The organism is Photobacterium sp. DNB22_13_2, from assembly GCF_052873915.1.
The window spans coordinates 1-57,671 of the sequence record NZ_JBNNXU010000025.1 but is presented as its reverse complement, the minus strand read 5'-3'; the positions used below and the strand labels follow the sequence as shown (position 1 = coordinate 57,671).

The following is a 57,671-nucleotide window of genomic DNA, read 5'->3' as shown; positions in this document are numbered from 1 at the left end:
ATTAAATCTCCAACCGAATTTTAATGCTTTAAAACAAATTAATGGTCGTGGTGTTCTGATTACTACACGTTCAGTTAGCGATGATTTAGATTTTATTTCAAGGTATTTTGCACCTTGGGTTGGTGTAAATGAAGATCCTGTCACGGGTTCTGCGCATTGTGCTTTGACGGTTTATTGGTCAGATAAGTTAAGTAAGACAAAACTAAAAGGGTTTCAAGCATCAGCACGCGGTGGATATGTGAAAACTGAACTCTTATCAAATGGACGTACAAAATTGATAGGTTCGGCGGTAACAGTAATCAAAGGAATTATTCAGGTACCAGTCGTATAATAAATGACTAAGACGACAATAGTCGTTAAAGATTAAAATGTTGCATGTTTTAATTATAAGCTGGTGAAGTATGATTGCTGTGATCTTTGAGGTTCAAGTTGCTGAGGGTAAGACCGCAGAATATTCGGATATCGCTAATGAAATTAAGCCATTATTGGCTGACATTGATGGTTTCATTTCTATTGAGCGTTTTCAACGTTTAGCCAATGAAGGAAAGGTTGTATCGTTGTCGTTTTGGCGTGATGAAGAAGCTATCCAAGAGTGGCGTAGGTTGGAGTCCCATCGCTTTGCACAATCAAGAGGTCGTGGTGGTGTGTTCGACAATTATCGGTTGAGAGTTGCGGGAGTCATTCGTGACTATGGCATCAGGTAAAATTAATAGCATAGTCTTTGACGTTGGTAACGTCATTGTTCGTTGGTCTCCTCTAGAGATAATTCGACTCACATGGTGATGTTGAATCTCCGGAGAAGTATTTCAGCTATTCAGTTTGTTAACTCGGCTCAATGTGAGGATGCATTGAAAGCACTCGATTTGTCTTTTTAGCCCGTGAGGTTCTGCATTACGGGTTGTTAAACCAGTCAATGAGGGCTGGTTATTATGTGTCCATGGCTTAAGTGGACGTTAGGTAAATTGAATCAAGGTAAAGTCTGAGAAATTAAATGGATAAAGTAATCGATAAATTAGCGTGGGTTTTGATTCGCGATGGAAAGCTTTTAACGGTTAGGTCTAAAGGTAAAGAATTATTCTATCTCCCTGGTGGCAAACGTGAAACTGGAGAAAGTGATGAGCAAGCACTTACCCGAGAAATCAAAGAGGAATTGTCGGTTGATTTGGTGGCAAGCACCATAAAGTATGTTGAGACTTTCACGGCTCAAGCTGATGGCAAAGATCAGGGGACCTCTGTCAAGTTAACGTGCTATATTTCTGAATACTCAGGTGAATTACAGCCTGATGCGGAAATTGAAGAACTCAAGTTTGTTGATGGAAGAGATGAATCTATCTGTTCACTCGCAACAATTATTGCTTTGAAATGGCTTGAGTCACATTTTCTCGTTACCGTGAACAAAGCATAGTATTCAATAGTTACGTAAAATGCATATGAGTACCGGCTTTTGTACTCACATGTGAAGTGTTTATTTGTATATGCTATTTGGTTAAAGGTATACATGAAATGAACCCAGTTTCGGGTGGTAACTAAGCAGAGGAAATGTTTATGAAGTTGAAATCCATACTTATGAGTGTGGCCTTGATATTGCCATTGGCTTCTCCGACTCATCATTTACATGCAAGTCCACTTGAACAGGATCCTGGCACTTTTTTTTCACTTGCAGAGGTTATTGACGCAGAAAAAAAGCCACTGTCTCCACTTGAGTACATACAAGCGACTGACGATACCTCTTTGGCGTTTCGTGCTTACCTCCCACAAAAGGCAAAAGCCATTTTGGTTTTTTATCATGGGGCTGGTGCCCATAGTGGACTGACTTACAATCATATTGGTGCCGGGCTAAGTGATAACTTCGATATAGCGGTATATATGCCCGATATTAGGGGCCATGGCGGTTCTGGCGGAGAGCGAGGAGATTCTCCCAATGTTGAACAAGTGTGGTCAGACATTAACACCGTTGTTGATAATGCCCGTAATCAATACCCGGATGTACCTATTTTTGTAGGAGGGCATTCAAGTGGCGCAGGTTTGGTCTTAAACTATTCGAGCTGGGACCAAAGGGCTGAAACTGATGGATATGTGTTTCTTGCTCCATATTTCGGCTTCCGTTCGGAAACTCAGTATGATGAGGGTGAAAATAAAGGCTTTCAGTTTTCGACAGTAGATACGTCAGATTTTATTATAAACTCAATCAGCGGTGGTTTGTTTTTCGGCCATTCAAAGGCGGTTAAATTCCATTACCCGGAAGCTGTGCTAAAGAAAAATCCAGAAATAGTGGCATTTAACACTGTAAACATGTCGAATGCGGTTACACCTTCTTCGCCTGACACTCAACTATTGAATATTCAGCAATTTGGCTTATGGATTGGAAAGCAAGACGAGGCATTTGATCCAGTAAAAGTCGTCAAGTTCGCAAAGGTCAATAGTAATAAAGAGAATCAATATGAAATTGAAATAGTCGATAAGGAAAATCATTTCTCAATTATTTTGACTGCTTCTGAGCTGATTGGTCCGTGGCTCACAAAAGTTGTTGAGTAGTTGTCTTCGTAGTACAGCACATGCTCGAAAATTGAACAGCCTGCACTTGAATTGCAGGCTTTTTACATTTAATTGAATCGGTAGTTAAGGCCCGCGCTTAGGCTGTCTTCATCGATGTTGTCTTGATTCGATTTCATCCCGAATGAGTGATTATAGTTACTGACTATCTGGAAGTGCTTATTGATATTGTAACCCAATGATGCCCCGACCATCGGACCGATGTCGGATTCTTTTAACGTATTATCTTTATAACGGGCGTAGGTAACGCCTATTTCTGGTGAGACAAAGACGTTGGATTGCTGGATACTAAATGGCTTTTCGATGGCTAAAGTGTAATTATCATAATCAACCCCATTACCAGTTAATGTTGCCGCTGTACCTTTGATATTTCCCCACTCAAACTCGCTGCCAGCTTGGAATTTTATACCGTCAACATTGTTATCTTGGTTTCCAAGCTTAACATCTCCGTGCTCATAGTTTGCTCCAAAGTACGTCTGTACATTTTGAGCCTGTGATACAACCGGTAGTACGGTGATCATAGCAGTGGCTAGTATTTTGATAATTTTCATTTTTTCCTCCTATAAGCTAACTACTTCATAATATTTAAAACGGTGTGCATTTAAAGGCGTATCTGAGATAAATAAGATTGTATTTTTGTGTGAAAAATAAACGTAGACAGGTACTATTCAAAGAATGGCTATCATCCATGTTATTTGTTAAACGTACACGGAGGTACAATGTATAAATCAAGAAAAGTGGAAGGTTTCGCCGATTGGCTAGATTCCGATGGCGTAAAAATCTACACCATTTCTGCTGATGGCAGCCAGATTGATAGGTCCGCTTTCAATAAACGCCTTTCTCAGGTGAAAGCGAGTTTGCCCATTGAGTGGTGCGAAACGGCTGCATTTGCAATTTTCCACAATGGTGAAAGCCTTAAATATCTGGTTCTCGTTTGGTGGGGGAATGATAATGAGCTATTTACTTCAGTATCTGTTGAAGTGAATGGTTGCTGGGTTATTGAGCCAACTAAATATTCGTTTTGTCTCTATGATATGGAAGTCATGTGGAAGGAGCGCAATATCTATATTCAAACAATGGATTGTAAAAGCCCTTCATTATCTGATTATCGTGTCAGCCGAGGTGAAGCGATCCTTAGCTAAGAGAATAGGAGTCTATAGTGATTTCATACCGATAATCTAAGGATTTATCGCAGTAGCCATATATAGATATAGAACACATATAGGCCAATGGTTTCATTAAAAAGTGCCGGAGGAACAATGGAGATCTCCCTTAGGAATGCCTGTGAGTTAGACATGCCATTTTTGCTAGCGCTTAGAGAAGCTACAATGCGCCAATACTTGGTTGAAGCCGGTATGCCGACTAGCCAAGAAGAGTATGAAAAGCGTATACGCTTCGAATTTGATCATGCACAAATAGTCGAGTGGGGGGGAGGTCCAATCGGTTTGTTTAAGGCGACGTACAGCAATGAGCGTAAATATTGGTATATAGTCCAAATTCAAATTGACCCTGAATATCAGGGCATGAGAATTGGAAGCTGGCTTATCAATAGGGTAATTGAAAAGGCTAAAACAACTGGTGCAACAGTTGGTTTGAGTGTTATCAATAGTAACCCCGCAAAGCATTTGTATTTCCGTCTAGGCTTCAGGGAAGTTAGCACAATAGATGCGGAACAACTGATGGAGTTAAAACCCTAATCTTGGTCCTATTTGCGGGTGAATGATTATACCCAAGTTACCTCAAGGTGCAGGATTCAGAGGGCTGACACCCTCCCGAAGGGCGAGTTTTCTAAGCTTCTATACTGCGTTATTGTTTCTTGATTTAGACCCACTAGATCTTCAAAACAATGCCTTGTCTATAAGCTTATAAATTCTCGCTGAAGCTGCATCTTGAAGTAGCTTGGGTATAGTTATAACTAGCTTTAACAAGTGAGAAATATGAAAAAAAAAATAGTACAACTCGGATTTATAGCCGCAGCAGCAATGAACATCGGTGGTGTATTGGTTTTTTCTCGAGCCTTTACCAATACTGCAATAAATGATGCTGATCCCGTTGTCATGTCGAACTTTGGTTTGCTGATGATTGTTGTGTGGGGGCTTGCATATCTTGGCGCTGCATTTATTAAGTCTAATGTTCGATGGCTTGCCGGCGCCTTTGCAGTTGAGAAACTTGTCTACGTGGTTGCTTGGCTGGCTTGGTTTTTTCAAAATAGTCTCCAAGATGTCTATAGTGAAGACATGTTTGCGGGGGCCTTCTATAGCATTTACGGATTGAACGACTTTATCTTTATGCTTTTCTTTGCGTGGGTTTTTAAATCTCAAGGTTTAGAGAGCAAGGGAAGTTAAGGGATCTCCCTGTCTTCAGAAGATCATGTTTGGTGTATTACTTGCCTAACATGATCTTCTGATGTATTGATATAGTGCTGAAAGAATCTGTACTTTGTAGCGGCATCGCTCGTTTAGCCAACTAGTTTACGTTGATATTCCTATCTCGGCTGTCATACATATCCGGTGTTATGTGAAGACCTCCGGAATAACCCGCTTTTTCGAGCATTTCACGTACCTCTTTTACATCGTTGGCTGTTACCGGTTCTTCGCGCGCGCCCAAGTGCAGTCTAACAAAGGTGATTAATTCTGCTAGCCTGGTGTCGGATAAGATGTCCTCAAAACTTGCCATTGGCATAAAGTTTCGGTCTTTATCTATGTATGTCGGTTGTAGGCCTCGGATTGTCACTGCAATTGTGTTGAATGGGTCGCTGTGCATGATAATGCCATTATTAAGTAGGGTCGGGGCAATAGGGTCACGTCCTTTACCGTCTGCACCATGGCATGCTCCACATGTTTGGTTATAGGTAGCATAGATTTCTTGCGTATATGAATCGTCATCGAAACCTGTTGGCTCAAGGGGAACTGCGTTCTCATCAATGAAGTTATTAGTATCTCCTACGAGCAAGTAGTAAGACATTGATTCAACATCTTCGCGAGTCATTAAACTTAAACTGTTTTTGATAACATCGGCCATGCCCGCAAACGCGGTACCTTTATCAGAATGCCCAGTATGCAAAAAGTCAGTCAAACTCTTCAGATCCCAGCCATCGATGTATAGCTCGTTAGCGGTAATATTCGGTGCGTTCCAACCATCAATTAAATTACCTTGGAATATTTTCTCGTTGACCAAAGCTTGAGCAATATTGCGTGGGGTATGGCATTCTGAGCAATGGCCTAAACCAGTCACCCAGTACTTTCCAAGTTGCCATTTTGCAATATCATCAACCACATCCTTTATCTCTGTGGGTACTTCATAGTCCACAGGTGTTCTGTCGGCAAAAACGATATCCCAAGCAAGAAGTCCAAGACGAATATTGGAAGGGAACATCATTTCATTTTGGTCATTTTTGCGTGGGACAGCGGCAATTGATTGCATGTACTCCCACAGATCGCGCATATCTTGTTCTGTGACATATTGATAAGAGGTGAAGGGCATTGCTGGATAGAGGTATCCGTGCTGACCTTTCCCATCGACTAATGCGGCACGAAAATCGTCATAATCATAACTACCAATACCTTCGCTAACGTGGGGGGTAATATTAGTCGAGTAAATGGTGCCAAATGGCGTAACAAAAGGAAGGCCACCTGCAAAGGGTTCACCACCTTCAGCACTGTGGCAGGCGACGCAATCACCACCATAAGCAAGGTATTCTCCGCGTTGTACGGAAGCGGGATCTAGGCTGGCAAGCCGTGTGTCATTATCAAGTCTCGCTTTGGTGATATAGGCGCCTATGGCTAGTATTTCATTTTGAGTAAGCTGATTACCAAATGCTGGCATGACATTATTAAGGCCGGCACGAATAGTGTCCTGAATCTCTTCGATGCTACCACCATGAAGCCAGATATTATCGGATAAATCAGGTACACCTAATTCAGTATTCGCGATTGTTCCATCCCCATGGCACGATGAACAGGTTTTGATAAAGAGCTCTTTACCGAGAGCCACCTTGACCTCAGGTACATCTGTATGATGCTGATTTAGCGAGGCAAGATAGTATGAAACCTTTGAAATTTCATCAGGCCTTAAAACATCAATCCAGCCTGGCATTGCACCATTTCGACCTAGTTCGATCGAATGAATAATTGCATCGTCTGAGCCGCCGTAGAGCCATTCGTTGTCAATTAAGTTAGGAAAATGTTTTGCGCCTTGTGCGTTATTTCGATGGCAAGCGGCACAGTGGGTCTGAAACAGCATTCTCCCTGAGGATACTATGTCGGTGTTATTAGAGAGGGACGCTAACGAGTTTTCGCTTATGGCGGCAAATTGTTGATCAAGGCTGGTGTTAGGGCTACTGAGTTTGTCATTGGCCTGATCATACTCCATTAACCCCTTCCAAGTCCCTATACCGGGATACAAAATTAAGTATCCCAGTGAAATAGCAAATGCAATGAAATAAGAGGTAAATAATATACGGGGAGGGGGAGCGTCATTCTCATCAATGCCATCAAAGGTATCGAGGACGCGTTCTTTATCTGCCGAATGATTGTTACGCCAATATTTGACGACGACCGCGACCATTAAAATGAAGAAAACAACGGTACCAATCGCCGCCCATAGGCTCCAGAAATTGCTCATTGCTTTCCCTCCTCTGCAGTGTCTACACCCAAGCTTTGGAGGTAATGAACAAGCGCTTCGCCTTTGGTCTTCCCTCTTACTTGAAGCCGCGCATCAGCAATGTCCTCATCACTGTAAGGGACGCCGAGAAAGCGGAGTGTTTCCATCTTGGCAGTAATTGCATCACCAGAAAGGACTTGCTCAAATAGCCAAGGGTAGGCGGGCATAATCGATGTTGGCACTACACGTCGTGGATCGATGAGGTGAATTAAGTGCCATTGGTCGGAGTATTTTCTTCCTAAGTTGGTGAGATCTGGCCCGGTACGCTTAGAACCCCATAAATTAGGAAACTCATAAATATCATCGGTTTCTTTATTCGCTGGACCATTTCGCTTTGTTTCGGGCTCAAGCGGTCTCACCATTTGGGTATGACAAACATGGCATCCTTCGCTGATGTACACGTCTCTTCCTGCGACTTGAATCGCTGTGAGCGGAATGGCATTGCTATTGGCAACCAGTTCGGGGGTTCTCAACAAGTTGGGTAGCACCCAAACCAAAATGGAAAGCGAAGCAACCACAAAGGTGGAGAGAATAAGAATAACCACTGATTTAGTGAAATCTGCACTCATATTATGCCTCCTTCGCGACTAGAACCGATGGCATTCTGACTGTCTTGTATATGTTGACGGCCATGAGCAGTAAGCCTAAGACAAACAAGGCGCCGCCAAAGAAGCGAAGGAATAGCCAAGGGGCTTTGAAGTCCATGGCTTCAACGAAGCTGTAGATCAACTCTCCGTTTTCACTCTGAGACAACCACATGTAGCCCTCACCGATACCTGCAATCCACAAGGCGATGGCGTAAATGGCGACCCCAGCATGAGCAAGCCAAAAGTGCCACTTGATCAAGCGTGGTGACCACAGCGTCGTTTTGCCCCAAAGCCTTGGAATAAAGTAATAAAAGACCGCAATACCAGACATTCCCACCCAGCCCAGAGCACCTGAATGAACATGACCGATCACCCATTCAGTGTTGTGTGCCACCATATTGAACCAGCGTATGGCGAGCAATGGCCCTTCAAACGTTGCTAAGCAGTAGTAAAGGATCGCTGAAAAAAAGAACAACATAATGTAGTCTGTTTTTAGCTTCTCTTTATTCTGCAGCAAGGTCATTGCACTATTAAATGCGCCGCCCCATGAGGGGAGCCATAGAATGAGCGACATGACGATCCCAATATTTTGCACCCACAGTGGCACAGAAGAGTAGATTAGGTGGTGGGTACCTGCCCAGGTATAAAAGCCGACCAACCCCCAGAAGTGAATGATGGATAATCGGTAAGAGTAGATGGGGCGTTCAGAGACCTTTGGAATGAAATAGTAATTCATTCCAATGACTCCGGCGGTCAGTAAAAATCCAACCGCGTTATGCCCCCACCACCATTGGACGATAGCATCTTGAGCTCCGGCAAATACAGAGTAAGACTTCATCACGGAGGCAGGCATTGCTAAATTGTTCACGATGAAAATCATCGCAATGACGATAATGAATGCCCCAAAAAACCAGTTGGCGACAAAGATATGCGAAACACTTCGTTTGGCTAGAGTGCCAAAAAATAGTATGGCGTATAGTACCCAAACCAAGACAATCAGTATATCAATCGGCCATTCGAGCTCGGCATACTCTTTGGAAGTGGTGTAACCTAGGGGTAATGTGATGAGCGCCAATAGCAACACGAGTTGCCACCCCCAGAAAACCATCCAAGCTAAGCTCTTGTTGTATAATTCACATTTACCGGTTCGCTGGGCAATATACAGTGATGTACCCATGAGAATATTCACGACAAAGCCGTAAATGACGCCCGAGGTATGAAGAGGTCTCAACCTGCCAAATTGAAAGTACTCGGAGTCGAGATTCAGTACCGGCCAGTAGAGCTGCGCAGCCAAAATAACACCAATAACCATACCGGCAATGGCCCAGATCAGTGATGCAACCACAAAGTATTGAACGACTTTGACGCTGTAATTAGGAGAAGTCGTGTCCACAGGCGTTCTCCCTTTTATTCGGCATCTTCAGAGCCGAGCTTTGAATAGTAGTAGGCGATGTCAGATATGTCTTGCTCACTGAGTGCGTCAGCCTGCTGTTGCATGAGTACAGCAAGCCCACCGGAGCGCTCACGGGTTTGGTAACTTTTAAGCGAGGTAATGAGGTAGGCCATCTTTTGGCCTCGAAGGTTCGGATAGGATTCAATGCTAGAAATGCCGTTATCCCCATGGCAGGTCATGCAGACCTTGGCTTTCTGCTCACCAACTTTAAAGCGGTCGTCGGCAATAGCGAGAATCGGAGTGCCTATAGCACCAAGAAGACAAAGCAAGGGTACAGTTGAAACATATTTACCCATTACACGATTCCTCATGTGATCTGTATGATATAGCCTCTGCTCAGTATCAACTTTATTCGTCTGTATCTATTTTTCATTCTGGTTCAAAGCTTTGTATGCTTTTGGCCAAATATCTAAGTGTTGAGTTCGAGAGGCTTATGCAAGTTCTACGTATAAGCGCAATAAATGGGGCAAAATTCAGTTGTAAACTAAACCATAGGAAGGGAAAGCAGGATCTTCAAATCCAACGGAGAATCGCCTTTGTACTACGGCGCGATTACCCCGAGTTGCATACTTATCTTATTGTAGAAAAAACGTAGTGTTCAAACGTAACGAGCAGAAAAGCTAATACTATGACTAGTAGGTCAAAATTGCAGCTTAAACTACAATTACAGTTCTTGAGCACCAAGCTCGCATTGTCTACAATGACGCACTTTTTATTTATATCAGGTCATAAACATGAGCGATTCTAACTCTAAACCAGCTTTGCCAGATCATCTAGCGTGCAACCCTCGTAGCCCACACCATGTGGCAGAGTGCTTTGAGCACCAAATCGGTATTCGCCTAAACGGCAAAGAGCGTACAGATGTAGAAGAATACTGCATCAGTGAAGGTTGGGTAAAAATCCCTTCTCCAAAAGCATTGGATCGTCGTGGCCAGCCTATTCTGATCACTCTAAAAGGCGCTGTAGAAGTCTACTACGTATAAGTAGCGCTTCACGCTAAGTATCTTTACATATATAGAGCTTGAAACCGATCGGGCTCTATATTTTCTACCGTTATCCCCAACTATTCCGAATTACGACTAACCATCGTACATACCTTTTGGCGTCATAGTATGGCGTATTAATTGCATCACTACATACGAACTTAGGTTATCAGAGGCATGTATGGATGAGTAGATAATACTCTGCTTGCTTGTTTCTCTGGAGGCAAATATGAAAGGTACGTATTTAGAAACTGTGTCTTTTAATGTTGTGCTGGGCACAGACCTCTTTCGTCATACGCCAACAGAGCTGTTGGTTATCTTTGAGCGTAAATTGTGCCGCTTATTAAAAGAACGTGGAGAGTTTACATTTCCGGCCAGTCGGATGCACAGAAAGCAGAAAAGAAGTCACATTAGGTTGCTGGTGGCCGATATTCGCAAACTGCGAAGCTTATCAATAGCGAATCAGCATAGCAGACGATCTGCTGCTGGTGTCATCAAGCAAATAGGTGCTTAGTTCAAAAGAATATATTCTCATTGTTTACAGGATTTTGCTTTGGAATAAGTGGCGTTAATAAGATGCTGAATCCTAAAGAGATAGGAGCAATTATTCTAGATAATAAGATTAATGAATACGATGAAATTTTATGATTGAATTTATACCCAATAAAAAACACCGCCCATAAAAGGCGGTGTTTTAGATGAATCAAGAGTATTGGCGCGAGGGTTTACTGAACCACTTCGCCGCTTTCGATAACGGTTTTACGTACTTTATCCGCAAACTCAAGCGCTTCTTCACGGATCTTATCTTCATCAACGGTTGTCATGGTGCGATCTTTCATCAAGATATTACCGTCAACAATAGTGTGTTTTACATTTGGCGCATAAGCTGAGTAAACCAATGCAGAGTATGGATTGTAAACAGGTACCATATTAGGCGCTTTGGTATCGATAACGATGATATCTGCTAGCTTACCTACTTCTAGTGAGCCAATAGTGTCTTCCATGTGCAGGGCACGGGCCGCACCGATAGTCGCCATTTCAATGACTTTGATTGGTGGCATCGCGGCACGATCTTGGTTGACGAGTTTATGGACTTTAGCGACCTGATTGAATTCATCAATGGTTGAAATGGTGTTGCCAGACATGGGACCATCAGTACCTAGACCAATCCGTAGGCCTTCTTCCTGCATTTTCATTGCAGGAGAAACACCTTTTGCCGATTTGATGTTAGCACTCATGTTGTGAGCAATACCAACATCGTGCTTTTTCAGTAGTTCAATGTCGCTATCGCTAACATGGATGACATGGGCACCAACAAGTTTTGGCGTTAGGGCACCGATGTCTGCCATGTATTCAACAGGAGACATGCCACCACTACGCTCAGCGATAACTTCCTCTTCACGATCAGATTCCGCAAGGTGGGTCAAAACAGGTACGTCATACTTCAAAGACAATTCAGTGATCTTCTTCAATGTCTCTGTGGTGTTAGTGTAAGGTGCATGCGGGGCAAATGCCGGCGTGATACGAGGATGATCTTTATATTCCTCGATGAAGTTCACGGCATATTTGATGCCTTCATCGGCATTGGCTGCATCGGCGACTGGGAACATGATTACGGTTTCACCTAAAATGGCACGCATACCGATTTCATCAACGGTTTTTGCGACTTCATCTTCGAAATAATACATGTCGGCATAAGTGGTTACGCCACCTTTGAGCATTTCAACGTTACCTAGTTGAGCACCAATACGTACCATATCGCGAGAAACCAGGTTCTTTTCTAGCGGGAAGATATAACGGTGCAGACGATCTGGTACATCATCCGCAAGTGAGCGGAAAACCGTCATAGATACGTGGGTGTGCGTGTTGATAAGACCTGGCATAACAATATCGCCATCAGCGTCGATAACGGTCTTCGCTTCAAACTCTTTGAGATCGCTGCCATCGGTTACTGCAACAATTTTATTTTCTTTAACAGCAACAAGGCCATTCTCATAGACGTTCTTACTTTCATCCATGGTAAGGACTGTCGCGTTTTTGATCAGCAAGTCGACATTTTCAGCGGCAACGCTGGTTGCACTAGCAAGAGATGCGGCTGCAAGAGAAACCGCGACAAGAGTTTTTTTGAACATGATTATCACCAGACACCAATGAAATTGCGCAGATAATACCTAATAGCAATGTATTGAGAATCAGTATTACACTCTCTGATTGCAATCTGTGAGCATGGTCACTGTATTGATGGTTGGCAACTGAGTAAATGCACAATAAAGAAGCGAAAATGAAAGGCGAAACGTTTGCGTCGCCTCATCTTAGGTGTTTGTTACTGTTTCATATGTTGCTTACGTAACGCATACGCCATCCATATTGTCAGTACACTGCTACATAGTGGCAGGGCTATCCAGACACCGTCGACCCCCAGCAGTTTCGCTAAGCCAAAAATGAACAGGCTTATTAGGATCAGCTTGCCTCCAGACAGTATAGAGGCTTCGCGAGCGCGGTTGATTGATTGGAAATAAGTAGCACCAACCAGCAACATGCCCTCCATAGGTAAGCCCCAGAAATAATGTTGGATACCATTAATTGCAACAGGGTGTAGGGTAGGATTATTACCGGCAAAAGCGTACACCAACCAATCCGGTTGACTGTAAATGAAAGCGACACCTAACAAGGCAAACCCAAGAGTGACGGCAAAGGCGATGTTTCTGACTGCAATGACTCGGTCGTGTCTTCCTGCTCCGGTGTTGTAGCTGGTGATCGGTTGGATCCCCAATGCGATCCCTTCAAAAATAAGATAGAAGAAGGCTTCGGTGTAACTAACTATTCCGTATGCTGCGACATGGATTGGTTTACCTACCCATAGAAAGGCTTTGTTGTGAAGAGTAAGTACCACGGACAAATATAGGTACATCAGCAGGCTTGAAAAGCCTAACTGGCAAATTTGACCCACATCGTGCCATCTTAAACGGAGTGTTTGCCAAGAAATTCGCAGTTGGCTTTTGTCTGAGAAAAAATGCTGAAGGCAAAGTAAGGCTGTTGCAAACTGCGAGAGCATGGTGGCAAATGCCGCACCGGTAAGCCCCCATGGAAAAACAACAATAAATAACCAGTCCAGCACGACGTTTAGCACACCACCAAGGATCATGATTAAGGTGACACGGTTGGGTTGTCCATCATTCCGTAACAGGGCCGAAAAAGCCATCGAGATGATAGGGAAGGCACCTAGGGTGAAGTACCAAAACAGATAGTCAGACGCCATCTGTAACACTTCCCCTTCGGCACCTAACCAGCGCAATAAGGCTTCACCGTAAAGCACGCCTACTGTGCAGGTGATAAGTGATATTACGACACACAGTGATAGTGCATTACCAACAATATTCTTTGCTTGCTGTTCATTGCCTTCACCTAATTTTATCGACACTAGCGCAGAGGCCCCCATGCCGACCATGGCACCAACCGCGTATAGGATCGAGCCAATAGGGTAACCAAGCATAATGCCAGCAAGGCCATTCTCGCCAATGAAATGACCGACAAACATGCCGTCAATAGCAACGTAGATCCCGGTTACCAGCATGGCGGCAATAGTGGGAATGGTATAACGCAAGAAAAGTCGGCCGATCGAGTCGTCCTTCAAGGATAGGTGTGACGCTGATGACATGGTTTACTACTTATGCAAAGGTATAAAGGCACTCAACAAGAGGTATTTAAGTACTGTCTTATCGTTCGTTTCACGTTTTAGAGGGTGGTGGAGGTGGTACTCACCGTGGGATATATGATGCCCATCATGTAGCTGCTCCGCTAAGCTGTCGGTTGAATCTAGTAGCTTGATACCATCAGTGATGTACTCTTCAACATTTTTAGGTAATTGACCTAACCACCAAGCAGGGATCTCTTTACTGGCTTTGCTGCGGTCAAACCAATGATCGGCAACGACTACGATGTAGGTTGGTTTTATCGGTGCAAGAGTGGTTCTTACATCCGCAATGGTCTTAATCAACCCTTGCCTGCAAGCCTTGTTAGCACTGAGCAAACGGTAAGCGACAACAGCAATGGAAAACTCTGCTGTGTCGATAACGAAAACAGGCTGAGATACTTGTTCGTCGTTTTTGTGTTGCGAAAAGTGAGCGTCGAGTTCTGCTTGTTGCAGGGTTGCCATGATCCTGCGACACAGTGCCATGCCTAGGTGGTTTTCACGCATGCCACGGTTGTGGACCGTTGGATAATGCTGCGCGCACAGCTTTGAGCAGTCTTGCTGAAACTGCTCGATGCTTGTTGAAAGGTATTCAGAAATAAGTTGTTCAGAAAACAAGGTTGCCCCACTAGCTCACTGCAAGACTGGAGTGGGAAACCTTTTTCTCCAGTCTAAAAGTCCTGTTCGGACGTAGATCTATATATCGTATCAGAAAAAAAGCGAACAGCACCTAATATCAGCAATTTAGTGTGTGCAAAACAGTGACTTATTTAACACGAACCGGATTAAACCGAGTAGTTAGTCCTTTAGCCAGCGCTTTGTAGCGGAAAGCCAATAGCCCGATTGAAATACAAATGTAGATAATGGGTTCAATGAGCCCTGATTTTACCGACCAGATGTAGTGGAACGGTGCCAGCAAAGTGGCTAGGTATACCCAATTATGCAGTTTTTGCCACTGCTTACCCATACGGCGCTGAATACCTTGGGTCGAGGTGATAGCAAGGGCAAATAAAATGAACCAACTCACTGCACCAACAGTGAGGTATGGCCTACTCACAATTTCGTCCAGCACCAATGACCAGTTGAAATTCAAATCAAGCGCCACATAACCAGTAAGGTGAAGGACGGCCCAGAAAAAACAGTACAAACCCAATAAACGACGCACCCGAACGAGCATTCCGGCTTTCAATAGCTTGGCAATGGGTGAAATACATAAAGTCAGCAAAAGGGTATTCAGTGCAGTCTTTCCGGTGAAGTGACTGATCCCCTGTATAGGATCTGCCCCCAAGCCCCCGGTCAGCGTCAAATATACCAGTTGCGCGATAAAGATAAATGAAACACTGTGAATGAGTACTTTAAGCCAAAACACTTGGCGTGGCGTTATCTTGAATCGCCATTGAGTCGTCATTTGTAATGGCATAATGTTCTCCTGCCTAATATCAACGATGAATATCACTACAGCCCTTAGTAATGACGCTTGAGATCCAAACCTTTATAAAGAGAAGCAACTTGAGACTCGTAACCGTTGAACATCTTGGTGGGTTCACGGCGGCTGCTAAAGATGCTGCCTTCACCAATAAAACGTTCACTGGCTTGGCTCCAGCGAGGGTGGTCGACTCGTGGGTTCACATTGGCGTAGAAACCATATTCGCCAGGCGCCAGAATATTCCAGGTTGTCGGTGGCTGTTTGTCAGTCAGGGTAATCTTGACCACAGACTTAATGCTTTTGAAGCCGTACTTCCATGGCACGACCAGTCTTATCGGCGCACCGTTTTGTGGTGCCAACGTTTTTCCATAAAGACCTACGGATAAGAGAGTGAGTGGATTCATGGCTTCATCCAGTCGTAATCCTTCTACATAGGGGTAATCAATACCACCACCTAAGCGACGGGAGGCTTGTCCTGGCATTTGTTTGGGGTCGTATAAGGTTTCAAAAGCCACATATTTCGCGTTACTGAGTGGCCCAGCTTTTCTTAGCAACGAAGCGAGGGGAAAGCCTAACCAAGGAATATTCATCGACCAAGCTTCAACACAGCGCAGGCGATAAATTCGTTCTTCAATCGGGAAAGCCTTAAAGATATCTTCGTAGCCTAAGGTGATTGGATTACTGACCAAACCACCAATTTCGATGTTCCATGGATTGGTTTTGAAGTTTTGGGCTCTTTCGGCGGGATCAGATTTGTCTGTGCCAAACTCATAGAAGTTATTGTATTGCAGTACCTTGTCTTCAGGAGTGAGTGATAACGCCTTGTTGGAGTAGTACGATTGGCGTGAGGCCAGTGCACGTCGTTTATCGACAGCAGGTTCTTTTTTACCAAAACTGTCAAAAAAGCCAGCTTGGGCCGTTTGTGCAAGGGGCAAACTTGCCACAGTAATACCCAATGCTTTTAAAATCGTGCGTCTCTGCTTGTAGATAGCCTCTGGGGTAGCCTCGTTTTCACTCAGTGATAGCTGTGAGGGTTTCTTAATTAGCATTGAATATTCCTTTACCAAAGATGATGTTAAACAAGTAGACCTAGCCACTTACAGAATAATTTCACGCTAAAGTGGGATTTCGTTGGATTTCATCACTAAAGCGGGTAATGTCTGCGGATTCAGCCTAAGGTTTATAATTTTAAATACGTTGCAAGAACGGTTCGTGTTTAAACCAATGTAAGTATTATTCTGACCATGAAAAAGAATAGTGGGAAATCATAGCGATATGTCGAAAATGAATGAATTTAATGCCAACCTTGAGCTGCAACATATCTACTTAGAAGCTTACAGCGAACGTTATTACTCTTTGGGGCAATACTTTGAGGCATACTACTGTTATCGACATAATCTTGTAACTCGCCAAGGAAAACCGGATTGGCAGCAGCTATTCGCCTTTGCCAAGGGATCCATTAAAGCGAAAGCATGCTCGATGCGTAAAGAGACCATTAAAGAATTGGTGCTTCCGTTATCCGTACTTATTGGGAAGCTTAAAACATTAGTTCGTGATGATGAATTATCAGTAGAAGCGATTGGCAATCTTTTAGATAAGCATTTGGAATACGTGATCCTGTCACGTAGTGAATTGCAAAAGCTCCACAAGTTAGGCTATGAAAATCGTATGCCGCCATCTTTCTATCAGCCAGACAACGCGCAATACCAGAACTCAATGAGCCGATTTAATTTGGCAGAGATCCAATTTTAAGCAAAGAGTTATCATTTTAAGTAAATATTTGCTTGGCTTCAGTTTTTGTTTAGAGTGTTTGTCCTAAACTGCCTGAAACAAAAGGAGTTTTAGATAGCATGATCATAGAGGGTAGCATTGGGGAAAAGTCAGCTTTAGTTGTAGAGGGGGGGGCGATGCGCGGTATTTTTGCTGCTGGCGTGCTAGATCATTTCCTTGATATGGATCACCGCCCATTTGATTTCTGTATCGGTGTGTCTGCGGGCTCGACAAATTTAGCTGCATGGCTGGCAAACCAGCATGGTCGTTCACACCGGGTTATAACCGATTACTCTTGTCGAAAGCAGTTTATTGATTTACTGAGATTCATACGGGGTGGGCATTGGCTCGATATCGATTGGCTTTGGGATATTACTATTGATGAAATTCCTATTGATGGCTGGGAACTAGAGGTGCAACCCATACCTCTGTTTGTTGTTACAACGAATGTTGCAACCGGTGATGCCCATTATATTCAAGCGACAGAGCAAAACCTAAATCAGTTATTAAAAGCTTCTTGCGCTGTTCCTTTAGCTTATCGCCATTACCCTGAAATAGATGGGTTTAACATGACTGATGGCGGTGTGGCTGACTCCATCCCAGTAATTAAAGCTTATGACATGGGGGCTCGGGATATAACGGTAGTTCTTTCACGTCCGCAGGGTTATCGAAAAAAAGCACCGAAAAGTCAGTGGTTAGTGAGAAAGCTTTTAAATGATCATCCTTGCTTGGCTGAGGCCATGATGAAACGAGCAGAAATGTATAATCAGGCCATTGATTTTATTGAAAGCCCACCGGAAGACTGCCGTATAAATGTCATTGTACCTCCGAAAGAGTTTGAGGTAGGGCGAGTCACAACCGATAGCCAAAAATTGCAAAAGGGCTATGAACAAGGCATTTCTGCATCCAAGCGACTTATACTTTAGCTATTGTATATACCTTAATGAATCTAAGGTTTGTGAAGTTATAGGTAGTAAGTCAATATGATGAAAACACTGCAACTTGGCTTTTCGGGCAGCTGCTATTGGTGCATGGAGGCGGTGTTTCAATCTCTTGAAGGAGTGATCTCAGCAGAGCAGGGCTGGATGAATGCGCGCAATGTTAATGATCGCTATGAAGCCGTTTTGGTTGAATACGATCCGCTTAAAATCACTATACAAGTTTTGGTCGGCGTTCATCTTCTCACTCATCACGCGACCTCAAATCATTTGCTTCGTAGTCGGTATCCTTCAGCTATATACACCTATACAGAGTCGCAAAGACTGATAGCACTGGAAGCGATATCGCTTTATCAAGAGAATTTCTCCGAACCGTTGGTAACTGGCATTGAGGAGGCGGGGTCGTTTGTTCCCTGTGAGGATGACAAACAAGGGTACTACTTCAATCATCCAAAGAGGCCGTTCTGTGAAGGTCAGATTGCCCCAAAGCTACACATTCTCTTGTCTCAATTTGGTGAGTATGTCAGTGCTGAGAAAAGACAGATCATTGAGCAGGGCAGTAAAGGTCAGTAAATGACGGAAAAAAGCGGATCCGAAGATCCGCAAGAGCTAGTGAGTAATGGTTCTTTTTATATTACGCCGCGCCGATAATGCCGCCATCAGTACGCGTGATTCTAATAACTGAAGAGCGTGGGATAGTGTTACCGCCATCCGGAAAATGAGACGGTGCCAAATCTTCACCAGGGTGTTGGACACCGATGAACATGGTTTTCTGATCTGGGCTGAACGTTAACCCTGTAATTTCACAAGCGATAGGTCCTGTTAAGAAACGACGAACTTCACCGCTTTCTGGATCGCCACACAACATTTGGTTGTTACCCATGCCAGAAAAATCACCGGTGTTGGAATACTTTCCGTCGGTTTGGATCCACAAACGACCTGCGTTATCAAAGCCTATACCATCTGGGCTGTTGAACATGTTGTCGGCATTGATATTGTCACTACCGGCCATTAAGCCTTCATGCACAGTTGGATTTCCCGCAATAAGGTACAGATCCCAGTCGAAATTGTTCGAGGTGTGATCTTGGCCTGAAGGCATCCAGCGGACAATATGGCCATATGGGTTCTTTTCGCGTGGGTTTACCGCATCAACTGGTTGGTTTGCTTTAACACCACGGTATTTGTTGTTGGTCAGGGTACAGAATACGTTCTGGTTTTTTGGATTAACAGCAACCCATTCAGGGCGATCCATGGTAGTTGCACCGACCTGGGTTGCAGCTTTACGGGCAAAAATCAGTACATCCGCCTGACTATTAAAGCCATTTTCTTTAGTTAACCCATTTTTACCAAACGTAAGCTCAACCCACTCACCTTTACCTTGCAGTTCACCGTCTTTAGCGTTGAACTTAGCCACAAATAGTGTGCCTTCATCAAGTAGGTCACGGTTTGCGCTTGGATTACTGGCATCGTATTTATTCTTAGAGACAAAGCGGTACAGGTGCTCACCACGCTCGTCATCACCTAAGTAAACCACCACATAACCGTCATTGTTGACTGTTAATGCGGCGTTTTCATGCTTGAAGCGGCCAAGTGCTGTACGTTTTTTCGGTGTTGAATTTGGGTTCATTGGATCAATTTCAACGACCCAACCATGACGATGAGGCTCGTTAGGATTTTTTGCCAGATCAAAACGATCGTCGTGCTTGTACCAGTCATAGCCAGAATCTGTTGTTTTTAAACCATAGCGTGCGTAGTTGCTATCTAGGGCTGGGTTTTCTTTAGAGCCAAACAATCCATTGAAGTTTTCTTCGCAGGTAAGGTAAGTGCCCCATGGTGTCTCGCCATTTGCACAGTTGTTGAAGGTACCAAGAACCTTGGTGCCTTTAGGATCCGCAGCTGTTTTTAATAAATTATCACCAGCAGCAGGGCCGGTTAATTCCATTTCGGTGTTGGCAGTGATGCGGCGGTTTAGTCGCCCATCGAGATTGACTTCCCATTTGTCGTTCACTTTTCTCAATTCAACGACAGAGATGCCGTGTGCACTCTGTGACTTGAGTACGTCGTCAGCAGACATTTCTTTACCCTGGTGGGCAAATAGGTACTCGTGATTGGTGTATTCATTATTGATAGACAGGACGCCACGATCATCGCTGATCTGGAAGAAGGTCATTCCGTCATTGTTATCACCGAACTGGCGAGCCTGCGCTTTGCTATCCGCATTTTGGCTAAATGCTGGAGCATCTTTGAATAGGGGATCACCCCATGAGATAAGTACGTCAGCCTGATAGCCTTTTGCAACTATCACTTTATCTTCAGTCGAAGCAGGAATAGCTTCAAAGCCAATAAGCTCTTTGCTGTCTTTAGATGCAGCCATTGCGCTAGAAAGCGGAGAGGCTCCGAAAAAAGCGACTGTACTTGCCGCAGATGTCGCTTTTAGAAATTGGCGGCGGTTCAGGCCTTTTCCGATGATTTGATTAAACTCTGGCTCTGCTCGTTGAGAGAAGTCCGTCTTGGCGCTCATTATCTCGCTTCCTTTTTTATTATTGCAATTTAAGGCTGTTATGCATTTTATTGCCAGTATGCTATCGATTGATTGTGACAGAAATGTATCACTTTGGTGAAAGTAACTTTACGCTACTGAGGGTGTTGATAGCCTTCAGCGCAAACGTTTGCCTTTAAGTGTTTCAAAATGTTTCACGCGTCGCTTTTTTCAAATTGCAATATTGAATTCAAAACTTAGATCATTAAAATCCGCGCCCAAGAATTATTAAATTGTATATTTTTGGTGAGATGGACCAAAAGTTTCTACTTCAGGACCTAATTCTGAAACTACAATTTATCTGTAGCCGGTTAGTTATACACCTTGGTTCAGATGTCTTACTCTAAGTATCTATTTAATAATATCTTTCCTTTGCTTTATTACCCTTAGGGATTTGTTGTGAATTTGGAAACGATATTTAAGCTTTCTGAGCGAAAGACAACTGTTTCGACAGAAATGTATGCTGGTTTTATTACCTTTTTGGCGATGAGCTACATCCTCGCAGTTAACCCTGCCATTTTGGGGGATATCCCTGGGATGGATAAGGGCGCACTTTTCACAGCAACCGCGATTGCATCTGGTCTGGCAACGTTAGTAATGGGCATTTGGGGTAATTATCCCGTTATGCTAGCGCCGGGCATGAGTATGAACGGCTTCTTCAAAGGGATCTTGTTGAGTGGCACAATTGCTTTGGTTTGGCATGAAGCTCTGCTGGGTATCTTCATTTCCGGTATTATTTACCTTCTACTCAGCATGACTTCGCTTCGTAAGAGTTTGATTGAAGCCATCCCTGAAGATCTCAAATTGGCAATTTCAGTTTCTCTGGGATTGTTTATCGCATTCCTCGGCCTGAAAAATGCCGGAATCATCGTTTCTAACCCGATAATTTTGGTTAGCCTTGGCGATATTACTGACCCGCAAGTTGCGATTGCCTATATCTCTATCTTCATTGCTCTGGCTTGTATGATCCGTAACATCAAGTTAGCCACCTTCTTTGCTTTCATTTCTGCGATTGTACTTACCGTGATTGCCGATGTGGTAATGGGAACGAACAACGCCCCAATTCCTGACTCGATAGTTTCTCTGCCACCGAGTATTGCACCGACCTTTGGTCAAATATTCAATTTCTCAGGTTTTACACCTGAAAAGGTTTTTGATTTGGTCTTTGTTGTGCTGGTCTTTCTAATAGTCGACTTTTTTGATGGCCTAAGTACTATTGTTGGCGTAGGGCGTGATGCGGGTATTATTGATAAAGACGGTAAAGTGCCTAATGCAAAATCAGCACTGGTGGCTGATGCTGGTGGTACGGTAGTGGGTGCGGTATTAGGTACGACTTCAGTAACAGCGTTTTCTGAGTCAGGTATTGCATCGTCTCAAGGTGCGAGAACCGGATTGAGTGCTGTTGTTGCTGCATGTCTATTCTTTGCTTCATTATTCTTCTACCCGATCTTCTCTATTTTTTCGGCTGCTATGGTTGCCCCAGCAATGGTCGTTGTCGGTATCTATATGATTGGTCGCATCGCGAAGATCCGCTGGGAAGTGATTGAAGTAAGAATCGCGTCCTTCTTTACAATTATGTTTACCGTTTTGTCATTCTCTCCGGCGAATGGTATGGCGATGGGCTTTGTAAGTTACGCATTCTCGATGGTTGTAGCGGGTAAAGGTAAAGAAGTTCACCCTGTGATTTATTCTTTGGCTGCTATGTTCTTCGCTTACCTATTGTTCATCTAGCGCGAACAGAGGCACACAGTTTGAAGCGGCCTTTAGGCCGCTTTTTGCGTTAATAGCGCGACTGAATTCAAAGTGTAGTTTGGAAGAGGCGAGTACAGTCTTTGCGTATATTTGCCAGTGTCTGAAATACCCATACCCAAGAGTTTGTAGCATAGTTAAAAGTAAAAAATGTGGCCTATAGAAGCAATAATGGTTAGTTCACAAAATAAATTGCTTGTTGGTTTATGCTATGGGTGACCATAAAACTAACGTTAATTGGTTAAATTTCGCACTTTAGCCGTTGATTTATAGCAAAACTTGACACTATAGGGGTGGAAATGGTTTGATCTATACATCACCTTATTATTTACAGGGCTAACTATTTTGTGGCGTCGCTTTACTGAAACATTATCTGGCCTATCAGGCTAACCTTACTGATAGGTCAGATAATGCTTCCGAAAAGCTTCGGTGCAGTTTTAGGGAAATACAATGAAAAAAGTTGATAGATACAGTATTGATAATACGGATTATACGGTAGGGCAGGATAACATCCAGAAATGGGGGTTTGATGTTCATAACCCTGTATTTGGAACCAGTGCTGGTTTAATAGTTCTATTCATCGTTGCGGTTCTCTTGAGTGACCCTACGTCAGCTAAAGCGGCTTTGGATGGTGTTAAAAACGGCATCATCAATAATTTTGATGCTTTGTTTCTTTGGGCAGGCAATATCTTCGTTGTCTTCTGTCTGGCTCTTATCGTTTCGCCATTCGGTAAAATCCGCATCGGTGGTCAAGAAGCTGAAACTGATTACTCACGTATGTCATGGCTAGCAATGCTATTTGCTGCGGGTATGGGTATCGGCCTAATGTTCTGGAGTGTTGCTGAGCCCGTAGCCTATTATACAGGTTGGTTCGGAACTCCGCTTAATGTTGACCCCAATACCCCAGCGGCTGTTGAACTTGCTTTGGGCGCGACTATGTACCACTGGGGCCTGCACCCTTGGGCCATTTATGGTGTCGTAGCGCTTTCTCTAGCTTTCTTTGCCTATAACAAAGGTCTTCCTTTATCGATTCGCTCTATTTTCTACCCAATTCTTGGCGATCGTGTTTGGGGCTGGCCTGGGCACATTATTGATATCTTTGCGGTAATCGCGACCTTGTTTGGTCTGGCAACATCCCTTGGCTTAGGTGCACAGCAAGCCGCAAGTGGTATTGAACACGTGTTTGGTATCTCTGGTGGTATTGGCCTGCAGATTGCTGTTATCGCGATTGTAACCTTGCTTGCAGTGATTTCTGTTGCACGTGGTATTGATGGTGGTGTTAAGCTGCTAAGTAATATCAACATGCTTATTGCATTGGCGTTGTTGGTATTTGTTGCACTTGCCGGTTTTGCGATTTCAATGGGCACAGTACCGACAACCGTAGCGGGTTATGCGAAAAACTTCTTTGCGTTAAGTAATCCTCATGGTCGTGAAGATGAAGCATGGCTGCATGGTTGGACTGTCTTCTACTGGGCTTGGTGGGTTTCTTGGTCTCCATTCGTAGGTATGTTTATTGCCCGAATTTCAAAGGGGCGTACTGTCCGTGAATTTATGATAGCTGTGCTGATTGTGCCTACGCTAGTGACTACATTGTGGATGTCAGTATTTGGCGGTCAAGCTATTGATCAAGTGATTAACGGCATCGGTATCCTTGGTGAGAATGGATTGACGTCAGTTCCGCTAGCGATGTTTGAAATGTTTGAATCGCTACCATTCAGTAATTTGTTGTCAGTGACTGCAATTATCCTAGTCATGGTGTTCTTTATCACTTCTTCGGATTCAGGTTCGCTGGTTATCGATAACATTACAGCTGGTGGTAAGATCGATTCACCAATGCCACAGCGCATCTTCTGGGCGTTTATCGAAGGTGCTGTTGCTGCTGTTCTACTTTATGTTGGTGGTACGGAAGCTATCGAAGCACTTCAAGCGGGTGCAATTTCAACCGCACTACCGTTTGTATTCATTCTGTTGTTAATGTGTGTCAGCCTTATTATGGGCTTCACCACAGAGAAATATCAGAAATAAGTACATTTCTCTATCAGACAAAAACGCCGTCATCATGACGGCGTTTTTTTATATCTGCACAAAAGGAAATTACAACCAAATCTCTGAAATTGGTGTATCAGGAGTGAAGTGGTAGGCGATCTGTGCTTGCAATAATTCTGCAGTGGCTAGCGCATCGGTTACGGCATGGTGGGGGGCGTAATCCGGCAAACTGTAACGCTGTCTCGAGCGTGCAAGTCGGACAGAACCTGGCCGGTTACCTTTTAATCGATTGATGAGTCCACCGTTGAAACGTTGCTGAATCGCCATTTCTATTGCCATGGTATCGACGACTGGGAAGTGTATGCCTTCTTCCAATCTGCTGAGCAAAGCTTGGTTCATAAACTCACGTTCGATTTTTTGATAATGAACCACCACAATCTTACCTGCTAGGGCATTGAGTACCCGCTCTAAGACTTTCAGTAGATCAGGGGCATTTTCTACGTCGGAGTCAGTAATACCATGGATGATCACTGACTCCTCATTCATTGGGCGGTGAGGGTTAACCATCCACTGTGCAGACTCTCTACACCGAATACGCTGTAGATTGAATGGCACGAGGCCAATGCTAATGATTTCATCCTTCTTGGGATCAAGTCCTGTCGTTTCGAAATCTAGCGCCACGAAGGGGACTTCGCTTAGAGGCGTATCACCGCTTATCATCGGCGTAGAATAGAAATTTCTTAGTCTTTCATCCTGCGCTTTGTCGTTTAGTGTTTGAAAAAAAGTTGGCCAATCCGGTGTACTGCGTGTGTTCAGTAGCTGCCGGTGTTGCTTGGGCTTGTTAATTGTCATACTACTTATCACCGACGGTTACCTTGGTAACGGAATTTAATAAAGTTCTGGGCATTACTCAGTATTTGGAATGCTGCTTTAAGATTACGGCGCTCAAAATCAGACATATTTTCTGGTTCTATGCTGTTGTCTGCTTCAATACCCGATTCAATGTCTAATGCTTGGTGGCGAATACGAACCATATAGATAAGCTCCATGGCATCCCGTAAATCTTGTCCACGTCCTTTAGGCAAAATGCCTGCTTCTATTACATCGTCTAGTCGCTCGAATGAGTTTTGCGATCGGGAACCTACAGCAAGGGCGTGGACACGGATCAAATCAGCCAGAGGGGCAGTACCACGACGCTTTAGGTTGATAGAGTTATTGTGTCTGCCATCCTTCTCCATCACGAAATCTTTGAAGAAACCCAGAGGGGGAGTACGGCTTATGGCATTCCGAGCGAGACATGCCAAGAATCGGTTATTTTTCCGTGCTCGGCGGACCACAAAGCCGTTAAGTTGCTCAGCCCATTTTTCGCGGCCACAGACACCGGATAAGTCGAAGAAGATTGAACTGTTAAGCAGCGCTTGTGGTTTAGGGTTATCAATCCACTCGGCAAAACAATCTTCCCACTGTGAGCGAGTTTTACGCCACTCAGGGTTAGTTGCCATTATATCGCCAGTACAGTAGCTGTAACCACATGCAGCAAGGCCATCACAGACGAACTTGGCGAATTTTTCAAAATACTCACCATGCAGGGCTTCATCGTAACTGTTATCAAGGATCAAGGCATTATCTTGATCGGTTACAATTAGCTGCTCATCCCTTGCCATCGACCCCATTGCCATCAGGCAGAATGGAATAGGGGCTGGGCCAAGCTCTTCAAGAGCTAACTCGGCAAGACGTTGCTTGAAACTGCGTCCAATGACAGATAGCGCACTACCGATCATATGGGCATTGGCGTCTTCATTAACCATACGGACGAAACAGTTTTTAACTTCCTCGGAGACGACTTGTAGCTCTTCTACGGTTTGTTGCTGGAATATAGTGCTCACCAGCAATAGGCTGTTTTGTGATTCGTAACGGACAATGTCAGTTAAGCCAATGATACCAATAGGGTGTTTGTTTCTTAACACCGGTAGATGGTGTACGTTGTAACGAAGCATGGTTAGCATAGCTTCAAAAACATACGCGTTGTAATCAAGTGAAATTAACTCTGTACTCATGACTTCTGAAACTGGTGCTGAGGTATCAAGTCCCTTGGCGATAACTCTTGCACAAAGATCGCGATCGGTGATGATGCCGACTAACGGGTCGTAATCATCATCATCATCATTCTCGCTTGGTTCGACAATGAGCATTGCCGAAATGTTCTCTTCCGCCATGGTAATTGCAGCGGTTTGAATGCTTTCGTCACGGCTCGTTGTGACAGGGTCACGTGTAAGCAGCGTGCGAACCTTGGATGTGGTTAAATCATTTTCTTTCTCTTGAGTTGAGACGACGTTACGTAATCGGGCGCTGTCTTCAAGCTCAACAAAATCAGCAAAGGAATCGTATTCATCACATAGCTTGTTGAATAGGGCCTCAGGAATACAATACAACAGGGTATCTTCGATAGCGCGGGCAGGCATCCTGACCTTGTTGTTCATCAGTAATCCCATCTGCCCGAATAAATCGCCTTCATCAATTCGGTTGTAAAGTTCATTACCTTTACGACGGTATATTTCAACAGCGCCACTTCTTATGAGAAAGAGATCGTGGATTGCATCACCAAAGTTCAGGATCATCGTGTCGGCACGGTAATATGCCACTTCAATGCTGTGGGCGATTTCTTTTAATGACTCTTCCGGGAGTACCTTAAAAGGCGGGTATTGGCTGATAAAATTGAGAATTTCCAGCTGTTCGGCTTCCATCGTTTGATCCGTAATGCTTTTGGAGAATGGCTAATAGTATACCTAATTCAGCAAAGAATGCTTGCGCCAGCAGGAGGCCGTTATCACTATATTATTGAAAAAAAAGGGTTACACAGTGGTCAATGTGAACATACAAACTGTTTTATAAAGTATGGGTATATAACTTGTGTAATAAATGATTCTGATGCTTGCAGTCTAACTTATGCAAGATGCTCTTAAGCTGAGTTTTCGTTGTCTCTTTTGACACTCCTCTCATCTGTGTTATCTCGCTACCGTCATAACCTTTGGTCAGAAGCTCGATGACTTGCTTTTCAGTCGGAGTCAGAATGCAAGGCAGCATTAGCTCTCCTTGTTGTATGGCCTGAGAACCAAACTGTTCAAGCAGTTTCTGGCGAGATAAATAGTATTGTGACCAAGGGGCAAGGCTATCCATAAAACGTTGTAATTGTAATTGGCTATCAGGAGTAAAAGGGGATGAATAACGATGAAATGTCAGCACCTGAACCTCAGATCTATTCAAACGGCTGTATCCGCTTAGCGAATGCTTCACTGCTAAGGTGGGGATCATCACTTCCTTAAACCACTCATCTTTTATCTGGCTCTGAGGAAGCATGATTTGCAAGGGTACCATTCTCCCATGTAGGTTGTGTTTAGAGTAATACTGAAGGTAGGCATCACTTTGAGAATGGCGATCATAAAATTCAAGTTGTTGCTCCTCAATGCCGGAATGAAAGATACTGCCTGTTGAGATTTTGGGCGAGGAGCCCAAGAAAATTAGACTAATATCGGCACCGACTGATCGTCCTATATCTGCCACAACGTGACTAATATCAGAAGATGATTGTCCCGCTTCGACTAGGCTTCCTATCCAGCAATCGACTTTATCCATGGCAGTAATATGTCATTAAACCCTACTGTAAGGTTTAATGACATATTTAACGATTACAAAAAAAAACTAGCGTCTTGTGATCTGGATAGGTAATTTTGTATATGAATAACGCCAAGGTGCTTGGTTGAACGAGAATAACCTGGAATAAAGGAAGTGATATGCATATTAGATACTGCGCGTTTGACCAACATGCTGACGAAATGCTGGATATTTTTAATGATGCTATTTTGAATACCACAGCTCTTTATGAATATGAACCACGGACGATGGAAGTGATGGCGTTGTGGTTTGAGTCAAAAACTGAAGGTAGCTATCCAGTAGTCGGGGCATTTGATGATTCCGGTAGGCTAATGGGCTTTGCATCGTTCGGCAAGTTCAGAGAGCAACCCGCTTTTCAGTTTACTGTTGAACATAGTATTTATGTATCAAGTGAGTTCCGGGGAAAAGGTGTTGCGATGGAGCTGATGAAAACCATTATCGTATTGGCTTCTCGCCAAGGATACCGCTCATTAATTGGTGCAATAGATTTAGAAAATATAGCGAGCTTGCGGTTACATCAAAAATTTGGTTTTGAAGAAGTGGGTATTATTAAGAGTGCAGGCTATAAATTTGAACGCTGGTTAGACCTTGCGTTTTATCAGTTAGCGCTCGATTTATAGTTCGCTGATGCATGATTAAGTGTCAGGCTGATGTCAAAAGCGGCCAAAAAGTGATCATGTGAGCAGTTTGAAGCACTAAAACACTGTTTTTTGGTACAGTTATCGCCTTGTAATACAGTATACTGGTTATTTATCCAGTTAACGAGACAGCGACAGTTTCACACCAAGATTACAATGAATAATATGGGTAAGAATACCTGGTAATTGGGTGATGGAACTGTCTTGTATATGTGATTACAGTGGCTAATTTCAACACACATCTTGGAACAGCCGCACTTACGAGTAGTTTGGCGGCTACAGCTCTGCTCTCAGCAGGGCACATTGTGCCGATCACTGCATTATGGTTAATGCTATTAGGCACGATTGGCGGTTTGTTGCCGGATATTGATTCCGATAACTCGACGTCAATGAGTACACTTTTCCGTTTGTTTGGTGGTTTGATCACCTTCAGTTTTGTCGGCCATATTTATCAATTGGTGTCGATGCTTGAGCTTATTGTCTATAGCGGGTTCTGCTATTTAACTATCCGCTATAATTTTAAATCTTCACTAGAAAAAATCACGGTTCATCGTGGTTGTTGTCATTCATTAGCTTTCATTGCTGCAGCTGGGCTATTAACGGTTTGGTTGATTTTCTTAATAGGCTATAGCGATATTACGGCCTGGTTGTCTGGTTGTTTTATCTTTTTTGGTGGTGTTGTGCATTTATTGCTCGATGAGTTGTACAGTGTTGATCTGGCGAATCGTCGACTAAAATTATCATTTGGCTCTGCGATGAAAGTATTCTCACCCAAAAACCCATTTATTAGTGCATTCCAGTGCCTGTTAATAGCAATTTTATACCTTCATGGCCCATCGTTTGACAATACCTTGAAGCAAGTCAGTAATTGGAGTGAATTTCGTTTTAAACCTGAATGGCTTAATAGAGATGAAGTCATGCAGTTTTTTGACGAGGTCATTACTTCAACAAGAAAGGCAATGGACCAAAACTCTAAGCAAGGGTAATCAAGCATGGCGGTGTATACCACCGCCTTTATTAGGAGGACGGGGATACAAATTATTGACGTATATCGCCAATAATTTAACGGTGTGATCGTATTGATAAAAATCAAAATAACCGCGCTAATTCATGATAAAGTTGTATTCCTATTACGATTTATTTTTATTTATACTCATGCATTTTACTCTCAATAATATTTCTGTTCGGAAGCAGGTACTCGTTCCTGTCTTGCTAATATGCGTTATTATGGCGATTGCTTTTGCTGTTGTAACCAAAGAATCCCGCTCTCAGCGTGCTCAAACTAGTGAAACGACTGTTTCGGCTTTAGCGCAAAAAACGCTTTCTCAGCAAATACTTGAAAATAGTTTTAATGCACGAGTTAGTGCTATTTATGCGCTCTATGACTCCTCAGCATTCCAAAACTTGGATATTGCTGTGAAACAAGAATTTGATCAAAGCAGAGTATTGCTTGATCAACTATCTCAAACATCAGCACTTATTCGCCACGTAAATATTGTTAAAGAAAAAATGGCAAGCTATGAGCGATTTTTGAACAATGATTTGAAACCATTTGTTGCTCGTAAAAATAGCATTGGTGTCACGCTTCAAGAATCAGAAATGCTCGCTGCCAACTTCAGAGCGGTTGGTAGTGAGTTGATTCAATCATCTGACGATTTGACCGTGGCCATTGACCAATATGTTGCAGAAGAAATTTCAGTTGTCGAAGCAGAATATCGACAAATGATGCAAAGTGTCATGCTTATTATGGCAGTGATGGTAGCGAGTGGTCTGGTGATTGCCTGGATAGTATCTGGCCGTATGGTTAAGCCTATTATGGATGTTCGAGAGACGTTGAAACAGCTATCCCAAGGTAACTTAACTGGGCGTGTTCAGGTTACAGGTTCTAATGAAATTTCTGAACTGAGCAGAGACTTGAATAATACACTGGATAAGATGCAAGATACGATTTCTCACCTGAACCGTATCAGTGAAGAAGTGGCAGCGGCATCCACTGAATTGGCTGAAGTGATGAATGGTGCGCAAGCCAATGCTCAACAAGAGATGGCCGAAATTGAACAGGTTGCCTCTGCGGTCAACGAGCTTTCAAGTACTGCAGATAATGTAAGTGGCAATGCGCAAGATGCTGATACTTGTGCGAAGCAGAGCCAGAAGATGGTCGATGAAGGGCGTAATGTTTTCACTCAGAGTGAGCAGTCCAACCGGGAGACGTCGGGTAAAATGTCAGAAGCGGCCGATGTGGTGATGCATCTTCGAGAGCAGTCTGATCAGGTCAGCAAGGTAATTGAAGTGATCCAGGCTATTTCTGAGCAGACAAACTTATTGGCTTTGAATGCGGCGATTGAAGCGGCACGTGCCGGTGAATCTGGTCGTGGCTTTGCCGTCGTGGCAGACGAAGTCCGTATGCTGGCTGCACGCACGCAACAGTCCACCCAAGAAATTCAGGCGATCATTGAAGATCTTCAACGTCAGTCGGCTAACGCCAATGAGGGTATGCAGCAGTCGTTACAGATGTTGAAAGAGTCAGAAGAGCTAACGGGCCTGGCCAATGAGGTGTTTGAAGGGATCACGGATGCGATTACCTCTATCGGTGATATGAATACTGAAGTGGCGACAGCAGCGGAGCAGCAGTCGATGGTGACACAAGACATCAATAAAAACGTGGTGAATATGTCTGAGCTCGTCAATCAAAACGTGGTGGGTATCAGTCAAAGTGCCAGTGCAAGTGAAGAGCTATCACAATTGGCAGAGCAGCAACGCAAGCAGCTGTCGTTTTTCCGCTACTAATACTATTACCTTCGTTCTGATAATAAAAAGGAAGCTTATGCTTCCTTTTTTTATTTTTTCTCGAAAATTATATTGAGGCATATCAAATACGGTCACGTTTTACCCTTCATTTGTTAAATCTATCCCCCATACGGGTGATGCGAGTAAATACCTTCTTTCATATAACCACTGTAGCGGACCCCTTTAATAACAAGAGTATCTGAATGATGGGGTTGGCATTGTGTAGAGGATAGACAAGGAAGAAGGTATGAAACGGCACCCGATAGCTGTCGCAGTAGGAATGGGTACCTTACTGATGATAGCGGCTTGTAGTGATGACTCAAGCACCACGAATACAGATATCACAGAGCCAACTCCAGAGCCTACGACGTCGATGAGCATTAAGGCGATTGATGGATATTTGCATAACGCTTTCGTTTGGTTGGATATAGATCGTGATTACCAATTTGACGAAGGTGTTGAACCGAGTGTCCGCAGTGACAATGGCTTAGCCACCTTAGATGTGAGCGGTATTGATAACCCTGAAACGTATCCGGTGGTGGTAAAAGCAATCCAAAAAGAAACGATTGATTCCGACAACCCGGATACCACGGTTTCTAAGAACTTCGTTATGTCGGCACCAAGCGGCAGTAAAGTTGTGTCGCCCCTAACGACCATGGTTGATTTCAAAATGCGCCAAGACGGCATGACGGAGGATGCCGCTAAATCTGATGTTGCTCAGATGTTTGGTATTGAGCCCGACTTAATCGCTAGTGATTATGAAGACACCGAGTTGAACGGTGCAACTGTTGCCGTGAAATTGGTTAAGCAATCTGCAAAATCGATAGTGACAGCTGGGGTACTGCCTGAAAACGAAGAAGCCCTAGATGAAAATAGCCTTGACGGAATAGTGACTAAAGCTATCGATGAAGGTAATCAAGTTGGTCAAGTCTTGATTGATGATCGAGGAGAGACACTCCCCGAAGATTATGATTTCAGCCGCGTGGTTAGTGAAGAGAATAAGTCGGTTGAGGCGGATACGGATCGTGACGGTGTCACTGATTCAGAAGATGACTTCCCTAATGACAGCCAAGAGTGGGAAGACAAAGACGGCGATAACTATGGTGATAATCTAGCCGATAAGTTCCCAAATAATAAAGATGAATGGGAAGACGCTGATGGGGACGGCTATGGCGATAATCTGGCAGATAAATTTCCTGACGATAAAACTGAGTGGGCAGATTTTGACCTAGATGACATTGGTGATAATAAAGACCCTGACGACGATAATGATGATGTGAATGATGAGGATGATGCATTCCCGCGAGATGATACCGAATGGTTAGATACAGATGGAGATTCTATCGGCAATAACGCCGATACTGATGATGATGGTGATGCAGTCGATGATGTCGATGACAGATTCCCTTTAGATAACACTGAGTGGGCTGACAGTGATTCTGATCTAGTCGGCGATAATAGCGATCAATATCCAAATGACCCGGAAAAATCCATTGCTGATGTCATTACTCAGTATGCCTACACCTCACCGATGTTCATTGACATCTTGATGGGTGTTAGGACTCTGGAGGTTGTTCACGATATTACTGTAGAAACGCTGAATAACTCGAATATTAGACATACTGAAAGCATTTTATATACAGAACCTGACTCAGCGATGCTATTTGGAGAGTGGCAAAGCGAAGCATTGTATAAATCGGATGGCACTTTTGAGCGGTTAAGTTTTGGGTATTATGATTACAACCTCGATGGTAATGTTCAATATGAAAGCCAGTGGTTGGATGTTGGGACATATAATAATAGCCAGGAAAGCTATTGGCGCTATATTGATGAGTCGGATGCTGCGTCGGAAGGGGGAAGCAACGACGGCAGTAATCGAATCTTTGATGACATCGATTTGAAGTCACAAGTTGCAAATGAAAATATGGCTGGTATTGACGCAGTGCAATACCTGATAGCGTCAACCCAGCAACAACAAAGTGCCGTGACAACCACCATAACGCTAGAGCAGTTCAGTCTGGATAGCTGGGTATTCGGTGACAGCGATGGTACGTTAAATTACAGTTCAAAAGGTATTTCTACTGCTGTAGACGGGGTTATGGTCGACCATCAAGACACCCGTGACTGGGATGCGAATGGTGTTAACAATACTGTGATCGTTTTTTCAGTGCTTAATGATCAGCAGTATACATTTAGTTATTTCCGACCTATTTGGGCTTCTCTAGAACAGCCATATTTCGAAGAGTACGCGCAATATAGTTTTGTTGCTGATAAAACCGATACTCTCGGTAACTATTGGTATGAAGTCACCACCGAATATGACGTTCTTCAGAAAACGGAATCTATAACTGGATACCGCTACATATTGTCAAACAATGAGGGTAAATTAACCGATGAGGCGAACCCCCATGGTGTACTTTTCAATTCTTTTAGTGCAATTAGAACGGATGTAAGTGATTCGGAACATACCGAAGCTGTGAGCTGGAGTCATACCCCAGTTCCTGATAGTTACTTCGACGTACCAGAGGATAACTTTACCGTTAAAGAGCCTGACATTGGGCAAGATTATAAAGTCATCATCAAGCAAAATAATGGCTTATGGATTGGTCACCGTTTTGCTGAGTGGGGCTCACAGCAGGTATCTGATCTGGCAAATAACATTGAGGTGTTAAGAAGCAGCGGGTATGACCTGAGTGAAATTGATAATACTGTTTTATCAGGTTTGAGTGACTATAACGGAATGCTCTTGAACGAATCATTCCGATATGATGAGTCGGGAGCAGCAAGACAGTGGCATGTTGTCACCAATCATGACTCACTTACACCAGTTCAAGATGGCGAGTACCAACTTGTTTCTTTGCAGCTTACTCATGATGGCATCAAACCTAACTGGCGAGTGAACGACACGCAAAGTGGCACGTTGGTAATTTCGGTTCCATATTCTGATAACCCTTGGAATTGGTATGATGCTTATTGGCGGCTAATGGTTAATGCTGATGAAATTGACCCTTCAACAGGGGCATGGAAGAGCGGATTAGGTGAATTTTATCTCACTGAAGGTGAAGCTGAAACCGCAATTAATCAACACGCTAGAATATGTAACCAAGGCAATACTGAGTGGGATGCAGGCGTTCCTATTGGCGAACCTCAATACAATGATTACGCCGCTATTCTAGAAGATTGTTATTACGTTCAAACGACAGAAGAAGAGGTAATAGGGCAATCTTACTACTTGTTTAACGGCCAGGAATTGCAGCAATGGCATTTCAATGAACAAGGTATGGGTGAGACTGTATTTGCGGATGGTAATGTTGCGCGCTTTACTTGGAGCGTGAATAGCGATGGTGTTATTAAGATTGTCTATGAATGGGGCCCTGTTGATTATTTTGCGGTTACTGGGCGTGATGAACAATACGTCGGCGTGAAAATTTACAATCAGTGGCAAGACGAGGGTGCAGACCGGTTCAATATTTGGGCGGCACGGGTAACAACTTATCCACCAATGATAACCAGTTGCGCGGTTGATCAGGAGAATGCGAGCCTCGATGATTTCGATCAAGCGATTGAAACTTGCGGCGGGTATAACCCGATTGAGAATGACTACAATAACACGTTAGCCGGAATGACCTTTGTACGAGTGAGGGGCGACGGCGATACGCGTGCTTACCAGTTCCATGAAAATGGTGAGTTTAACTGGATCCGTGCCGGTGATTGGCGTTCTCAAGAAGGTACTGAGTGGACAATAACTCAAGAAGGCTTCCTGAAACTCATACCGAATGTGAGCAATCCGGATGATTACATGTTATTAGCTCATCAGCAGTACTATGACGATCAAAGTAGTTTTGTTGTGTACGAACAATACTCAGAAGATGGGCAGTTACATAGTGAAATATGGAGCTTTGTTTTCCGCGAATATGAGCAGAATCAGGCTCTGCCTACATGTGATCTCGGCGATACCCCATGGGATGACGACGCTGATCAACCGGCCAGTTATGCAACTGAACAAGAGTACCAAGCCGCAGTGCAGCAATGTCAGGTAATGACTGATAATCGGGTGCTGAAATTTACTGAAGACATGCTGGTTGGTAAAGGTGCTGATCAACAAACAACTTGGCTTATGGCTAATGACGATGGTGAGACAATCCGTTTCAAACCGGATAACACGGGAGCGTTCCTTGACCCTGAAGATGGCGACTTCCCATTTAACTGGGAGTTGATCGAAGGACAAGTCTACCTAGCGATGACTCATCCTGAGTATGAGGATTCATATGAGATTTTATCAATTACTGAATCTGATGGTATTCAGTTTGCGATTAAGTCGTTCTGGGTAGATACCTCTGGTGAGTGGACTAATCCCCCTCCAAATCAAGGTGAAGGAGAGGTTTGGGGATATACCTTAGAGTTAGTGGATAAACAGTAGAGAAGTAAATGAATAGTGTAATGGGAGCCGAAAGGCTCCCATTTTTTTCAATTGTTAAGCAGTCGCTGCTTTTGGTGGTGATTTGAATATATTAATCACCGCTTTTACGGTGTAATAACCACATAGTACAGTAAAGGTAATGGCGCTTAAGGATTCACCGTAATGCACTGATGCGCCAATAAAGTCGAAGAATTCACCGCCGAAGTCTTTCACATGATCCAAAGCCCATTTGTACACCAAATATAATTTGGTGAGGGTAATAAATACTAAGTAAGCTTTACCATAGGGTGTAGTTAGAAAATACTTAATTTTATTCCAAAGACTTTTCACTTTATTGTCGCCTCGTTGTTTATTGGACGAATTGAAGTGTAGAAAAAATGAACGAATAAAATTTATCAATTCGCGCCAGTAATAAGAGAAATGTTGGGCTACATGCAAATGAGGTTAAATGGAATCATATCAATCTGATGTTAAGCTATTGTACTAAAAGGCCTACTTTTTATGTGCTGTGATTAATTTTTCATACGAAGCGACTTGATCCTTGCCATGTCGCTTGGCATGGGAGAGTGCTTGATCAGCTTGATGCAATACAGCTGCAGGAGAAATAACATCATCCCAAAGGGTGTTGACTCCAATGCTGATAGTGAAATTAATCGCTCCATCTGGCATGTCGACGGCGAGCTTACTCACGCGCCAACGTAACCGTTCTGCCAGTAACAGGGCAAATTGATGGGAGGTATGGGGAAGCAGAATGATGAATTCTTCACCGCCCCAGCGGCCAATAAAGTCAGACTGGCGGATACTGGATTTACAGCACTCTGCAAATATACGAATAACGTCATCCCCGGTCTGGTGGCCATAGGCGTCATTAATGAGCTTAAAGTCATCAATGTCGATGTACAGACATGATATGGGATAGCCGGTCTTCTGCGCTTTTGTTAACTCGTTACTGAGTATGGTTTCAAAGCGGTTCCTGTTGGTTAAACCTGATAGGGAGTCAATAGAGGCTTGTTGCTCTAGTTGATAAAAGTCGTTGTACTTCTCTGTAATATCAATGATAGCCAGTTGGATTGCAGTTTCACCTTGCCATTGCACAATAGATTCGGCTGCGAGTACATGAGCGACTTTACCTGAAGGTTTGGTGACCTTAAAAGTTTGTACCCTAGGTCTGACCGCTCCTTCCATTAAACGATGGTGATGGGCTAAGGCTTGTTCAGGGTTTACATCCACAATCAAGCTCAGCAAGTTAGGCAATGACATTTTGTCTGGAACTTTGCCCACACCAATGATGCTGCATAGGTTCTCATCCACATAGAGAATGTTGAATTCGTCGTGGATCAGTATGCCAAAGTCAGAAGCAAACGTGTTATCAGGATCAAGCTGTATCTTTGGAAATTCAATCATCTAAGTTACTACTACCGATTACATCCATGGTATGACCTAAATGGGTCAATCACTACTTTGATAAAAGTATCAACAGAAACAATATGTGACACTGATTCCAAAAGTTCAAGTTAAATGACATTTTATAGGCAGGTTAGTGCTGATAATCAGAACTTTATCATCTTTTGATACTGCCTTGAGATGATGGGTGCAAAAATGTGCTTTGTGGCGTGAATTGATAAGAACTCTGTGCGTTAAAACTTACAATACTCGTATTGAAAATTATTAACTAATTGTATGTTTACAATGAGGTTGTAATGAGCCAGCAAACTAAAGCACCATCAGAACACACAGCATTAGAATCAGAGAGCCAACATACGGCGATAGAAGAAAACACAAACGAAAAGAGTAAACAAAAAGCCAGTGACCCACGACGTGCCACGTTCCTAGTCTTACTGGTATGTGCAGGATTGTTCCTGTTCTATTTGATCTCTGACCGGGTGATCCCAACGACAGACATGGCGAGGGTACGAGCAAATGTTGTTCCCCTTGCTCCTTTGGTTAGCGGCCCTGTGACCAAAGTGCATGTTGAACCAAACGATATTGTTGAGGCCGGTCAGCCGCTGATTGAGCTTGATAAAACCGATTACATGATTGCTCTCAAGCAAGCGGAAGAGAGCTTAGAAAAAGCAGGAAAAGAAGTTGGAGTACAAACGGCATCAGTCGAATCAGCGCAAGCACAATTAAGTGATGCGATTGCTAATCAACAGAACGCTCGAAGCCAAGCAAATCGGGTATTTGCGATGGTCAAGAAAGGCATTGTGACGCAGGCTGATGCAGATAAAACCCATGCAGCTTTAGCGCAAGCAAGTGCACGAGTTGATCAAGCGAGAGCCTCTGTTGAACAAGCCAAACAGCAACTTGGTGCAATAGGTGATGAAAATACAGAAATCCAAGCCGCAATTCTTGCACTGCAAAAAGCACAGCTGGATTTAGAACGAACGGTTATTCGTGCGCCATCTCAAGGTGTGGTCACCAATTTCAAATTGGACGAAGGTATTTTTGCCAGCAAAGGTCAACCACTGATGACGTTTGTATCAGGTGATGAAAGCTGGGTTGAAGCATATTACCGAGAAAATAGTCTAGGTAATGTCAAGCCAGGCGATAAAGTGGAAATCGCGCTCGATAATGTACCAGGAGAAGTGTTTTCAGGCGAGGTAACCAGTATCGATTTTGGTGTGGATTGGGGACAGACCCAGCAAACGGGTCAGCTTGCCAACGTGGCGAATCAGTCGGGATGGTTGCGTCAAACACAGCGATTCCCCGTAATGATCCGTTTTGAACAATCAATGCCTAAGGGAAGCTTGAGGGTGGGAGGGCAAGCCGACATTATGATGTATACCGAAGAAAGCTCTGTAATGAATATGTTTGGCAAGGTGTGGATCCGAGTGATCACTTGGTTCTCGTATATTCGCTAAAATCGCTAGAGGTCAGTGTGATGCGCAAAGAGCTCAATCAAAATATACTTCGGTATGTCGTAGGGGTAATGTTGTCTTTACTCCTTGCTTACAGCTTAAACTGGACTCTGGCATACGTCATGCCAGTCTTTGTGGCTAAATTGCTGGTCGACAAGCCTGTCGCGGATAGGCAGGTTATGACTGAGTTAGGATTATCCATGGTCGTTACCGTATTGATTGCCTTAGCAGTGACAAATGGTTTGGCGCAGTATCCCCTGATCATGCTGGCACTGGTCGGTGTGTTGATGCTATGGGCCTATTACCTGTTCCAAGATCCTAAATGGAACTTCTTCGCGACGATGCTGATGATTTCAGCTTTGCTGTTACCCTATTTGGGCTTAATGCAGCCGGTGATAGCTCTACAGGTTGGTAAAGCCTTGATGGTTGCTGGTGGTGGGGCGGTTGTTGTCTATGGATTGATGCACTGGCTTTTTCCTGTCTTGTCATGTGGTACACCATTTGCAAAGATTAAAACAGCACAGCAAGAGCTTATAGAAAAGCAGATGAGGATGAAGGAGTCATACAAAGCGTTATTGATTAGCTTTCCCGCGATCGCATTTTGTTATTTTTACCAGATGACAGGGGCGATTTTGACAATGATTTTTATCGGAATACTGTCGTTGCAGATAACCGCCACAAAGAGCGTGAAGATCAGTTTATTTTTGCTGATGACCAATATTGTAGGTGGTTTACTGGCTATCATCGCTTACGAGTTGTTAGTAACAGTACCATGGTTCCCGTTTTTGGCCGCGATGATGGCATTCTTTACCTTAAGCTTTGCCAATAAAATCTATCGTGAACCAGCAAAAGCCCCTCTTTATGCTGGGGTGTTTTCCGCTCTCATGGTGATTTTAGGTGCAGTAGTTGCAAGCGATAGTAAGTTGATTGATGCGAGTTTCTACACCCGAATTTGGCAGTTGATATTGATGGGAGGGTATATGATTGGTGCGGCGACTTTGATCGAAAATATTCGTTCACATAATAATCAAGCTGTATCTTAATCCATGCAGCTGTCATCGACTTAACTGACAAATTGCTTGCGGTAGTCTTTAGGTGGGAAGCCAGTTAATTTTCTGAATGCTCGTGAGAAATGAGCAATATCGGCATAGCCTAGTTCTACCGCGATATCTGTCAGGGAATACGCTTTCTGTTCCATAAGTCTACAGGCAGTCGCAAGCATAATGTTATCCCTGATATGTTTAAAGCTGGTGTGTTCTTGTGAAAGCCTACGCTGTAGCGTTCTTGGCGTTGTCCCCAATATCTTCGCTGCCTCGGTAATGGTCATAGACTGCTTACAAAGATAGGGGGATAGGGCGTGGTAAATAGATTCGATATAAGAAATCTCTTTGGGAGTCTCGCTAGAAGTCGCGGAAACCGTAAAGCTGGCTGCAGAATGATAAGGGAGGTTGAGTATTTCGTCATTCAGCGCAACGGCAGCGATTTTTCTCTTGGTGTAAAACGTAGTCCCTTTAGATTTTAATATGCGAGATAACATGTCGGCACCGTCGGATTGCATCGCAATATAAGCGGGTGACCAATTTTGTTTACTGGCAAAGCGAATAAATTCAATAAGGAACAGGATGGAGAATATTTCAGACCATAGATAGCCTTCTGATTCTTCCAACGGTTTAAAACGGCAAAGCCAGGGGGTGCCGTTAAAATTTTCTATGCTTAATTGGGTTGTTGGAGAGTCGTGTAAAACGGCAGTCTTCATCTGCTCAAGGGCTTCACCGAGTGTTTTGGGTTTATCCAGATAAGTGAGCATCTTTGGGATGAAGTATTCTCTGACAGCGGTACTTAACAACTCGCCATAAAACTCTGGATCAGCACGATCTGCCATCATTCCCAATAGATTTCGGATAGGGGCTTCAGGTAAGTACTCATGCTTTTGCTGCAAAATATCCTCTGGGATACCTGCTGCGTTGAGTAATGGATAAATATCATTTTCAAAATGCGAGATCAGCGCAATGATGGTGCTGGCATTAACTGTTTTTATCAGTGGAACCAACTGACCTTGCTGCATTTGTTCACCTAACCGTAGTGCGTACGAGACATGATATTGTCATTAAATTTGACTATTGGTAATTATAGCGGCTTTGAGTACGACATTTCTTGATCAAGGCTGACTTACGAGGCAAGAGTACTGATAAATGTCACTTTATTGCTTAGAACTAAAAGATGAGTCAGGGCGAGCAACCATGGGTTTAAGTGGTAAAGAAACCAAAAGCATGCGTTTGCATACCTTTGGCCATTGAGAGAGTTAGTTGCCGTTAGGCTGCGGAATTTATAAGCTTATAGACAAGGCATTGTTTTGAAGATCTTATCAATACGCTAGGGTTCATGTTTGGTGTGAATTGGCAACTGAATATTATCTGACTTGATAGCCTTTAAATTACTATTAATGAATAGCAATTTACAGGTAGGAGCGTACAGATTATAACCAGTGAAAATACGAATTATGGATAGAAACTAGATATTATCGTTCTCTTCCTTTTCAACAAGACTTGTTTCGAAAGAAGATTGTGCCTGGTCAAGTTCCTCCATCAAAAATTGAATATCTTCATGACTCCCAGTTTTAATGGCTTCACGTAATTTATCTATACACTGTATAAGTCGCTCTTTTGCTGAATTTTTTGCAAAAATACTTCGTAAACTGTCCGCTTGATCCATGAATCAACCTCATATAAACAACATGGTAAGATCGGTATGTCTGCGGATACCTGTATAATGCAACGTCGTAACTAAAGCTATTGTGCTTTTATGAAAACCTTAGCATATGATTGTGAGATTTTTCTAAAAATAACGTGATTAGCATCACGAAAAAATTATTAAAAATGCTGAATTGGGATATTCATTAATATTAATCACCTGTATGTTGCCAGTGTATTTGTCTTAAGGTTGGTAAATGTAAAGGGATGATTAAGTTTGAAGCTGAAATCTTCTGGAAGCGCACTCAGCATGAGCCATTTACTGATAATCAATTTAACAGAAGCCACCAATGGCAGTTTGATGGTGGAGTAACTGTTCCTGCGACGGCTTCCCATCATATTGTTCCACCTCCGCTATCAACACCTGATCATGTCGATCCAGAAGAAGCGTTCATAGCGGCGTTATCGAGTTGTCATATGTTGGCCTTTTTAACGATTGCGGCAAAACGTAAGTATGTGGTTGAGAACTACGTAGATAAAGCAGAAGGAATTCTGGCAGAAGATAGTGCAGGAAAATTATCAATGACAAAAGTAACGTTGAGACCGACCATTCATTTTTCTGGAGCGAGGGTGCCTTCAAGGGAAGTATTGGAAAAAATGCATAACGTGGCACATGAAAATTGCTTTATTGCCAACTCGGTCAAAACAGTGGTTACTGTTGATATGCTCGAATGCTCGAATGCTAAAACATGAAACATGCCACCAGTACATTGCTGGTGGCATGCAGAATATATCGCTAATGTCTTCTAACTTTAGTGAAGTGGTTTTTGAGGACCATTACGGACAAGATCTTTGCCGTTTTCATATACATCGTCAGTTACCCAGCGGCCAAGCAGAAGCTGGTGCTTATCATCAAGAACAGCAACAAAGTGGCGGCCATCTGCATTGTTGGTTGCTAAAGCAATCCCTGCAACGTTTGTTAGGCCCATACCACCGTTTTCTACTGAAAGCAGAAATGCCTCTAGTTCGTCTAGGTTAGTGATAACATCATTTTCATTGATCATAATTTCATCTTATTCGTAATATTGCCCTCTCACTATTTTACAGTGGATAACGACTAAATTGAATTTTTGCTGATTCAGTTGCTTAATAAAAATCCTAATCGGGAATATTTATTAGGGGATTTGCCGATTAATGCTCTTGCTGTGTTGGTTGAATCCTGTAGATTTATTATCAAAAGAAATGGATCAGGAGAGCAAAAGGAATGGATCATAAAACCTACGCAGTTATTGGAAGCGGTGCGATTGGTGGATATTACGGTGCAAGGTTGCATCATGGTGGCCACGATGTCCACTTCCTGTTCAATAGAGATTACCAATTCGTTTGTGAGAATGGCTTGAAGGTTGACTCTCATTATGGCGACTACTCAATACCAGCCGATACAGTCAAGGCGCACAACTCCAGTAAAGAAATGCCGAAAGCCGATGTTGTGATTGTTGCACTAAAAACCACACAAAATCATCAGCTTGATGAGCTGATTCATCCTTTGCTTAAATCTGACACGCTTGTTCTCTTATTACAAAATGGTATTGGAGCCGAGCAAGAGCTTACCCAGCAGCTCAAACTCGATCATATTGCGGGTGGATTGTGCTTTATTTGCTCCAACAAAGTTGGACCAGGCCATATCCTCCACATAGATTATGGTCGGCTAACCTTGGGGGTATATGGCGAATCGGGTATGCCCGCTTTAGCCAGTGTTGCCAATGATTTTCTTCAGAGCGGGGTAGAGGTCGACGTCGAAAATAGCATTCTGGATGCCCGCTGGAAAAAGTTATTGTGGAACGTGCCTTATAACGGACTATCAGCCGTTCTGGATACCGATACAGCTCAAATTATGGCTTGCAGTGAAACGGTCGCATTGGTCAAAGCAATCATGCAAGAAGTCTGCCTAGCGGCGGAGACTGCAGGTTCACCTCTTGAACCAAGCCTAATCGATACCATGTTGATCAATACTGCCAAGATGAAGCCGTATTTGACCAGCATGCTTTTGGATAAACGTAACGGCCGCGAGATGGAATTACAGTACATGTACAAAAATGTATTGGACATGGCAGCAGAGAAGGGGGTTGATATGCCAATGACGGAAGCTATATATCATCAACTGAGTTTCATTAATCAGCTTGTAGCAAAAGAAAGGCAGCTAAGCTGACCTTTCTCCGTTGAACTGGCAAGTAAGTGTCTCTAGTCTCTATAAAATGACCTGATGGACTGGTAGACTGCGCTTCCATTTTTCTATCCTGACAGTTAATGCCCATGACTTTTGCTACGTTGCAATTAAATAAGATGGTGTTGAGCGCATTGCCAAGCCAACTTACCAATCCAACTGACATACAGCGACTCGCAATCCCTGCCGTTATCAAAGGGAAAGATGTGTTGGCGTTGGCGCAAACGGGAAGTGGAAAAACCTTCGCTTTTGGTTTGCCGATGTTGCAGAAGGTTGATACTGAGAAAAACGAGATCCAGTGCTTAATCTTGGTACCAACACGCGAGTTAGCCTCACAGGTAACAGCGTCTTTGCATGCAGTGGCCGGTAAACTTGGTATTAATGTGGCTATGTTATGTGGCGGTGTGCCTGCGGAAATTCAACAGGCCGAGCTAGATCAAGGTGCACACGTGCTTGTTGCGACACCTGGGCGTTTGCTGGACTTCATCAACAAAAAACTTGTTTCGCTAAAATCTTTAGCGCTATTGGTACTTGATGAGGCCGATAGACTGTTGGAAATGGGGTTCTGGCCTGATGTTCAGAAAATTGTGTCTTTCGTTCCGGCGGCAAGACAGACGCTCTTGTTTTCTGCCACGCTACCTGAGTCACTTGAAGCGGCAGCGGTTGGGCTAATGTATAAGCCTGAACGAATTGCAGCCAACCCACAAAACACAGTGGTTGAAGATATTAAAGAGCAGCTCTATTTGGTGAATAAGGGCAGCAAACCTCAAGCCTTGATTGCCCTGTTAAAGCAAAACGACTGGCAGCAAGTGCTCGTTTTTGTGAGCGAAAAGAAAGCAGCTGATACGCTAGCCAAGCGTTTGACCAAAGCTGGTATAAGTGTCGCCGCACTGCACGGTGATAAAGAGCAGTCAGCACGAGAGCAAACCTTAGCTGATTTTAAATCACTCAAAACGCGGGTGTTGATCACGACTGATCTGCTCTCTCGTGGTATTCATGTTGATGCGCTTCCTGTGGTGATTAACGCGGATCTTCCTGAGAATGCGCCTGTCTATGTGCACCGAGTGGGCAGAACGGCTCGTGCGGGGCAAAATGGTTTAGCCATTTCCTTAGTTTGTCATGGCGAAGCCGAGGCGCTGAAATCTATCCGCCAACTGACTGGTCGTCAGATGGAGGCTGTCGAACTGGAAGGGTTCCCAGTGACGGATCGACCAGCCGACCAGGCATCAAGCACAGAGCGAAAACGACCGCCTCGAGATAAAAAAGCTAACCGCCGCAGTCAGGCTAAGAAAAGTATTAAGCAGTTTAAGTCAAAGCCAAAAAGCAGCTAGTCGACTTTATTGGATTAGCACAAAGAGCAGCCTTAGGTTGCTCTTTTTATTGGTATATACCCAAGTTACCTCAAGGTGCAGGAGATTCAGAGGGTTGTCAGCGCCTTCAATCCAAGGCGAAGGTTTGCAGGAATGGCATTCCCTTTCTAAAAGCTTTAACGAAGGAGTGAATGGGCTGACACCCTCCCGAAGGGCGAGTTTTCTAAGCTTCTATACTGCGTTATTGTTTCTTGATTTAGAGCCACTAGATCTTCAAAACAATGCCTTGTCTATAAGCTTATAAATTCTCGCTGAACCTGCATCTTGAAGTAGCTTGGGTATATAGGACTACACTTTTGATGGTTATGATGATTATCAAAAGGAAGTGGAATGAGAGGGATATTGTTCACTGGCTGTGCGTTACTGTTTTGTGTGAGCTCTAGTTCGTCGGCAGAGTCTTATGTACGCTTCGCTTTTCAAAATGAAATAAAATACGGCAAAGTAATAGAAGATAGCATTCAACCATTAAAAGGATCCTTGTTTAATGAGATTGAATTTGATGGAGAGCCATTAAAGCGAAACCAAGTTCAATTATTACTTCCTACCAGTCCTGAAAAAGTGTTCGCGGTTGGGATGAATTTCGCCAGTCACCTCTCTTCTGACCGTGATTCTCCGCCTCCCTTGTTTCTTAAACTACCATCTTCACTCATTCGCTCTGGTGAACTTATTGTTTTCCCAAATGATGCGTCCAATGTGCATTTTGAAGGAGAGTTGGTATTGGTTATCGGCAAGGAACTGAAAGGTGCGTCAGAAGCAGATGCCAGTGATGCTATCTTCGGAGTGCTTGCCGGTAATGACCTGACTGAGCGTAATTGGCAAGGGAAAGATTTGCAGTGGATGAGAGCTAAAGCCAGCGATGGCTTTGGGCCTATAAGTGGCGTAATCGTTACTGGGGTCGACTATAACAATGTCGTGCTAACAACCCGCTTGAACGGAGAAATTGTTCAGCAGGAAAACACCAAGAATATGATCCACAAACCGGCAAAGGTGGTCAGCTATCTTAGCCATTACTTCACCTTGAAGCCGGGGGATTTGATTTTTATGGGGACCCCTGGGCGGACAAAGGCGTTGCGCAAAGGTGATAAGGTTTCAGTTGCCATCGAAGGGGTAGGCAAGGTTGAGAATCAAGTTAAATAGATGGTGGGTCGTGGTAATACCAGCAGAGCGCGTTATTTTCTTCGCTTGCTATTGAGTTCTTACTGATTAGATAATTGGTATGACTACTCAGGAGAGTGAAATGGAACAGATTTATTTTGCCGGTGGCTGCCTTTGGGGCGTTCAGGAGTTCATGAAACACCTACCCGGTGTGGAGTCTACCGAGGCCGGTCGTGCAAATGGAACGACTGATACCACACAAAGTGATTATGATGGTTACGCCGAGTGTGTTTTGATTCAATTTGATGCCGAAGTTGTGACAGTCAAACAACTAATGGCCTTTTTCTTTGAGATCATTGACCCTTACAGTGTCAATAAACAAGGTGAAGACGTCGGGCGAAAGTACCGTACAGGTGTGTATAGCAAGAATCCTTCACATCTGTTGCAAGTTGGAGAGTATATCGATTCACGTGAAGATAAAGATCGAATTGTTGTTGAAGTCTTGCCGCTCACTAACTACGTTAAAAGTGATGAGGAGCACCAAGACAGATTAACGCGTTTTCCTAATGACTACTGTCATATTCCGTTAGACCTGTTACATAAGTACAAGCAATCCAACTGAATTAATTGAAAAGCCCGGGCTGAAACCTATTAATGCTTGTAGGTTCCAGCCCGGGCTTTTGAAGTGCTTAATTACGAGTGATTAAACTTGTTGCCAATGGTTATTCGCAGAGATCCAGTTCATTGTGGATCAGTACTACACACTGTGATGCGAAAATCATCTTTGGCCCAAGGCTAATCTTTTGAGTACCAAGGCGTTCCAAGCTCTTATAGGTCTTCTTTGGCATTGGGATATGGTCGGTTAACAAGAAACAAGAGTTACCGCTGAATTCTTGTTCGCGAATCGACGTGCCTTTCTTGTCCATCATATAAAGCTGGTAATCTTCAGACAGCTCTTTTACCAGTTTTTCAAAACTCTTGGTTTGAACGGTGATCCCCGGCTCAACTTGACGCTCTTGCTCTTTAGCCATGCCACGAGAAGCGTCTAATGCCTTGGCAACCTTGGTGAGCAAGGCTTGCTCATGGAAGCCTCCAATATTGGTCATCTCATTGGCAACAAAGGTCACTGTACGAGAGAAATCCTGAGTACTTTCTAGTACCAAGTGAACGATGACGTCTTCACGGTGCGACTGCGCCACAAAGATTGAATTCATTAGGGTGTGGGCCAATATTTCGGTATGGGCTTCTTGGCCAACTGAAGCCAGTAGTTGCTGGCTGTCGGTAGGAGCGGATCTGGCTCGTAATACAAAGGCGCGCATTGAAAGGTGTCCTACTGATTAAATTGCTTTTGAATCAATGTTCTGGTTTATACAGACGTAGTGTCGGGATACTGAGGAGCAGGATTATCGCACCTTTGCTGGGCTATGTAACTGAAATAATGTGTTTGAACAGGTTTCAAAACAGCAAGTGGTGAGAAATAGGCCAACAAGTTGTTTTGAAGATAATAGGGCATCGATTTGTTTCCTTACCTTTTTTATAGGTAAATCAACGAGCCTTATGTCAAAATACGCTGTCTCAATCAATAAGTCTGTAATGTAATGAACTATCAAGCTGCTATTTTCGATATGGATGGTTTGCTTCTCGATACTGAACGCGTTTGCATGCGTATCTTTAAAGAAGCCTGCGAAGTACAAAACCTTCCATTTCATGAAGATATTTACCTTTCTATCATTGGCCGTAATGCTGCTGGCATCGAAGCTATCTTTCGTAAAGCTTATGGCGATGACTTAGATCGCCTGCATGAGGAATGGCGTACGCGTTATAATGCAGTGGTAAAACATCAAGCAATCCCTGTAAAAGAGGGTGTGATAGAGCTTTTGGAGTGGTTGAAAGCGCAAGGTACACCTGTCGCTGTCGCGACATCTACAGCCCATGAAGTTGCAAAGGTAAAGTTAGAGCTGGCAGGTTTGACAAAATACATTGATAACCTCACCACAGGTTGTGAAGTGGCAAATGGCAAGCCTCATCCTGAGATTTACCAGCTAGCTGCTAGCCGTTTGAATATTGAGCCAGAAAAATGCCTGGCTTTTGAAGATTCAAACAACGGCGTTATATCTGCTGTGGCGGCGAAAATGATGACCTTTCAGATCCCAGATTTGGTTGAACCTTGTGATGAAGTACGTCAGTTTGGCCATGCGATTGTACCTTCACTTCATGAGGTACTTACTAAGCTGAAAGCGGTTTAATGGGTTTTTGATGCCTCTACTCATAGAGGCATCTTTTTATCTGATCTTTGTAACTCCGCGCTCTCTATAACAGCGATTTTTAGCAGTCAGATTCAGCACTTTTACTTAGCTTTCAACGCGACACTTCAGTTAAACAAACGGGTGCACCTATATTGCATTGATATCCCGTTGGCGCTATTTTTCCTGTCTCTGTATTTCGGTGAAAGCTGGCAATATTGTTTGAGTGCTGATTGGCTACTATGAGCCATTGCCCGTTAGCAGATAAGATAAAATCTCTCGGGAACTGACCGAGACTATCATAGGCATCAAGCCTTACTGGTTCCTCACCAGAAATATCAAATGCACAGATCTTGTTTTGGGCTCGACAAGATACGTATAAGTAATTCTCATCAGAAGAAAGGCGAATAGCCGATGCCGCCTCTTCGTTTTCTGCATTATTTAATAGCTCGCATTGATATGTGATTTTCCAAACACTATCAGTTTTAGTGAGTACGACGAGCGTTTCAGATAACTCACACACTACATAGGCGCGTGTTTCGTTTTTATTGAACACTACATGCCGAGGTCCAGATCCAGCAGGCATAGCGATGCTTTGCTTAAGGGCGAACGTGTGATTGCCAGTTTTTGTATCGTAACCATAAAACCGAATGCGATCAGAGCCCAAATCGACGACAGCTAATTGATTAGAATACTTGAGAAAAGTGACTTGATGCGCATGAGGAGACAGTTGACGACCTTTGTTCGGCCCATACCCCTCTTCGAATAAGTTAGCAATAGCCTGCAGCGGTCTGCCATCTTCATCTAGGAGATAAACTGATACATTACCTGAACCGTAGTTCGCCACGGCGAGGTAGGGAGCTTTTATATCGAGATGGCAAGGGTAGTCACCCGTAACCGGAAGATAGATATTGCCAATGTATGAAGAAAATTGAAGAGCAGCGCCTTCTTGCTGTGATATTTCACTAAAGCTATAAAGCCCTTGTTTGGTCGTTGTTAGATAAGAGGGGTTTCGTAAGGAAGCGAAATCATTCAGCCGAGTCAGCTCACCGGTTTCAGTGGCTAGGGTGATGTGAGCAATTCCTTCGCTGGTACTGGGTGCGTCGGTATAGGTACCGACATAAAAGTGCAGGTGGTTATTGGTTGTCATGAGAGCCTTGAAATACATCGAAAAAACTGTCAATACCATGCCTTTTGCTGGTTCTGACGGCAATCTCTAATAGTTGTCAATTTATTAAAGTGTGAGGAGGTTGTCTGGTTTGGGTGAAACTAGGTGTGTTGCTTGGCGCAGACATTGAATTGAAAAGGGCAATTTTGTACAAAATTAGTAAAGGTCGTTAAGCTAAACTGGCATCACAGGAATAGTGAGTAATCAATGTCAGAGCAAACAAAGAAATTCAAAGAGGATGCGAGTTTCTCTATCGCCGATGAACTAGGCGGCCTTGAATTATTGCAGGCAAAATACAAACGCCAGAATTTTTCACGCCATAGTCATGAAGGTTATACCATCGGGGTAATAGAGAAAGGCGCACAGCGTTTTTACCGCACTGGTGGCAATCACGTCGCGCCCAAAGATCATATCATCTTGGTTAATGCTGACGAGGTTCATACTGGTCACTCTGCGGCTGAAGGTGGTTGGGAATATAAGGCAATGTACCCGCTGCCAGAACAGTTTGCTGCGATGACTGAAGGGATTAGCCCTCATCCCTCAATTCCGTACTTTCCAGAGCCTGTAGTTCATGATCCTGAAGTAGCCCAGCAGTTACGCATGGTTTTTTCTACGTTGGAAAATTCTGATAATCGATTGCTTCGTGAGACATTGATATACGGCGCCTTGGTGAAATTAATGGCTCGCCATAGTAGGACCCGTAATGAATTCGAACCTAAAACACGAAGCCAAAAACAGGTGTTGTTGGTTAAGACGTTTCTTGATGATCTTCCCCAAGCTGATATATCTCTGGAAGAGTTAGCGACATTGGCTGGCTACAGTCCTTATTATTTGGTACGTGCGTTTCAAAAGGAATTTGGCTTTCCTCCACATGCCTATCAGATCCAAAGTCGCCTTCGCTATGCCAAAAAACTGCTTAGATCAGGACACGCAATTTCAGACGCTGCGCAAGAAGCAGGGTTCCATGATCAGAGTCACTTTCATCGACATTTCAAACGGGCAATGGGTGTTACACCAAAACAATATACGAAGTCATTAACCTAATTGTTAATAGAGCAATTTTATACAAGTATTACTTGGGCCTATCTGGCGATATGAAGGCACGAATTAGTAAAAGAAGAACCAAAAGATATGATGGATACAACGCGAGTGGGTAATTCAGAGAAAATAACTTGTGCAGGTTTAATTGGGCAGGGTGCTTTGGCCATGTTACCGCTCAGTATTGCGGTGCTACCATGGGGGCTGCTTGCGGGGTCTTTTGCTATTGATGCTGGGCTGAATCCGCTTGAAAGCCAAGCCATGTCAGCCATTTTATTTGCGGGCTCGGCACAACTGGTCATAACAGGCATGTTCAAAGCAGGTGCTGGCCTGCTTACCATGATGCTAGCGACTTTCTTCATTACATCAAGGCATTTTTTGTACAGCGTATCGATGCGAGAAAAAATCAGCCCTTTACCGTTGAGATGGCGTTTGGGGCTGGGTTTTCTTCTGACTGATGAGTTATTCGCAATTTGTGGTCAGCAGTCAAAAAAGCAATTTAACCGTTGGTATGCGTTAGGTGCTGGCTTGAGCTTTTATTTAGCATGGAATGCGGCCACGTTGGTTGGCATTGTCGCTGGCAGTTATATTCCAGCCTTGAATGAGTTGGGGTTGGAGTTTGCTGTCGCGGCAACGTTTATTGCATTGGTGATACCGCATGTTATTAACCTTGCAGTATTTTTTGCAGTGTTGGCAGCACTAGGTTTATCAATCATTTTGAACTACTTCGATATTGGTGGGGCATTAATGATCGCGAGTCTTAGTGGCATGCTTGCCGGTTATTTTGCTGAAAAATGGCGAGGAGAACAGAGATGATCATTCTATCGATTTTAGTGCTCACGACATTGGTATTTTTGAGTCGTTACCTGTTCTTAGAGCCTAGACTGCCTCTGAAAATTAACCCTGAGTTGCAGCGTTTGCTTAAATACTCAAGCCCTTCGGTACTGACAGCGATTTGGGCACCGATTGTGTTTATGCCTGAAGGGGAAGGTTTATGGCTTTCCTTTGATAACCCGTACTTGTTATCGGCACTGTTAGCCGTAATCCTTGCTTGGAAAACAAAAAATGTTCTGCTGACAACAGTGGTGAGTATGATTGTGTTTCTGATATTGAATTTGCTGATATTTTAGTGTGCTAATTGTGCTTCAAACTTTATCACTTTGACAAAGATCACATTGCACGTATTGCTGCCAGTAGGCTGATACTGTAAAACATGCATCCCCTTACCACGGCACTCTTAAAGCAGAGAAGGTATTATGAAATCAAAGATGTACTCGACATTCGCTTGCGAATATGACGAAGTTATTCAAGACAACATCTATAATGCTCATTTAGAGCGTCCAACGCTTCAAGCAATGCTGCCAGCCCTGACTGATCTTGATGTACTTGATCTTGGCTGTGGTTCTGGAGTGTATGCTCAATACTTGCTTAAGCACGGTGCTAAACACGTTACCTGCATTGATTACTCTAAAGAGATGGTTCAGTTGGTGGCGAGCAAGGCAGAAAACGCAGCGCTAACCGATAAGGTTGTTGCCTATGCGCAGGATCTTTCCAAAGGGCTACCGAAGGAAGAGGATGCTAACGTCGATTTGGTCATTTCACCACTGATGGTGCATTACCTGGAAGATCTTAATCCGCTATTCCGTGATGTTAATCGAGTATTGAGAGCTGGTGGTTCTTTTGTATTTTCGACCCACCATCCGTTTGCCGATTTTGAATGCACTCAAAGTGGAAACTACTTCGAACGCGAGTTAGTGCAAGAAGAGTGGAATACGGTGGGTAAGCCAGTTCAAGTAAGCTTCTATCGTCGCTCGCTGACTGAAATCACCAACGCACTAACTCAGAACGGTTTGATGATTACCCAGCTCTCTGAAGGGGAAGTGTCTGAACAGGTCAAAGAAATGGACCCGAATCGTTATGAGTACTTATCGAAGAACCCAAACTTCATTTTTATTAAGTGCCAAAAGTTCGCTTGATATAACGTAAACCGTATAGAGGAAGGTCGAGAATTATCTCGACCTTTTTTTATTGCCATTATGGTGGATCTTATCTAAATCAGCTGATTATGAAAGGCTGCAGGTTAGTGACAATACACTTTCCTAGTACTGAAATTGAATAACAGGGAGTGCCATTCTTGCAAACCTTCGCCTTGTTTTGAATGAGCTGGCAACCCTCTGAATCCAGCACATTGAGGTAACTTGGGTATATAGTTATTAACAGGAACATTCGTCTTGGACAAGAGGCTAGTTCAGCCATAAGGAAGAATAATGGAAAACGACAATGAAAAATTAAAGCAAATACTGACCAAAGCATTTACGGCTTCGTTGATACATTTTTCGGTAATCGCATTTATTGTCTTGGTTTGTTTCTGGGCATTCATGCCGTTTCTTCCTATCCTGATGTGGGCGCTGGTCCTTGCTATCGCACTTTATCCCGTTCGACAATTTTTGGGTGCCAAATTTGGTTGGTCAGCCGCACGGACATCGACGCTAATCGCCATTGTTGGTGTATTGCTATTAGGTGTTCCTACCGCAATGGTCGGGAACTCATTTGCATCTAAAATTTTTGGTACGTATGAATCTTATGTAGCTGGGGGACTGGTCGTTCCAAAACCTGCGGAAAGTGTTAAAGGATGGCCGTTGATTGGCGAAAAAATGCATGATGCTTGGGATGAAGCAGCTGCTGACTTACCGATCTTTGTCGAAAAACGGCAGCCGCAGCTTAAGAATTTATCGAGTTGGTTTCTTGAAAGAGCTAGTGGAGCGGCAAGAAGTGTTTTCATGTTGATTGGTGCGATTATCATTGCTGGTATCATGTTGGCTTGGGCGGAGCCTGCTAGCCATTCTATGCGGCGTATTTTCATCAGCTTTTCCGATAATGCGAGAGGGCCTGAATTACACACATTAACCACTGCGACAATTAGGCAGGTAGCCGTAGGGATCATCGGTATCGCGTTTTTGACTGCGATAATTTTTGGGGCCACGGTAGCGCTATCTGGTGTACCTGCCGCATCTTTGTTCACACTTATTGCGTTAATTTTTGCCATTATGCAGCTACCGGTAACGATTGTGGCGCTTGTTGTCGTGGCAATACTCTGGTCTAGCGGTGATTCATCGACATTGCACAATTCGATCTTTACCGTGCTGATCATTGCCGCCAGTCTGGTCGATAACTTCTTAAAGCCAATGATTCTTGGCAGAGGACTTGAGGTACCTATGCCTGTTGTGTTGATAGGTGCAATCGGAGGCATGATGTCTGGCGGTATATTAGGTATGTTTATTGGTGCAGCATTTCTTGCCGCTGGGTATCAGGTTTTTATGAAATGGGTGGATTCTGAGAGTGAAGGGACAGAAATCGCCAATAATAAGAAAGAGATAACAGAAGACGAGGGTTAACTTACCGCTTATAATCAAACCTTGCCTTCTTGATTCGGGCTACGTGAAATGGATAATAAAAAGGAAAGGATATAAATGCCAGTGCTCCAACGCATTAGTGTAATCATGTTCATCGTCACTATTCTTAATGGTTGTGCATCCCTTCCTAAGGAAATTGAGCATCTACCTGAACCACCGGTCTCCTCATTAACTAGTACATTGTCAAACTTGACTGACACATATCGACCGCAGCAGCCTGGGCAAAGAACTAGTGCGGTTTTGTTGCAGGATACTGGTTGGGATGCGCTTGCACAGCGATTAGCACTTATCGAGACAGCTGAACATAGTATCGACATTCAATATTACATATGGAATTCTGACGATTCGGGTAAATACCTTGCGAAACGCTTGATAGCGGCTGCAGATCGTGGCGTTCAAGTTCGTGTCATGCTAGATGATATCAACCTCAATGAACGCGAAGAGCTGCTGACAGCACTTGATTCGCACCCTTACATAGAGATCCGCATATTTAACCCGCTCCCCACTCGTCGTGGGGTGACAAAGTGGCTTAACTTTTTAGGTGATTTTGAACGTTTAAATCGTCGTATGCACAATAAGTCATTCACTGTTGACGGTGCTGTGTCGGTTGTCGGGGGGCGTAATATTGGTGATGAATACTTTGACCTATCTGATGACATTAACTTTCGTGACCGTGATGTACTGGTAATGGGGGATGTGGTAACTGATATTCAATCGAGTTTTGGTGAGTACTGGGAAAGTCGTTGGTCATATCCTGTTAACTTGCTTGGAGGGCAAGTTTCAACAGAACTGCCAAAGTTAAATACGATCTTGGCTCCCCATTATAAGGAATATCCTGCTTTACCAGAGGGAAGAGAAGTAGCGAAAACCTTCTTAAAGGACATAATGGGCGAGATGACTTGGGCTCAAGCTCGTTATATTTCTGACCAGCCTGTACCTGATGATGTAGATAACACCAGCGAGCCAAAAGATACGGCTAAGTTTTTGGCTAAACTCTCTAATTTGTCTAGGCAAGAAATTATAGTGGAATCGGCATATCTGATATTTGATGATCGCCAGCTAGATAAGCTGCAGTTATTAACAAATAATGGCATTCAAGTAAAAGCACTCACCAACTCAATGGTTTCTAATGATCTGGTCACTAACCATTCTGGTTATGCGGGGCGACGACACGGTATGCTTGACCACGGCTTACAGCTATTTGAATTGAAACCAGATACAGGTTTGTGTGATCTATCAACGAGAGACGAAACTAAGTGCGCACCCAAAACGGCCTATGGCCTTCATGCGAAGTCTGTCGTTTTTGATAGGGAAGTGGCTGTTGTTGGCTCTTTTAACTTCAACTTACGTTCGACCTATCTTAATACAGAGTCGATTTTGGTGATTGAGGACGAGATCATCGCTGAGCGTCTTGCTTATGATATCGAGCAGGCAATGGACGAAGATAATAGCTGGCGGCTTAACTTGGATAACGGTGACATCCGTTGGTATTCCGGCTCACAAAGTTGGAGCAGCGAGCCAGAGGCCGGTCGCTGGGAACAGCTGCAATCACGATTTTTACAGTTATTCCCAATAGAGAAATACTTGTAATTGAGTGAGCCAGTTAACTTACTCATGGTTAGCAATGTGATAGTCCCTGTGACCAACAAGCTGTAATAAACAGTTTGTTGGTCATGGCTATACCCAAGTTACCTCAAGGTACGGGATTCAGAGTTTTCTAAGCTTCTATACTGCGTTAATGTTTCTTGATTTAGAGCCATTAGATCTTCAAAACAACGCCTTGTCTATAAGCTTATAAATTCTCGCTGAAGCTGCATCTTGAAGTAGCTTGGGTATATACGTTCATATATTTTTTCAACCGCATGTTTATTGGCTTATAAGTTGATGCCTAATAATTGCTTGATTTTAGATTTTTTGCTCTATAGTGTGTAATTAACGATGTCACTACTGTTATGTATATGTCAGTAGTTTATAAAAAAGATAACAGTTTAAGGAAGAGCTGATTATGTACCCGTTTATTCGTTTAGCAAAAGTATTGTGGCAAGCCAAGCGCAACTCTCCGGTTCATATTACGGATAAAAGTGAAATATCATTCTCATGCCATCCATGGGACCTCGATATTTTTAATGAAATGAATAATGGTCGTGTGCTTACACTTTACGATTTGGGTCGAACCGAACTGGGGATTCGTTGCGGGTTGATGAAGGTGTTGGCGAAGAAGCGCTGGGCGTTGGTTGTTGCTGGCAGTTCAGTGCGCTATCGCAAACGTATTCATATGTTTCATAAAGTGAAAATGTACACACAGTGCGTAGGTTGGGATGACAAGTGGTTGTATGTTGAGCAATCTATGTGGGTCGATGGAAAACCGTGCTCCTCTGTGTTGATTCGAGCCGGTGTAACATCTAAAAGTGGTTTGGTTTCACCGCAACAATTACTCGAAGCGATGGATGCGTCAGTTAATACACCAATTCTTCCTCAATGGGTTACTGAATGGATTGATTCTGAGCAGCACAGGCCTTGGCCACCAATTGGTCAATAAATTACGCGACATATAGGTTCGGAGAGTTGACTCATAAGTGCTTCAAGCTATAAGTGCTGCTTATAGTAAAAATAAACAAAACAGGCTATTTGCATCAGAAACTAGTTAATAAAATAGTCGGATTACTTACATGAATCCTTCTATTTTAATAGCCACAATGGACGGGCTTACGACAAGGCTCATTTATGCATGCTCCTAGCAATTGTCACGTAATGGCAAAACCTACCGGCTCTGTATGTAACCTCGATTGTACCTACTGTTTTTACCTTGAAAAAAGCGAGCTCTATCCTGATCGCAAAAAAGATTGGCGAATGAGCGACGAGACCTTAGAAGCGTACATAAAGCAAACCATCGAAGCTCAAGCCAATAACCATGCTCAATTTACTTGGCAAGGTGGTGAACCGACTATGATGGGGTTGGATTTTTTCAAGAAAGCAATTCAATTATGTAATCTTCACGCGAATGGGAAGCACCTAGAGCATACATTTCAAACGAATGGTATGTTGCTCAATGATGAATGGTGTGAATTTTTTAAGCAACATAACTTTTTAGTTGGCATCTCTATTGATGGGCCTGAAGATCTGCACGATGGCTATCGAGTAACGAGGGCCGGTAAACCAACCCACGCCCAAGTCATGTGTGGTATTGAGTTGCTAAAGAAACACAAAGTCGACTTTAATACGCTCACCGTCGTCAACCGAGAGAATGTCAAACACCCTAAGCGAGTGTATCAATTTCTAAAAGAGATTGGGGCAACTTATTTGCAATTTATTCCTTTAGTAGAAAGGGAAAAAGGCTCTCTCAAGCCTGATGGGATGAAGCTAGTACTCCCAAACGAACCGCTAGCTGAGGTAACTCCATGGTCTGTGCCATCTTTACAGTATGGAGAGTTTCTCTTTGAAATTTTTGAACTTTGGGTGAGAAAAGATGTTGGTCGTATTTTTGTAAATATGTTCGATAGTGCTTTGAGTTCATGGTGTGGACAACAATCTGGAATGTGTCATTTTATAGAACGTTGTGGTCATGCTTTTGCACTTGAGGCGAATGGTGATTTATATAACTGCGATCACTATGTTTATCCCGAACATCTTTTAGGGAATATTGTAGTGGCACACTAGGTTTGGCCACCTGATTAGAGGTGATATCATTACCTTTGAAGTAACCAGGTGACATTATGAC

General features: G+C 43.5%; 55 protein-coding genes and 1 riboswitch (1 of these 56 running past the window's edge). Of the genes, 34 read left to right on the top strand and 21 right to left on the bottom strand.

Features of this window, described 5'->3' with window-relative positions; translation table 11 throughout:
* From ACVA58_RS24550 to ACVA58_RS24535, 4 genes are all read left to right on the top strand, one after another.
* Positions 1-331, top strand: the 3' portion of a protein-coding gene (locus ACVA58_RS24550) for a PhzF family phenazine biosynthesis protein (protein ID WP_446512902.1). 479 nt of this gene lie to the left of the window's left edge; 331 of the gene's 810 nt are visible here — the last part of the coding sequence; the start codon falls outside the window, past its left edge; the stop codon is at positions 329-331.
* A gap of 70 nt (positions 332-401) precedes the next feature.
* Complete coding sequence (locus tag ACVA58_RS24545) at positions 402-704, top strand: antibiotic biosynthesis monooxygenase family protein (RefSeq protein WP_446512901.1); 303 nt, start codon at positions 402-404, stop codon at positions 702-704.
* 287 nt (positions 705-991) lie between these two features.
* The gene (locus ACVA58_RS24540) at positions 992-1,405 is read left to right on the top strand and encodes an NUDIX hydrolase (protein ID WP_446512900.1); all 414 of its coding nucleotides are present in this window, start codon (positions 992-994) and stop codon (positions 1,403-1,405) included.
* Between the two features lie 140 nt (positions 1,406-1,545).
* On the top strand, positions 1,546-2,535 hold the full coding sequence (locus tag ACVA58_RS24535) for an alpha/beta hydrolase (RefSeq protein WP_446512899.1): 990 nt from the start codon (positions 1,546-1,548) through the stop codon (positions 2,533-2,535).
* 68 nt (positions 2,536-2,603) lie between these two features.
* On the opposite strand, the gene ACVA58_RS24530 is transcribed toward ACVA58_RS24535, so the two are convergent.
* Positions 2,604-3,104: an outer membrane beta-barrel protein gene (locus tag ACVA58_RS24530; RefSeq protein ID WP_446512898.1), complete on the bottom strand. Its 501-nt coding sequence runs from the start codon at positions 3,102-3,104 to the stop codon at positions 2,604-2,606.
* Positions 3,105-3,272: 168 nt separating this feature from the next.
* Between ACVA58_RS24530 and ACVA58_RS24525 the strand changes: the two genes are divergently transcribed.
* The 3 genes from ACVA58_RS24525 (at position 3,273) to ACVA58_RS24515 (ending at position 4,898) form a co-directional block, all read left to right on the top strand.
* Positions 3,273-3,695, top strand: a complete 423-nt coding sequence (locus tag ACVA58_RS24525; protein ID WP_446512897.1) for a hypothetical protein — start codon at positions 3,273-3,275, stop codon at positions 3,693-3,695.
* 117 nt (positions 3,696-3,812) lie between these two features.
* Positions 3,813-4,250 carry a GNAT family N-acetyltransferase gene (locus ACVA58_RS24520; RefSeq protein WP_446512896.1) on the top strand — a complete coding sequence of 146 codons (438 nt, stop codon included), beginning with the start codon at positions 3,813-3,815 and terminating at the stop codon, positions 4,248-4,250.
* Positions 4,251-4,490: 240 nt separating this feature from the next.
* The gene (locus tag ACVA58_RS24515) at positions 4,491-4,898 is read left to right on the top strand and encodes a hypothetical protein (RefSeq protein ID WP_446512895.1); all 408 of its coding nucleotides are present in this window, start codon (positions 4,491-4,493) and stop codon (positions 4,896-4,898) included.
* Positions 4,899-5,019: 121 nt separating this feature from the next.
* Here the strand turns inward: ACVA58_RS24515 and ACVA58_RS24510 are convergent, their stop codons facing one another.
* The 4 genes from ACVA58_RS24510 to ACVA58_RS24495 are packed head-to-tail and all read right to left on the bottom strand — an operon-like array spanning position 5,020 to position 9,551.
* Positions 5,020-7,176 (bottom strand): c-type cytochrome, encoded by a 2,157-nt coding sequence (locus tag ACVA58_RS24510; protein WP_446512894.1) that lies wholly within the window; start codon positions 7,174-7,176, stop codon positions 5,020-5,022.
* Positions 7,173-7,784 carry a cbb3-type cytochrome c oxidase subunit II gene (locus ACVA58_RS24505; RefSeq protein WP_446512893.1) on the bottom strand — a complete coding sequence of 204 codons (612 nt, stop codon included), beginning with the start codon at positions 7,782-7,784 and terminating at the stop codon, positions 7,173-7,175. Before ACVA58_RS24505 ends, ACVA58_RS24510 begins: the two co-directional genes overlap by 4 nt.
* A 1-nt stretch (position 7,785) precedes the next feature.
* A complete protein-coding gene (gene ccoN / locus ACVA58_RS24500) occupies positions 7,786-9,195 on the bottom strand; it encodes a cytochrome-c oxidase, cbb3-type subunit I (RefSeq protein WP_446512892.1) in 1,410 nt (469 codons plus the stop codon).
* Between the two features lie 14 nt (positions 9,196-9,209).
* Positions 9,210-9,551, bottom strand: a complete 342-nt coding sequence (locus ACVA58_RS24495; protein ID WP_446512891.1) for a c-type cytochrome — start codon at positions 9,549-9,551, stop codon at positions 9,210-9,212.
* Between the two features lie 438 nt (positions 9,552-9,989).
* On the opposite strand from ACVA58_RS24495, the gene ACVA58_RS24490 reads away from it, so the two are divergent.
* Together ACVA58_RS24490 and ACVA58_RS24485 are read left to right on the top strand one after the other, a co-directional pair.
* Positions 9,990-10,238, top strand: coding sequence for a DUF3297 family protein (locus tag ACVA58_RS24490; protein WP_446512890.1), 249 nt, complete (start codon positions 9,990-9,992; stop codon positions 10,236-10,238).
* Positions 10,239-10,467: 229 nt separating this feature from the next.
* Positions 10,468-10,752 carry a hypothetical protein gene (locus tag ACVA58_RS24485; protein ID WP_446512889.1) on the top strand — a complete coding sequence of 95 codons (285 nt, stop codon included), beginning with the start codon at positions 10,468-10,470 and terminating at the stop codon, positions 10,750-10,752.
* 211 nt (positions 10,753-10,963) lie between these two features.
* Here ACVA58_RS24485 and ACVA58_RS24480 read toward each other — a convergent pair whose 3' ends face one another.
* From ACVA58_RS24480 to msrP, 5 genes are all read right to left on the bottom strand, one after another.
* Positions 10,964-12,373, bottom strand: a complete 1,410-nt coding sequence (locus ACVA58_RS24480) for an amidohydrolase (RefSeq protein ID WP_446512908.1) — start codon at positions 12,371-12,373, stop codon at positions 10,964-10,966.
* Positions 12,374-12,561: 188 nt separating this feature from the next.
* Positions 12,562-13,896 carry an MATE family efflux transporter gene (locus ACVA58_RS24475; protein WP_446512888.1) on the bottom strand — a complete coding sequence of 445 codons (1,335 nt, stop codon included), beginning with the start codon at positions 13,894-13,896 and terminating at the stop codon, positions 12,562-12,564.
* Between the two features lie 6 nt (positions 13,897-13,902).
* Entirely contained in the window at positions 13,903-14,547 is a 645-nt protein-coding gene (locus ACVA58_RS24470; protein WP_446512887.1) for a hypothetical protein, read from the bottom strand.
* Between the two features lie 148 nt (positions 14,548-14,695).
* A complete protein-coding gene (msrQ, locus tag ACVA58_RS24465; RefSeq protein WP_446512886.1) occupies positions 14,696-15,349 on the bottom strand; it encodes a protein-methionine-sulfoxide reductase heme-binding subunit MsrQ in 654 nt (217 codons plus the stop codon).
* A 44-nt stretch (positions 15,350-15,393) separates the two neighbouring features.
* Positions 15,394-16,404, bottom strand: coding sequence for a protein-methionine-sulfoxide reductase catalytic subunit MsrP (msrP, locus tag ACVA58_RS24460; RefSeq protein ID WP_446512885.1), 1,011 nt, complete (start codon positions 16,402-16,404; stop codon positions 15,394-15,396).
* 226 nt (positions 16,405-16,630) lie between these two features.
* On the opposite strand from msrP, the gene ACVA58_RS24455 reads away from it, so the two are divergent.
* The 3 genes from ACVA58_RS24455 (at position 16,631) to ACVA58_RS24445 (ending at position 18,636) form a co-directional block, all read left to right on the top strand.
* Positions 16,631-17,107 (top strand): hypothetical protein, encoded by a 477-nt coding sequence (locus tag ACVA58_RS24455; protein ID WP_446512884.1) that lies wholly within the window; start codon positions 16,631-16,633, stop codon positions 17,105-17,107.
* Between the two features lie 98 nt (positions 17,108-17,205).
* Positions 17,206-18,051 (top strand): patatin-like phospholipase family protein, encoded by an 846-nt coding sequence (locus ACVA58_RS24450; protein WP_446512883.1) that lies wholly within the window; start codon positions 17,206-17,208, stop codon positions 18,049-18,051.
* A 57-nt stretch (positions 18,052-18,108) separates the two neighbouring features.
* The gene (locus ACVA58_RS24445; RefSeq protein WP_446512882.1) at positions 18,109-18,636 is read left to right on the top strand and encodes a peptide-methionine (S)-S-oxide reductase; all 528 of its coding nucleotides are present in this window, start codon (positions 18,109-18,111) and stop codon (positions 18,634-18,636) included.
* 61 nt (positions 18,637-18,697) lie between these two features.
* Here ACVA58_RS24445 and ACVA58_RS24440 read toward each other — a convergent pair whose 3' ends face one another.
* Entirely contained in the window at positions 18,698-20,584 is a 1,887-nt protein-coding gene (locus tag ACVA58_RS24440; protein WP_446512881.1) for a PhoX family protein, read from the bottom strand.
* A 231-nt stretch (positions 20,585-20,815) separates the two neighbouring features.
* Positions 20,816-20,915: riboswitch (purine riboswitch) on the top strand.
* Between the two features lie 86 nt (positions 20,916-21,001).
* On the opposite strand from ACVA58_RS24440, the gene ACVA58_RS24435 reads away from it, so the two are divergent.
* Positions 21,002-22,333, top strand: coding sequence for an NCS2 family permease (locus tag ACVA58_RS24435; protein ID WP_446512880.1), 1,332 nt, complete (start codon positions 21,002-21,004; stop codon positions 22,331-22,333).
* A gap of 468 nt (positions 22,334-22,801) precedes the next feature.
* Positions 22,802-24,376 carry a BCCT family transporter gene (locus ACVA58_RS24430; RefSeq protein ID WP_446512879.1) on the top strand — a complete coding sequence of 525 codons (1,575 nt, stop codon included), beginning with the start codon at positions 22,802-22,804 and terminating at the stop codon, positions 24,374-24,376.
* Between the two features lie 69 nt (positions 24,377-24,445).
* On the opposite strand, the gene ACVA58_RS24425 is transcribed toward ACVA58_RS24430, so the two are convergent.
* The 3 genes from ACVA58_RS24425 to ACVA58_RS24415 form a co-directional block, all read right to left on the bottom strand.
* Positions 24,446-25,189, bottom strand: a complete 744-nt coding sequence (locus ACVA58_RS24425; protein WP_446512878.1) for a 3'-5' exonuclease — start codon at positions 25,187-25,189, stop codon at positions 24,446-24,448.
* Positions 25,190-25,197: 8 nt separating this feature from the next.
* Positions 25,198-27,081, bottom strand: a complete 1,884-nt coding sequence (locus tag ACVA58_RS24420; RefSeq protein ID WP_446512877.1) for a DUF294 nucleotidyltransferase-like domain-containing protein — start codon at positions 27,079-27,081, stop codon at positions 25,198-25,200.
* Positions 27,082-27,223: 142 nt separating this feature from the next.
* The gene (locus ACVA58_RS24415) at positions 27,224-27,970 is read right to left on the bottom strand and encodes a helix-turn-helix transcriptional regulator (protein WP_446512876.1); all 747 of its coding nucleotides are present in this window, start codon (positions 27,968-27,970) and stop codon (positions 27,224-27,226) included.
* Between the two features lie 158 nt (positions 27,971-28,128).
* Between ACVA58_RS24415 and ACVA58_RS24410 the strand changes: the two genes are divergently transcribed.
* The 4 genes from ACVA58_RS24410 (at position 28,129) to ACVA58_RS24395 (ending at position 35,854) form a co-directional block, all read left to right on the top strand.
* The gene (locus ACVA58_RS24410; RefSeq protein WP_446512875.1) at positions 28,129-28,629 is read left to right on the top strand and encodes an N-acetyltransferase family protein; all 501 of its coding nucleotides are present in this window, start codon (positions 28,129-28,131) and stop codon (positions 28,627-28,629) included.
* 239 nt (positions 28,630-28,868) lie between these two features.
* On the top strand, positions 28,869-29,633 hold the full coding sequence (locus ACVA58_RS24405) for a metal-dependent hydrolase (protein ID WP_446512874.1): 765 nt from the start codon (positions 28,869-28,871) through the stop codon (positions 29,631-29,633).
* A gap of 241 nt (positions 29,634-29,874) precedes the next feature.
* The gene (locus tag ACVA58_RS24400; RefSeq protein WP_446512873.1) at positions 29,875-31,434 is read left to right on the top strand and encodes a methyl-accepting chemotaxis protein; all 1,560 of its coding nucleotides are present in this window, start codon (positions 29,875-29,877) and stop codon (positions 31,432-31,434) included.
* A 247-nt stretch (positions 31,435-31,681) separates the two neighbouring features.
* Positions 31,682-35,854, top strand: coding sequence for a hypothetical protein (locus ACVA58_RS24395; protein ID WP_446512872.1), 4,173 nt, complete (start codon positions 31,682-31,684; stop codon positions 35,852-35,854).
* 54 nt (positions 35,855-35,908) lie between these two features.
* Here ACVA58_RS24395 and ACVA58_RS24390 read toward each other — a convergent pair whose 3' ends face one another.
* Both ACVA58_RS24390 and ACVA58_RS24385 read right to left on the bottom strand, forming a co-directional pair.
* Entirely contained in the window at positions 35,909-36,184 is a 276-nt protein-coding gene (locus ACVA58_RS24390; protein ID WP_446512871.1) for a hypothetical protein, read from the bottom strand.
* Between the two features lie 162 nt (positions 36,185-36,346).
* Positions 36,347-37,258 (bottom strand): GGDEF domain-containing protein, encoded by a 912-nt coding sequence (locus ACVA58_RS24385; RefSeq protein ID WP_446512870.1) that lies wholly within the window; start codon positions 37,256-37,258, stop codon positions 36,347-36,349.
* Between the two features lie 296 nt (positions 37,259-37,554).
* Here ACVA58_RS24385 and ACVA58_RS24380 point away from each other — a divergent pair, with 296 nt between their 5' ends.
* Together ACVA58_RS24380 and ACVA58_RS24375 are read left to right on the top strand one after the other, a co-directional pair.
* Positions 37,555-38,715 (top strand): HlyD family secretion protein, encoded by a 1,161-nt coding sequence (locus tag ACVA58_RS24380; protein WP_446512869.1) that lies wholly within the window; start codon positions 37,555-37,557, stop codon positions 38,713-38,715.
* A 20-nt stretch (positions 38,716-38,735) separates the two neighbouring features.
* Positions 38,736-39,755, top strand: a complete 1,020-nt coding sequence (locus tag ACVA58_RS24375) for a DUF2955 domain-containing protein (RefSeq protein ID WP_446512868.1) — start codon at positions 38,736-38,738, stop codon at positions 39,753-39,755.
* A gap of 20 nt (positions 39,756-39,775) precedes the next feature.
* Here the strand turns inward: ACVA58_RS24375 and ACVA58_RS24370 are convergent, their stop codons facing one another.
* Both ACVA58_RS24370 and ACVA58_RS24365 read right to left on the bottom strand, forming a co-directional pair.
* The gene (locus ACVA58_RS24370; protein ID WP_446512867.1) at positions 39,776-40,777 is read right to left on the bottom strand and encodes a helix-turn-helix domain-containing protein; all 1,002 of its coding nucleotides are present in this window, start codon (positions 40,775-40,777) and stop codon (positions 39,776-39,778) included.
* A gap of 446 nt (positions 40,778-41,223) precedes the next feature.
* Positions 41,224-41,424 carry a hypothetical protein gene (locus ACVA58_RS24365; protein ID WP_446512866.1) on the bottom strand — a complete coding sequence of 67 codons (201 nt, stop codon included), beginning with the start codon at positions 41,422-41,424 and terminating at the stop codon, positions 41,224-41,226.
* A 245-nt stretch (positions 41,425-41,669) separates the two neighbouring features.
* Between ACVA58_RS24365 and ACVA58_RS24360 the strand changes: the two genes are divergently transcribed.
* Entirely contained in the window at positions 41,670-42,155 is a 486-nt protein-coding gene (locus tag ACVA58_RS24360; RefSeq protein WP_446512865.1) for an OsmC family protein, read from the top strand.
* A gap of 59 nt (positions 42,156-42,214) precedes the next feature.
* Here the strand turns inward: ACVA58_RS24360 and ACVA58_RS24355 are convergent, their stop codons facing one another.
* A complete protein-coding gene (locus tag ACVA58_RS24355) occupies positions 42,215-42,466 on the bottom strand; it encodes a hypothetical protein (protein ID WP_446512864.1) in 252 nt (83 codons plus the stop codon).
* A 200-nt stretch (positions 42,467-42,666) separates the two neighbouring features.
* Between ACVA58_RS24355 and ACVA58_RS24350 the strand changes: the two genes are divergently transcribed.
* The 4 genes from ACVA58_RS24350 to ACVA58_RS24335 all read left to right on the top strand — a co-directional run bounded on the left by ACVA58_RS24350 (position 42,667) and on the right by ACVA58_RS24335 (position 46,713).
* Positions 42,667-43,611, top strand: coding sequence for a putative 2-dehydropantoate 2-reductase (locus ACVA58_RS24350; RefSeq protein WP_446512863.1), 945 nt, complete (start codon positions 42,667-42,669; stop codon positions 43,609-43,611).
* Between the two features lie 104 nt (positions 43,612-43,715).
* A complete protein-coding gene (locus ACVA58_RS24345; RefSeq protein ID WP_446512862.1) occupies positions 43,716-44,957 on the top strand; it encodes a DEAD/DEAH box helicase in 1,242 nt (413 codons plus the stop codon).
* A gap of 369 nt (positions 44,958-45,326) precedes the next feature.
* Entirely contained in the window at positions 45,327-46,133 is an 807-nt protein-coding gene (locus ACVA58_RS24340; protein WP_446512861.1) for a fumarylacetoacetate hydrolase family protein, read from the top strand.
* A 100-nt stretch (positions 46,134-46,233) separates the two neighbouring features.
* On the top strand, positions 46,234-46,713 hold the full coding sequence (locus ACVA58_RS24335) for a peptide-methionine (S)-S-oxide reductase (protein ID WP_446512860.1): 480 nt from the start codon (positions 46,234-46,236) through the stop codon (positions 46,711-46,713).
* 100 nt (positions 46,714-46,813) lie between these two features.
* On the opposite strand, the gene trmY is transcribed toward ACVA58_RS24335, so the two are convergent.
* Positions 46,814-47,410 (bottom strand): tRNA (pseudouridine(54)-N(1))-methyltransferase TrmY, encoded by a 597-nt coding sequence (gene trmY, locus ACVA58_RS24330; protein ID WP_446512859.1) that lies wholly within the window; start codon positions 47,408-47,410, stop codon positions 46,814-46,816.
* Positions 47,411-47,689: 279 nt separating this feature from the next.
* Between trmY and ACVA58_RS24325 the strand changes: the two genes are divergently transcribed.
* Complete coding sequence (locus ACVA58_RS24325; RefSeq protein WP_446512858.1) at positions 47,690-48,337, top strand: HAD family hydrolase; 648 nt, start codon at positions 47,690-47,692, stop codon at positions 48,335-48,337.
* Positions 48,338-48,449: 112 nt separating this feature from the next.
* Here the strand turns inward: ACVA58_RS24325 and ACVA58_RS24320 are convergent, their stop codons facing one another.
* Complete coding sequence (locus ACVA58_RS24320) at positions 48,450-49,484, bottom strand: lactonase family protein (RefSeq protein WP_446512907.1); 1,035 nt, start codon at positions 49,482-49,484, stop codon at positions 48,450-48,452.
* A gap of 225 nt (positions 49,485-49,709) precedes the next feature.
* Between ACVA58_RS24320 and ACVA58_RS24315 the strand changes: the two genes are divergently transcribed.
* The 8 genes from ACVA58_RS24315 (at position 49,710) to ACVA58_RS24280 (ending at position 57,610) form a co-directional block, all read left to right on the top strand.
* Complete coding sequence (locus tag ACVA58_RS24315) at positions 49,710-50,546, top strand: AraC family transcriptional regulator (protein WP_446512857.1); 837 nt, start codon at positions 49,710-49,712, stop codon at positions 50,544-50,546.
* A gap of 90 nt (positions 50,547-50,636) precedes the next feature.
* Positions 50,637-51,356 (top strand): AzlC family ABC transporter permease, encoded by a 720-nt coding sequence (locus ACVA58_RS24310; protein ID WP_446512906.1) that lies wholly within the window; start codon positions 50,637-50,639, stop codon positions 51,354-51,356.
* Entirely contained in the window at positions 51,353-51,670 is a 318-nt protein-coding gene (locus tag ACVA58_RS24305) for an AzlD domain-containing protein (protein WP_446512856.1), read from the top strand. Before ACVA58_RS24310 ends, ACVA58_RS24305 begins: the two co-directional genes overlap by 4 nt.
* 126 nt (positions 51,671-51,796) lie before the next feature.
* Positions 51,797-52,516, top strand: a complete 720-nt coding sequence (locus ACVA58_RS24300; RefSeq protein ID WP_446512855.1) for a class I SAM-dependent methyltransferase — start codon at positions 51,797-51,799, stop codon at positions 52,514-52,516.
* Positions 52,517-52,807: 291 nt separating this feature from the next.
* Positions 52,808-53,935 carry an AI-2E family transporter gene (locus tag ACVA58_RS24295; RefSeq protein WP_446512854.1) on the top strand — a complete coding sequence of 376 codons (1,128 nt, stop codon included), beginning with the start codon at positions 52,808-52,810 and terminating at the stop codon, positions 53,933-53,935.
* Positions 53,936-54,010: 75 nt separating this feature from the next.
* Complete coding sequence (locus ACVA58_RS24290) at positions 54,011-55,543, top strand: phospholipase D family protein (protein ID WP_446512853.1); 1,533 nt, start codon at positions 54,011-54,013, stop codon at positions 55,541-55,543.
* Between the two features lie 415 nt (positions 55,544-55,958).
* On the top strand, positions 55,959-56,492 hold the full coding sequence (locus ACVA58_RS24285; RefSeq protein ID WP_446512852.1) for a thioesterase family protein: 534 nt from the start codon (positions 55,959-55,961) through the stop codon (positions 56,490-56,492).
* Between the two features lie 212 nt (positions 56,493-56,704).
* On the top strand, positions 56,705-57,610 hold the full coding sequence (locus ACVA58_RS24280; protein WP_446512851.1) for an anaerobic sulfatase maturase: 906 nt from the start codon (positions 56,705-56,707) through the stop codon (positions 57,608-57,610).
* The last annotated feature ends 61 nt before the right edge of the window (positions 57,611-57,671 follow it).

What these genes read in the sequence shown, in the direction of transcription:
- ACVA58_RS24545 (WP_446512901.1), top strand. Translation starts at nt 402, where the DNA reads ATGATTGCTGTGATCTTTGAGGTTCAAGTTGCTGAGGGTAAGACCGCA.
- ACVA58_RS24540 (WP_446512900.1), top strand. Translation starts at nt 992, where the DNA reads ATGGATAAAGTAATCGATAAATTAGCGTGGGTTTTGATTCGCGATGGA.
- ACVA58_RS24535 (WP_446512899.1), top strand. Translation starts at nt 1,546, where the DNA reads ATGAAGTTGAAATCCATACTTATGAGTGTGGCCTTGATATTGCCATTG.
- ACVA58_RS24530 (WP_446512898.1), bottom strand. Translation starts at nt 3,104, where the DNA reads ATGAAAATTATCAAAATACTAGCCACTGCTATGATCACCGTACTACCG.
- ACVA58_RS24525 (WP_446512897.1), top strand. Translation starts at nt 3,273, where the DNA reads ATGTATAAATCAAGAAAAGTGGAAGGTTTCGCCGATTGGCTAGATTCC.
- ACVA58_RS24520 (WP_446512896.1), top strand. Translation starts at nt 3,813, where the DNA reads ATGGAGATCTCCCTTAGGAATGCCTGTGAGTTAGACATGCCATTTTTG.
- ACVA58_RS24515 (WP_446512895.1), top strand. Translation starts at nt 4,491, where the DNA reads ATGAAAAAAAAAATAGTACAACTCGGATTTATAGCCGCAGCAGCAATG.
- ACVA58_RS24510 (WP_446512894.1), bottom strand. Translation starts at nt 7,176, where the DNA reads ATGAGCAATTTCTGGAGCCTATGGGCGGCGATTGGTACCGTTGTTTTC.
- ACVA58_RS24505 (WP_446512893.1), bottom strand. Translation starts at nt 7,784, where the DNA reads ATGAGTGCAGATTTCACTAAATCAGTGGTTATTCTTATTCTCTCCACC.
- ACVA58_RS24495 (WP_446512891.1), bottom strand. Translation starts at nt 9,551, where the DNA reads ATGGGTAAATATGTTTCAACTGTACCCTTGCTTTGTCTTCTTGGTGCT.
- ACVA58_RS24490 (WP_446512890.1), top strand. Translation starts at nt 9,990, where the DNA reads ATGAGCGATTCTAACTCTAAACCAGCTTTGCCAGATCATCTAGCGTGC.
- ACVA58_RS24485 (WP_446512889.1), top strand. Translation starts at nt 10,468, where the DNA reads ATGAAAGGTACGTATTTAGAAACTGTGTCTTTTAATGTTGTGCTGGGC.
- ACVA58_RS24475 (WP_446512888.1), bottom strand. Translation starts at nt 13,896, where the DNA reads ATGTCATCAGCGTCACACCTATCCTTGAAGGACGACTCGATCGGCCGA.
- msrQ (WP_446512886.1), bottom strand. Translation starts at nt 15,349, where the DNA reads ATGCCATTACAAATGACGACTCAATGGCGATTCAAGATAACGCCACGC.
- msrP (WP_446512885.1), bottom strand. Translation starts at nt 16,404, where the DNA reads ATGCTAATTAAGAAACCCTCACAGCTATCACTGAGTGAAAACGAGGCT.
- ACVA58_RS24455 (WP_446512884.1), top strand. Translation starts at nt 16,631, where the DNA reads ATGTCGAAAATGAATGAATTTAATGCCAACCTTGAGCTGCAACATATC.
- ACVA58_RS24450 (WP_446512883.1), top strand. Translation starts at nt 17,206, where the DNA reads ATGATCATAGAGGGTAGCATTGGGGAAAAGTCAGCTTTAGTTGTAGAG.
- ACVA58_RS24445 (WP_446512882.1), top strand. Translation starts at nt 18,109, where the DNA reads ATGATGAAAACACTGCAACTTGGCTTTTCGGGCAGCTGCTATTGGTGC.
- ACVA58_RS24440 (WP_446512881.1), bottom strand. Translation starts at nt 20,584, where the DNA reads ATGAGCGCCAAGACGGACTTCTCTCAACGAGCAGAGCCAGAGTTTAAT.
- ACVA58_RS24430 (WP_446512879.1), top strand. Translation starts at nt 22,802, where the DNA reads ATGAAAAAAGTTGATAGATACAGTATTGATAATACGGATTATACGGTA.
- ACVA58_RS24425 (WP_446512878.1), bottom strand. Translation starts at nt 25,189, where the DNA reads ATGACAATTAACAAGCCCAAGCAACACCGGCAGCTACTGAACACACGC.
- ACVA58_RS24420 (WP_446512877.1), bottom strand. Translation starts at nt 27,081, where the DNA reads ATGGAAGCCGAACAGCTGGAAATTCTCAATTTTATCAGCCAATACCCG.
- ACVA58_RS24415 (WP_446512876.1), bottom strand. Translation starts at nt 27,970, where the DNA reads ATGGATAAAGTCGATTGCTGGATAGGAAGCCTAGTCGAAGCGGGACAA.
- ACVA58_RS24410 (WP_446512875.1), top strand. Translation starts at nt 28,129, where the DNA reads ATGCATATTAGATACTGCGCGTTTGACCAACATGCTGACGAAATGCTG.
- ACVA58_RS24400 (WP_446512873.1), top strand. Translation starts at nt 29,875, where the DNA reads ATGGCGATTGCTTTTGCTGTTGTAACCAAAGAATCCCGCTCTCAGCGT.
- ACVA58_RS24395 (WP_446512872.1), top strand. Translation starts at nt 31,682, where the DNA reads ATGAAACGGCACCCGATAGCTGTCGCAGTAGGAATGGGTACCTTACTG.
- ACVA58_RS24385 (WP_446512870.1), bottom strand. Translation starts at nt 37,258, where the DNA reads ATGATTGAATTTCCAAAGATACAGCTTGATCCTGATAACACGTTTGCT.
- ACVA58_RS24380 (WP_446512869.1), top strand. Translation starts at nt 37,555, where the DNA reads ATGAGCCAGCAAACTAAAGCACCATCAGAACACACAGCATTAGAATCA.
- ACVA58_RS24375 (WP_446512868.1), top strand. Translation starts at nt 38,736, where the DNA reads ATGCGCAAAGAGCTCAATCAAAATATACTTCGGTATGTCGTAGGGGTA.
- ACVA58_RS24370 (WP_446512867.1), bottom strand. Translation starts at nt 40,777, where the DNA reads ATGCAGCAAGGTCAGTTGGTTCCACTGATAAAAACAGTTAATGCCAGC.
- ACVA58_RS24365 (WP_446512866.1), bottom strand. Translation starts at nt 41,424, where the DNA reads ATGGATCAAGCGGACAGTTTACGAAGTATTTTTGCAAAAAATTCAGCA.
- ACVA58_RS24360 (WP_446512865.1), top strand. Translation starts at nt 41,670, where the DNA reads ATGATTAAGTTTGAAGCTGAAATCTTCTGGAAGCGCACTCAGCATGAG.
- ACVA58_RS24355 (WP_446512864.1), bottom strand. Translation starts at nt 42,466, where the DNA reads ATGATCAATGAAAATGATGTTATCACTAACCTAGACGAACTAGAGGCA.
- ACVA58_RS24350 (WP_446512863.1), top strand. Translation starts at nt 42,667, where the DNA reads ATGGATCATAAAACCTACGCAGTTATTGGAAGCGGTGCGATTGGTGGA.
- ACVA58_RS24345 (WP_446512862.1), top strand. Translation starts at nt 43,716, where the DNA reads ATGACTTTTGCTACGTTGCAATTAAATAAGATGGTGTTGAGCGCATTG.
- ACVA58_RS24340 (WP_446512861.1), top strand. Translation starts at nt 45,327, where the DNA reads ATGAGAGGGATATTGTTCACTGGCTGTGCGTTACTGTTTTGTGTGAGC.
- ACVA58_RS24335 (WP_446512860.1), top strand. Translation starts at nt 46,234, where the DNA reads ATGGAACAGATTTATTTTGCCGGTGGCTGCCTTTGGGGCGTTCAGGAG.
- trmY (WP_446512859.1), bottom strand. Translation starts at nt 47,410, where the DNA reads ATGCGCGCCTTTGTATTACGAGCCAGATCCGCTCCTACCGACAGCCAG.
- ACVA58_RS24325 (WP_446512858.1), top strand. Translation starts at nt 47,690, where the DNA reads ATGAACTATCAAGCTGCTATTTTCGATATGGATGGTTTGCTTCTCGAT.
- ACVA58_RS24320 (WP_446512907.1), bottom strand. Translation starts at nt 49,484, where the DNA reads ATGACAACCAATAACCACCTGCACTTTTATGTCGGTACCTATACCGAC.
- ACVA58_RS24315 (WP_446512857.1), top strand. Translation starts at nt 49,710, where the DNA reads ATGTCAGAGCAAACAAAGAAATTCAAAGAGGATGCGAGTTTCTCTATC.
- ACVA58_RS24310 (WP_446512906.1), top strand. Translation starts at nt 50,637, where the DNA reads ATGGATACAACGCGAGTGGGTAATTCAGAGAAAATAACTTGTGCAGGT.
- ACVA58_RS24305 (WP_446512856.1), top strand. Translation starts at nt 51,353, where the DNA reads ATGATCATTCTATCGATTTTAGTGCTCACGACATTGGTATTTTTGAGT.
- ACVA58_RS24300 (WP_446512855.1), top strand. Translation starts at nt 51,797, where the DNA reads ATGAAATCAAAGATGTACTCGACATTCGCTTGCGAATATGACGAAGTT.
- ACVA58_RS24295 (WP_446512854.1), top strand. Translation starts at nt 52,808, where the DNA reads ATGGAAAACGACAATGAAAAATTAAAGCAAATACTGACCAAAGCATTT.
- ACVA58_RS24290 (WP_446512853.1), top strand. Translation starts at nt 54,011, where the DNA reads ATGCCAGTGCTCCAACGCATTAGTGTAATCATGTTCATCGTCACTATT.
- ACVA58_RS24285 (WP_446512852.1), top strand. Translation starts at nt 55,959, where the DNA reads ATGTACCCGTTTATTCGTTTAGCAAAAGTATTGTGGCAAGCCAAGCGC.
- ACVA58_RS24280 (WP_446512851.1), top strand. Translation starts at nt 56,705, where the DNA reads ATGGCAAAACCTACCGGCTCTGTATGTAACCTCGATTGTACCTACTGT.